The sequence below is a fragment of the Sphingomonas swuensis genome (assembly GCF_039538045.1).
Taxonomy (GTDB): Bacteria; Pseudomonadota; Alphaproteobacteria; order Sphingomonadales; family Sphingomonadaceae; genus Sphingomicrobium; species Sphingomicrobium swuense.
Genome location: NZ_BAABBQ010000001.1, coordinates 2,607,482 through 2,664,845, shown reverse-complemented (window position 1 = coordinate 2,664,845; position 57,364 = coordinate 2,607,482). Strand labels below are relative to the sequence as shown.

Annotated in this window: 47 protein-coding genes and 1 tRNA gene (2 of these 48 cut by a window edge); 28 read left to right on the top strand and 20 right to left on the bottom strand. The window is 68.4% G+C overall.

Annotation, left to right across the window (positions count from 1 at the left end):
* The 8 genes in view from trpD to ABD727_RS13270 are tightly spaced (at most 3 nt apart) and all read left to right on the top strand, a layout consistent with a single transcriptional unit that may run on beyond the window.
* Positions 1–321: the final stretch of an anthranilate phosphoribosyltransferase gene (trpD, locus tag ABD727_RS13305; protein ID WP_344707871.1), read on the top strand. It extends 750 nt beyond the left edge of the window; 321 of the gene's 1,071 nt are visible here — the last part of the coding sequence; its start codon lies beyond the left edge, outside the window; the stop codon is at positions 319–321.
* On the top strand, positions 314–1,660 hold the full coding sequence (gene trpCF / locus ABD727_RS13300) for a bifunctional indole-3-glycerol-phosphate synthase TrpC/phosphoribosylanthranilate isomerase TrpF (RefSeq protein WP_344707870.1): 1,347 nt from the start codon (positions 314–316) through the stop codon (positions 1,658–1,660). The genes trpD and trpCF overlap by 8 nt, the downstream gene beginning before the upstream one ends.
* The gene (trpB, locus tag ABD727_RS13295) at positions 1,650–2,831 is read left to right on the top strand and encodes a tryptophan synthase subunit beta (protein WP_344707869.1); all 1,182 of its coding nucleotides are present in this window, start codon (positions 1,650–1,652) and stop codon (positions 2,829–2,831) included. The genes trpCF and trpB overlap by 11 nt, the downstream gene beginning before the upstream one ends.
* The gene (gene trpA / locus ABD727_RS13290) at positions 2,828–3,628 is read left to right on the top strand and encodes a tryptophan synthase subunit alpha (protein ID WP_344707868.1); all 801 of its coding nucleotides are present in this window, start codon (positions 2,828–2,830) and stop codon (positions 3,626–3,628) included. Before trpB ends, trpA begins: the two co-directional genes overlap by 4 nt.
* A gap of 3 nt (positions 3,629–3,631) precedes the next feature.
* Entirely contained in the window at positions 3,632–4,507 is an 876-nt protein-coding gene (locus ABD727_RS13285) for an SDR family NAD(P)-dependent oxidoreductase (RefSeq protein WP_344707867.1), read from the top strand.
* Positions 4,508–5,596: a 3-deoxy-7-phosphoheptulonate synthase gene (locus ABD727_RS13280; RefSeq protein ID WP_344707866.1), complete on the top strand. Its 1,089-nt coding sequence runs from the start codon at positions 4,508–4,510 to the stop codon at positions 5,594–5,596.
* Positions 5,593–6,882: a 3-phosphoshikimate 1-carboxyvinyltransferase gene (gene aroA, locus ABD727_RS13275; protein ID WP_344707865.1), complete on the top strand. Its 1,290-nt coding sequence runs from the start codon at positions 5,593–5,595 to the stop codon at positions 6,880–6,882. The genes ABD727_RS13280 and aroA overlap by 4 nt, the downstream gene beginning before the upstream one ends.
* The gene (locus ABD727_RS13270) at positions 6,879–7,793 is read left to right on the top strand and encodes a chorismate synthase (RefSeq protein ID WP_344707864.1); all 915 of its coding nucleotides are present in this window, start codon (positions 6,879–6,881) and stop codon (positions 7,791–7,793) included. Before aroA ends, ABD727_RS13270 begins: the two co-directional genes overlap by 4 nt.
* Positions 7,794–7,940: 147 nt before the next feature.
* Here the strand turns inward: ABD727_RS13270 and paaD are convergent, their stop codons facing one another.
* The 3 genes from paaD to hppD form a co-directional block, all read right to left on the bottom strand.
* Positions 7,941–8,381, bottom strand: a complete 441-nt coding sequence (gene paaD, locus ABD727_RS13265) for a 1,2-phenylacetyl-CoA epoxidase subunit PaaD (protein ID WP_344707863.1) — start codon at positions 8,379–8,381, stop codon at positions 7,941–7,943.
* 97 nt (positions 8,382–8,478) lie between these two features.
* Positions 8,479–9,681, bottom strand: coding sequence for a 3-oxoadipyl-CoA thiolase (gene pcaF, locus ABD727_RS13260; protein WP_344707862.1), 1,203 nt, complete (start codon positions 9,679–9,681; stop codon positions 8,479–8,481).
* 86 nt (positions 9,682–9,767) lie between these two features.
* A complete protein-coding gene (hppD, locus tag ABD727_RS13255) occupies positions 9,768–10,856 on the bottom strand; it encodes a 4-hydroxyphenylpyruvate dioxygenase (protein ID WP_344707861.1) in 1,089 nt (362 codons plus the stop codon).
* A gap of 68 nt (positions 10,857–10,924) precedes the next feature.
* Here hppD and ABD727_RS13250 point away from each other — a divergent pair, with 68 nt between their 5' ends.
* On the top strand, positions 10,925–11,155 hold the full coding sequence (locus ABD727_RS13250) for a 4a-hydroxytetrahydrobiopterin dehydratase (RefSeq protein ID WP_344707860.1): 231 nt from the start codon (positions 10,925–10,927) through the stop codon (positions 11,153–11,155).
* Here the strand turns inward: ABD727_RS13250 and ABD727_RS13245 are convergent.
* Positions 11,152–11,304, bottom strand: a complete 153-nt coding sequence (locus ABD727_RS13245) for a hypothetical protein (protein WP_344707859.1) — start codon at positions 11,302–11,304, stop codon at positions 11,152–11,154. The genes ABD727_RS13250 and ABD727_RS13245 overlap by 4 nt on opposite strands.
* Positions 11,305–11,315: 11 nt before the next feature.
* Positions 11,316–11,645 (bottom strand): DOPA 4,5-dioxygenase family protein, encoded by a 330-nt coding sequence (locus ABD727_RS13240; RefSeq protein WP_344707858.1) that lies wholly within the window; start codon positions 11,643–11,645, stop codon positions 11,316–11,318.
* A 227-nt stretch (positions 11,646–11,872) separates the two neighbouring features.
* Here ABD727_RS13240 and ABD727_RS13235 point away from each other — a divergent pair, with 227 nt between their 5' ends.
* Positions 11,873–12,628 carry a phenylalanine 4-monooxygenase gene (locus tag ABD727_RS13235; protein WP_344707857.1) on the top strand — a complete coding sequence of 252 codons (756 nt, stop codon included), beginning with the start codon at positions 11,873–11,875 and terminating at the stop codon, positions 12,626–12,628.
* A 16-nt stretch (positions 12,629–12,644) separates the two neighbouring features.
* Positions 12,645–13,079, top strand: a complete 435-nt coding sequence (locus ABD727_RS13230; protein ID WP_344707856.1) for a hotdog fold thioesterase — start codon at positions 12,645–12,647, stop codon at positions 13,077–13,079.
* Here the strand turns inward: ABD727_RS13230 and ABD727_RS13225 are convergent.
* Positions 13,076–13,786, bottom strand: a complete 711-nt coding sequence (locus ABD727_RS13225) for an alpha/beta hydrolase family protein (RefSeq protein ID WP_344707855.1) — start codon at positions 13,784–13,786, stop codon at positions 13,076–13,078. The two genes, ABD727_RS13230 and ABD727_RS13225, sit on opposite strands and share 4 nt — an antisense overlap.
* A complete protein-coding gene (gene serS, locus ABD727_RS13220; protein ID WP_344707854.1) occupies positions 13,777–15,036 on the bottom strand; it encodes a serine--tRNA ligase in 1,260 nt (419 codons plus the stop codon). The genes ABD727_RS13225 and serS overlap by 10 nt, the downstream gene beginning before the upstream one ends.
* Positions 15,037–15,177: 141 nt before the next feature.
* Between serS and ABD727_RS13215 the strand changes: the two genes are divergently transcribed.
* The gene (locus tag ABD727_RS13215) at positions 15,178–16,146 is read left to right on the top strand and encodes a DUF808 domain-containing protein (RefSeq protein ID WP_344707853.1); all 969 of its coding nucleotides are present in this window, start codon (positions 15,178–15,180) and stop codon (positions 16,144–16,146) included.
* Complete coding sequence (locus tag ABD727_RS13210) at positions 16,029–16,484, top strand: fluoride efflux transporter FluC (protein ID WP_344708090.1); 456 nt, start codon at positions 16,029–16,031, stop codon at positions 16,482–16,484. Before ABD727_RS13215 ends, ABD727_RS13210 begins: the two co-directional genes overlap by 118 nt.
* On the opposite strand, the gene ABD727_RS13205 is transcribed toward ABD727_RS13210, so the two are convergent.
* Positions 16,481–16,990 (bottom strand): acyloxyacyl hydrolase, encoded by a 510-nt coding sequence (locus ABD727_RS13205; RefSeq protein WP_344707852.1) that lies wholly within the window; start codon positions 16,988–16,990, stop codon positions 16,481–16,483. The genes ABD727_RS13210 and ABD727_RS13205 overlap by 4 nt on opposite strands.
* Before the next feature lie 125 nt (positions 16,991–17,115).
* Here ABD727_RS13205 and ABD727_RS13200 point away from each other — a divergent pair, with 125 nt between their 5' ends.
* Positions 17,116–17,616, top strand: coding sequence for a DUF4142 domain-containing protein (locus ABD727_RS13200; RefSeq protein ID WP_344707851.1), 501 nt, complete (start codon positions 17,116–17,118; stop codon positions 17,614–17,616).
* 10 nt (positions 17,617–17,626) lie between these two features.
* Here the strand turns inward: ABD727_RS13200 and ABD727_RS13195 are convergent, their stop codons facing one another.
* Entirely contained in the window at positions 17,627–18,178 is a 552-nt protein-coding gene (locus ABD727_RS13195) for a DUF2585 family protein (protein WP_344707850.1), read from the bottom strand.
* Positions 18,179–18,192: 14 nt separating this feature from the next.
* The gene (gene dmeF / locus ABD727_RS13190) at positions 18,193–19,071 is read right to left on the bottom strand and encodes a CDF family Co(II)/Ni(II) efflux transporter DmeF (protein WP_344707849.1); all 879 of its coding nucleotides are present in this window, start codon (positions 19,069–19,071) and stop codon (positions 18,193–18,195) included.
* A gap of 65 nt (positions 19,072–19,136) precedes the next feature.
* On the opposite strand from dmeF, the gene ABD727_RS13185 reads away from it, so the two are divergent.
* Entirely contained in the window at positions 19,137–20,117 is a 981-nt protein-coding gene (locus tag ABD727_RS13185) for a magnesium transporter CorA family protein (protein WP_344707848.1), read from the top strand.
* On the opposite strand, the gene ABD727_RS13180 is transcribed toward ABD727_RS13185, so the two are convergent.
* Positions 20,114–20,308 carry a hypothetical protein gene (locus ABD727_RS13180; RefSeq protein WP_344707847.1) on the bottom strand — a complete coding sequence of 65 codons (195 nt, stop codon included), beginning with the start codon at positions 20,306–20,308 and terminating at the stop codon, positions 20,114–20,116. The two genes, ABD727_RS13185 and ABD727_RS13180, sit on opposite strands and share 4 nt — an antisense overlap.
* A 165-nt stretch (positions 20,309–20,473) precedes the next feature.
* Between ABD727_RS13180 and ABD727_RS13175 the strand changes: the two genes are divergently transcribed.
* The 4 genes from ABD727_RS13175 (at position 20,474) to ABD727_RS13160 (ending at position 24,311) form a co-directional block, all read left to right on the top strand.
* Complete coding sequence (locus ABD727_RS13175; RefSeq protein WP_344707846.1) at positions 20,474–20,926, top strand: low affinity iron permease family protein; 453 nt, start codon at positions 20,474–20,476, stop codon at positions 20,924–20,926.
* Between the two features lie 84 nt (positions 20,927–21,010).
* Entirely contained in the window at positions 21,011–23,689 is a 2,679-nt protein-coding gene (gene acnA, locus ABD727_RS13170) for an aconitate hydratase AcnA (RefSeq protein WP_344707845.1), read from the top strand.
* A 5-nt stretch (positions 23,690–23,694) separates the two neighbouring features.
* The gene (locus tag ABD727_RS13165) at positions 23,695–24,045 is read left to right on the top strand and encodes a GFA family protein (RefSeq protein WP_344707844.1); all 351 of its coding nucleotides are present in this window, start codon (positions 23,695–23,697) and stop codon (positions 24,043–24,045) included.
* Positions 24,042–24,311, top strand: coding sequence for a CBU_0592 family membrane protein (locus ABD727_RS13160; RefSeq protein ID WP_344707843.1), 270 nt, complete (start codon positions 24,042–24,044; stop codon positions 24,309–24,311). The genes ABD727_RS13165 and ABD727_RS13160 overlap by 4 nt, the downstream gene beginning before the upstream one ends.
* On the opposite strand, the gene ygfZ is transcribed toward ABD727_RS13160, so the two are convergent.
* A complete protein-coding gene (gene ygfZ, locus ABD727_RS13155) occupies positions 24,277–24,972 on the bottom strand; it encodes a CAF17-like 4Fe-4S cluster assembly/insertion protein YgfZ (RefSeq protein ID WP_344707842.1) in 696 nt (231 codons plus the stop codon). The two genes, ABD727_RS13160 and ygfZ, sit on opposite strands and share 35 nt — an antisense overlap.
* Before the next feature lie 61 nt (positions 24,973–25,033).
* Here ygfZ and pyrC point away from each other — a divergent pair, with 61 nt between their 5' ends.
* The gene (gene pyrC, locus ABD727_RS13150) at positions 25,034–26,059 is read left to right on the top strand and encodes a dihydroorotase (RefSeq protein WP_344707841.1); all 1,026 of its coding nucleotides are present in this window, start codon (positions 25,034–25,036) and stop codon (positions 26,057–26,059) included.
* Here the strand turns inward: pyrC and ABD727_RS13145 are convergent.
* Positions 26,056–26,793: a Crp/Fnr family transcriptional regulator gene (locus ABD727_RS13145; protein WP_344707840.1), complete on the bottom strand. Its 738-nt coding sequence runs from the start codon at positions 26,791–26,793 to the stop codon at positions 26,056–26,058. The two genes, pyrC and ABD727_RS13145, sit on opposite strands and share 4 nt — an antisense overlap.
* A gap of 318 nt (positions 26,794–27,111) precedes the next feature.
* On the opposite strand from ABD727_RS13145, the gene ABD727_RS13140 reads away from it, so the two are divergent.
* Positions 27,112–27,204 (top strand) — tRNA-Ser (locus tag ABD727_RS13140).
* 23 nt (positions 27,205–27,227) lie between these two features.
* Here the strand turns inward: ABD727_RS13140 and ABD727_RS13135 are convergent.
* Together ABD727_RS13135 and ABD727_RS13130 are read right to left on the bottom strand one after the other, a co-directional pair.
* Positions 27,228–27,803, bottom strand: coding sequence for a response regulator transcription factor (locus ABD727_RS13135; protein ID WP_344707839.1), 576 nt, complete (start codon positions 27,801–27,803; stop codon positions 27,228–27,230).
* Positions 27,800–29,746 (bottom strand): PAS domain-containing hybrid sensor histidine kinase/response regulator, encoded by a 1,947-nt coding sequence (locus ABD727_RS13130; RefSeq protein ID WP_344707838.1) that lies wholly within the window; start codon positions 29,744–29,746, stop codon positions 27,800–27,802. The genes ABD727_RS13135 and ABD727_RS13130 overlap by 4 nt, the downstream gene beginning before the upstream one ends.
* Before the next feature lie 468 nt (positions 29,747–30,214).
* Here ABD727_RS13130 and ABD727_RS13125 point away from each other — a divergent pair, with 468 nt between their 5' ends.
* Positions 30,215–30,787, top strand: a complete 573-nt coding sequence (locus ABD727_RS13125; RefSeq protein ID WP_344707837.1) for a YMGG-like glycine zipper-containing protein — start codon at positions 30,215–30,217, stop codon at positions 30,785–30,787.
* A gap of 8 nt (positions 30,788–30,795) precedes the next feature.
* Positions 30,796–32,091 carry a L,D-transpeptidase scaffold domain-containing protein gene (locus ABD727_RS13120; protein ID WP_344707836.1) on the top strand — a complete coding sequence of 432 codons (1,296 nt, stop codon included), beginning with the start codon at positions 30,796–30,798 and terminating at the stop codon, positions 32,089–32,091.
* A gap of 3 nt (positions 32,092–32,094) precedes the next feature.
* Here the strand turns inward: ABD727_RS13120 and ABD727_RS13115 are convergent, their stop codons facing one another.
* The 3 genes from ABD727_RS13115 to ABD727_RS13105 all read right to left on the bottom strand — a co-directional run bounded on the left by ABD727_RS13115 (position 32,095) and on the right by ABD727_RS13105 (position 37,112).
* Positions 32,095–32,823, bottom strand: coding sequence for an energy transducer TonB (locus ABD727_RS13115; protein WP_344707835.1), 729 nt, complete (start codon positions 32,821–32,823; stop codon positions 32,095–32,097).
* 86 nt (positions 32,824–32,909) lie between these two features.
* On the bottom strand, positions 32,910–35,429 hold the full coding sequence (locus ABD727_RS13110) for a TonB-dependent receptor (protein WP_344707834.1): 2,520 nt from the start codon (positions 35,427–35,429) through the stop codon (positions 32,910–32,912).
* Positions 35,430–35,513: 84 nt separating this feature from the next.
* Positions 35,514–37,112 (bottom strand): tetratricopeptide repeat-containing sulfotransferase family protein, encoded by a 1,599-nt coding sequence (locus ABD727_RS13105; protein ID WP_425566792.1) that lies wholly within the window; start codon positions 37,110–37,112, stop codon positions 35,514–35,516.
* 578 nt (positions 37,113–37,690) lie between these two features.
* On the opposite strand from ABD727_RS13105, the gene ABD727_RS13100 reads away from it, so the two are divergent.
* The 5 genes from ABD727_RS13100 (at position 37,691) to ABD727_RS13080 (ending at position 56,038) form a co-directional block, all read left to right on the top strand.
* Positions 37,691–49,918: a DUF5801 repeats-in-toxin domain-containing protein gene (locus ABD727_RS13100; RefSeq protein ID WP_344707832.1), complete on the top strand. Its 12,228-nt coding sequence runs from the start codon at positions 37,691–37,693 to the stop codon at positions 49,916–49,918.
* A 67-nt stretch (positions 49,919–49,985) separates the two neighbouring features.
* Complete coding sequence (locus ABD727_RS13095) at positions 49,986–51,467, top strand: TolC family protein (RefSeq protein ID WP_344707831.1); 1,482 nt, start codon at positions 49,986–49,988, stop codon at positions 51,465–51,467.
* A 28-nt stretch (positions 51,468–51,495) separates the two neighbouring features.
* Positions 51,496–53,652, top strand: a complete 2,157-nt coding sequence (locus tag ABD727_RS13090) for a type I secretion system permease/ATPase (RefSeq protein ID WP_344708089.1) — start codon at positions 51,496–51,498, stop codon at positions 53,650–53,652.
* Positions 53,649–54,743, top strand: coding sequence for a cell wall hydrolase (locus ABD727_RS13085; protein ID WP_344707830.1), 1,095 nt, complete (start codon positions 53,649–53,651; stop codon positions 54,741–54,743). The genes ABD727_RS13090 and ABD727_RS13085 overlap by 4 nt, the downstream gene beginning before the upstream one ends.
* A 14-nt stretch (positions 54,744–54,757) precedes the next feature.
* Complete coding sequence (locus ABD727_RS13080; protein ID WP_344708088.1) at positions 54,758–56,038, top strand: HlyD family type I secretion periplasmic adaptor subunit; 1,281 nt, start codon at positions 54,758–54,760, stop codon at positions 56,036–56,038.
* Between the two features lie 12 nt (positions 56,039–56,050).
* Here ABD727_RS13080 and ABD727_RS13075 read toward each other — a convergent pair whose 3' ends face one another.
* Both ABD727_RS13075 and ABD727_RS13070 read right to left on the bottom strand, forming a co-directional pair.
* Complete coding sequence (locus ABD727_RS13075) at positions 56,051–56,998, bottom strand: transglutaminase-like cysteine peptidase (protein WP_344707829.1); 948 nt, start codon at positions 56,996–56,998, stop codon at positions 56,051–56,053.
* Between the two features lie 65 nt (positions 56,999–57,063).
* Positions 57,064–57,364 carry the 3' end of an alpha/beta fold hydrolase gene (locus ABD727_RS13070; RefSeq protein WP_344707828.1) on the bottom strand. 485 nt of this gene lie beyond the right edge of the window, so only the last 301 of its 786 coding nucleotides appear in the window; its start codon lies beyond the right edge, outside the window — the gene reads right to left on this strand; it ends in the stop codon at positions 57,064–57,066.

The window sequence follows — 57,364 nt, the reverse complement described above, 5'->3', positions numbered from 1 at the left end:
GAGACCCGCGCGATCCGCCTCACCGGCGGCGAACTGGAAGAGATCAGCCTCACGCCCGAGGATGCGGGCTGCACCCGCTCGGCGCTGCAGGCGCTCGAAGGCGGTGACCCCGAGGTGAATGCGGCCCGGCTGAAGGCGCTGCTCGATGGCGGCGGCAGTGTCGCCGAGCAGGAGGCGGTGGCGCTCAATGCCGGCGCGCTGCTGTGGATTGCCGGGCGCGCCGCCGATTTCCGCGAGGGCACCGCAAAGGCGCTCGACTCGCTTCGCTCCGGCGCCGCCGGCCGCACCCTCGAGGCCTATGTCGAGGCGAGCCATGGCTGACGTGCTGGGCGAGATCGTCGTCAACAAGCGCCGCGAAGTGGCCGAGCGGCTGCGCGGGTTCGATGCAAGCGGCATCGCGCCGACCCGCCGGAGCCTGCGGGCGGCGCTCGCCCGGCCGGGTGCGCGCTTCCTCATGGAGGTGAAGCGCGCCTCGCCGTCCGGACATCGCTCCAGCCATTCGGTCGAGACGGCGATCGACGCCTATGCCGGGGTCGCCGACGGAGTCAGCTGCCTGACCGACGAGCGCTACTTCGGCGGCTCGTTCGCGGCGCTCGAGACCGTCCGCGCGCGCTTCGACGGACCAATCCTCGCCAAGGACTTCGTGGTCGTTCCCGAGCAGGTCGCCGAGGCCCGGCGGCATGGCGCCGACGCCATATTGTGCATGATGTCGGTGCTTGGCGACGAGGAGGCGCGAAGGGTCATGGCCGAGGCCGAGCGCCTCGGCATGGACGTGCTGGTCGAGGTGCATGACGAGGCCGAACTGGCGCGCGCGCTGGCGCTTGGCGCGACGCTTGTCGGGATCAACAATCGCGACCTCAAGACGCTGAAGACCGATCTCGCCGTGACCGAGCGGCTCGCGCGCCTGGTGCCCGAGGACGTGACACTGGTCAGCGAATCCGGCGTCGCCACGAGGGCCGACACCGAACGGCTCTCGGCGCACGCCGATGCCTTTCTGGTTGGCTCCTCGCTGATGGCTGCGGCGGACGTGCATGAGGCGGCCCGGGCTTTGGTGTTCGGGCGGGTCAAGATCTGCGGACTGACCCGCGAAGAGGACCTCATCGCGGCTGCCGACGCCGGAGCGACCCACGCGGGCCTCATCATGGTACCGGGCACGCCCCGGTGCCTGGACAAGGAGCAGGCCGCCGACCTTGCGGCGGTCGCCCGCGCGGAGGGGCTGAAGCCCGTCGGCGTATTCCGCAACGAGCAGCCGGAATTCGTGACCGAGGTTGCGCAGCAGCTGTCGCTCGCCGCGGTGCAGCTCCACGGTTCGGAAAGCTCCGACGAGGTGGCACGGATCAAGGCCGGGATCGACGGCGAAGTCTGGACAGCCGGCTTCGAGGAGCGTGGCGGCGACCGTCTCTTGTTCGACTCGCCCGGCGGCGGCACCGGTGCGACCTGCGACTGGGGAGCGGTCACGGCTCACCCGGCCAAGGCCAGCGCCTTCCTCGCGGGCGGGATCGGGACCGACAACGCCCGCGCCGCGCAAGCCACCGGAGTCTACGGCATCGATGCCAGCTCCCGCCTGGAACAAGCAGCGGGCATCAAGGATCATGACAAGCTTGCCGCGCTGTTCGACGCGCTGCGCCTGCCCGACCGGAGAATGACTGATGAAGCATGACGGACGCTTTGGCCGCTTCGGCGGCTGCTACGTGCCCGAGATCCTGGTTCCGGCGCTGGAGCAATTGGAAGGTGCGTTCCTCGAAGCCGAGGCCGATCCGGCCTTCCGCGCCGAACTCGATGGGCTGCTCGCCACCTACGCCGGTCGCCCGACCCCGCTGACGCTGTGCCGCAACCTGGCAGGCGACAGTCCGGCGCGGATCTACCTCAAGCGCGAGGACCTGCTCCACGGCGGCGCGCACAAGACCAACCAGGTGCTCGGCCAGGCCCTCCTCGCCAAACGGATGGGCAAGACCCGGCTGATTGCCGAGACCGGGGCGGGACAGCACGGCGTCGCGACCGCGCTCGCCGGCGCGCTGTTCGGGCTCGAGACCGAGGTCTACATGGGCGCCGACGATGTCGCCCGGCAGCAGCTGAACGTGTTCCGGATGGAGCTGATGGGGGCGAAGGTCATTCCGGTGACCGCCGGCGGCCGGACGCTCAAAGACGCAGTGAATGAGGCGCTGCGCGACTGGACCGCGAGCTTCCCGCACACCCATTACCTGCTCGGCACCGCCGCCGGCCCGCACCCGTTCCCGACCATGGTCCGCCAGTTCCAGCGGGTGATCGGCAAGGAGGCGCGGGCGCAGGTGATCGAAGCCGAGGGCCGCCTGCCTGACGTGGTCCTCGCCTGCGTCGGTGGCGGTTCGAACGCGATCGGCATGTTCGCCGAATTCGTCGACGACGAGGGCGTTCGGCTGGTCGGGACCGAGGCGGCCGGCAAGGGTCTCAACGGCGAGGAGCATGGCGCGACCATCCTCAAGGGCACGGTCGGGATCCTCCACGGGACCGAGACGCTGCTGCTCCAGGACAGCGACGGGCAGATCGCCGACACCTGGTCGGTCTCGGCCGGACTCGACTATCCGGGGGTCGGGCCCGAGCATGCCTGGCTCAAGGAGAGCGGGCGGGCGGACTATGTCGGCGTGACCGATGACGAGGCGCTCGGCGCCTTCCAAGCACTCGCCCGGTCGGAGGGGATCATTCCGGCGTTCGAGAGTGCCCATGCGATCGCCCACGCCATCAAGCTCGCCCGAGAGGCGCAGCGCGAAATGGTAATCGTCGTCAATCTCTCGGGCCGCGGCGACAAGGACATGGCAAGCGCGGTCAAGCTGCTGAAGGAGGACGCAGCGTGAGCCGCTACGACGAGATGTTCGCTCGGCTGAAGCAGCGCGGCGAAGGCGCGTTCGGCGGCTTCCTGATGCTTGGCGACCCTGACATGGAGACGAGCGCGCAGCTGCTCGACACGCTGGTCGAGGCCGGCGCCGACATGATCGAGGTCGGCATCCCGTTCAGCGACCCGGTCGCGGATGGCCCGGTGATCCAGGCCGCGGCGGACCGCGCGCTGAAGAACGGAATGCGGGTGGACGACAGCTTCACCCTCATCGCCCGGCTCCGCGCTCGGCACCCGGCGATCCCGATCGGGATCCTCACCTATGCCAATCTGCTCGCCGCGCGCGGGCGCGATCGCTTCATGGCCGACGCGGCGGAGGCGGGCGCGGACTCGATCCTGGTCGCCGACGTGCCCAGCCTCGAGGCCGAACCCTACAGCGCGGCGGCACGAGCGGCAGGGCTCGACCTCGTCATGATCGCGGCACCCAATACCCCGCCGCCGGTGCTTGCAAGGATCGCCGAGCTGTCGGGCGGCTACACCTATTGCGTCGCGCGGGCCGGGGTGACCGGCACCAGCGAGGGGCTGAGCCTCGACCATGACCGGCTGTTCGCCGGCCTCGCCGAGGCGGGCGCGCCGCCGCCGGTGCTCGGCTTCGGAATCTCGACGCCCGCGCAGGTCGGCCAGGCGCTGGCCAGCGGGGCGGCGGGGGTGATCGCCGGCTCGGCGCTGGTCAAGTGCGGGGCCGACGGGCACGCGCTCGCCAATCTTGTCAGCGCGATGAAGGGCGCTACTGGCCTCCTCGAACAGATGAAGGGTTGAGCCATGGCCGTTTCGCTTGAAGGACGCACCGCCATCGTTACCGGGGCCGGCGGCGGGCTCGGTCGGACCCATGCGCTGCTGCTGGCGCGGGCCGGGGCCAGGGTCATCGTCAACGATATCCCGCAGAGCCTCGGGCAGGCCGAAGCGGTGGTCGAGGAAATCCGTGCCGCGGGCGGCAAGGCCGATGCGGCGGGCGCCAGCGTCACCGACGAGGCGGCGGTGTCCGAGATGGTCTCACGGGCCGGAACGGTCGACATCCTCGTCAACAATGCCGGCATCCTGCGCGACAAGAGCTTCGCCAAGATGAGTCTCGACGAGTTCCGGCTGGTGGTCGACGTCCACCTGATGGGCAGCGTCATCTGCACCAAGGCGGTGTGGGACGGCATGCGCGAGCGCAATTATGGCCGCATTGTCATGACCACCAGCTCGAGCGGACTCTACGGCAACTTTGGCCAGAGCAATTACGGTGCCGCGAAGATGGCGCTGGTCGGGCTGATGCAGACCCTCGCGATCGAGGGCGCAAAGAACAATGTCCGGATCAACTGTCTCGCCCCGACCGCGCGTACGGCGATGACCGAGAACCTCCTTCCACCGCAGGCGCTTGAACTGCTCAAGCCCGATTATGTCAGCCCGGTGCTGCTCGCGCTCGTCGCGGACGAGGCGCCGACCAGGGCCATCCTCGCCGCCGGCGCGCAGGGGGTCGAGCAGGCGCACGTCACGCTGACTCGGGGGATCTCGATCAAGGGCATGGACGATCTCGACGCCGCTTCGGCGATCCTCGAGCGGCTGCAGGAGATCGGCGATCCCGCCACCGCGACCATCCCCGCCTCGGGCCTCGAGCAGGGCCAGGTCGAGCTCGGCAAGGCGCTCGGTGCCTGAATGAGCGACGGCTGGCATCCGGCAATCTGGCGTGGCACCCCTGCGGCGCAGCAGCCGGACTATGCCGATGCCGCCGCGCTGTCGGCGGTCGAGGCCGATCTTGCGAAAGCCGACCCGCTGGTCCGCCGCGACGATGTCGAACGGCTCCGTCAACTGCTCGCCGAGGCCGCCGCGGGTCGGGCGCTGCTGCTCCAGGGCGGCGATTGCGCCGAGACCTTCGCCGAGCCCGACCTTGCCGGGCTGGGCTCCCTGTTCGACACGCTGGCGGAGCAGCTTCCGCTGCCGGCGGTGACGATCGCCCGGATTGCCGGACAGTTCGCCAAGCCAAGGACAGTCGAGGGTCGGGTCTGGCGCGGTGAAATCGTCAACGGCCGGGATGACCTCGAGCCCGATCCCGAGCGGATGCGCACCGCGCTTGCGCACAGCCGGGCCATCGTCGGCAAGCTTCCGCCTCGGCTGTTCACCAGTCACGAGGCCCTGCTGCTGCCCTACGAGCAGGCGCTCGTCCGGCGCTCGGGCGATGGTCGCTGGTGGAGCGGGTCGGCTCATTTCCTGTGGCTCGGCGAGCGCAGCCGGCAGCCGGACGGGGCGCATGTCGCCTTTGCCGCGGGGATCGACAATCCGCTCGGGGTCAAGCTCGGCGTCATCGAGGCCGACGAACTGCGGCAACTGGCGGACCGGCTCGATCCACATCATGAGCCGGGGCGGCTGACCCTGATCGTGCGCATGGGCACGATGATCGGCGCTCGACTCCCGGGGCTGATGCGAGCGCTTCGCCAGGATGGGCGGACGCCCTTGTGGGTCAGCGATCCGCTTCACGGCAACACCGAGCGGGGCGGCGCGCGCAAGGTCCGGCGGATGGATGCGGTGCTTCGCGAAGTGCGCGACTTCGTCGCCATCGCGCGGAGCGAAGGCGTGCATGCCGGCGGGCTTCACCTCGAGATGACGCCCGAGGACGTCGCCGAGTGCAGCGGAAGCGACGAGGGCATGGGCTGGACCAGCGCCTGTGACCCGAGGCTCAACCCGCGCCAGGCCGCGAGCACGGTCCGCGCCTTCGTCGAGGCGCTGAGCCAGCGGGACGCGGCGTGAGGCTGCGCGCCCGTCAGGGCGAGGCCCTTACCGGCCGGTTCGTCGTTCCCGGTGACAAGTCGCAGTCGCATCGGGCGCTGATCCTTGGCGCGCTGGCGACGGGCGAGACGGTGATCGCGGGACTGCTCGAGAGCGAGGACGTGCTCGCCACCGCCGCGGCGCTGCGGGCATTCGGCGCGCGGGTGGAGCGGTTCGGACCCGGGCGCTGGCGGGTGATCGGCGGGCCGTGGCGGTCTCCCGACGCGTCGATCGACTGCGGCAACAGCGGGACTTCGGTGCGGTTGCTGATGGGCGCGGCGGCGGGTCAGGGCGTGCGCGCGACCTTCACCGGCGACGCCTCGTTGTCGAAGCGGCCAATGCGGCGGGTCCGCGGCCCCCTCGAGGCGATGGGCGCGCGCTTCGAAGGCGGTGACACACTGCCGTTGACGGTCGCGGGACCGGTCACGCGCGGGATCGCCCACGTCAACGTGCCGGCCAGCGCGCAGGTCAAGTCGGCGGTGCTGCTCGCCGGGCTCGGAACCGACCAGCCGGTCGAGGTCAGCGAGCCGGTGCCGAGCCGCGACCATAGCGAGATCATGCTCGCCGAGTTCGGGGTGGCGGTGGAGCGGAGCGGCGGAACGGTCCGGCTCGGCAGCCAGCGATCGCTGTCCGGACGGCTGGTCAGCGTCGCCGGCGATCCTTCCTCGGCGGCCTTCGCGCTCGGCGCGGCGGCGATCGTCCCGGGGTCGGAGGTGCGGGTCGAGAACATGCTCCTCAACCCGCATCGCTCGGGCTTCGTGATGGCGCTTCAGCGGATGGGCGCGGACCTCGCGATGAGCAACATCCGCGGCCAGTCGGGCGAGACGATCGGCGACGTGCGGGTGCGCTTCGGCCCGCTGTTCGGGGCCGAGTTCACGCCCGAGGAAATCCCCTCGATGGTCGACGAGATCCCCATCCTGGCGGTGGTCGCCGCCGGCGCGCGCGGGGAGACACGGATCGAGGGGCTCGACGAACTCCGCCACAAGGAGAGCGACCGGCTGTCACTCATGGCCGAGGGGCTTGCCGCCTGCGGGGTCGCGGCGCGGTCCGAGGGTGACGCGCTGGTGATCGACGGCGGCCCGATCCGCGGCGGGGCGGAGGTCAGGACCGAAGGCGATCACCGGATCGCGATGAGCCATCTCGTGCTCGGACTTGCCGCCGAGCAGCCGGTCACGGTCGACGAGGCCGACATGATCGCGACCAGCTTCCCGACCTTCCGCGAGGCGATGCGCGGGATCGGTGCCCGGATCGAGGAGGTGGCGCAATGAGCTGGAACAGCTTCGGGCGCCTCTTCCGCTTCACCACCTGGGGCGAGAGCCACGGGCCGGCGATCGGGGTGGTGGTCGACGGATGCCCGCCGGGGCTCAACCTCGACGACGCGCATGTCCAGCGCTTCCTCGATGCCCGGCGACCGGGGACGGGACGCAACGTCTCGCCGCGGCAGGAGCCAGACCGGGTGCGGATCCTGTCGGGGCTGTACGAGGGACGGACCACCGGCACGCCGATCGCGATGATGATCGAGAATGTCGACCAGCGGTCGAAGGACTATGCCGGCCTGCCGCCGCGCGTCGGGCATGCCGATGCGGCCTACGACTTCAAATATGGCTTCCGAGACCCGCGCGGTGGGGGCCGGGCGAGCGCGCGCGAGACGGCGATGCGGGTCGCCGCGGGAGCGGTCGCGCGGCTGGTCATTCCCGAGGTGACGGTCACCGCGCGCGTGGCGGAGATCGGGGGCGAGCCCGACCCGGATCGGTGGGAGGCGATGCTCGACGCGGCACGGGCCGACCAGGACAGTCTGGGTGCGGTGATCGAGTGCGTCGCCAGGGGCGTGCCCGCGGGCTGGGGCGCACCCATCTACGCCAAGCTCGACGCGGAACTCGCGGCGGCGGTGATGGGGATCAACGCGGTCAAGGGCGTCGAGATCGGCGAGGGCTTCGCAGCGGGGCGGGCCAGCGGCCGGGCGAGCCAAGCGGCGATGGCGGAGAGCGGGATCGACGGCGGCATCGCGACCGGCCAGCCGATCAGGCTGCGCGCGGCCTTTAAGCCGACCAGCAGCATCGGGATCGGCGGGCGGCACGACCCCTGCGTCGGGATCCGCGGTGCCTCGGTCGTCGAGGCGATGGTAGCGCTCGTACTAGCCGACCAGAAACTGCTGAATCGTGGCCAATGTGGTTCGTAGGCCACAGCGAAGTTACCCAAGTTCCCACTGTGAGACGGTCCCGAAGCGCTTGTTCTCCCTTGATCTGAAGCGACGCGCGGCTAACCGCTCAGGTACTTAAATCAGGCGAAATCCTACTTTTCAAGGCCTCTCGCAATGGGGAGGCTGTCAGTGGCATTTGAAGCGATCGAACGGTTCGAGGCAGTCGCGGCAGCGCCACTGGCTCTTGCACGGGGTCGATCCGAAGCGGCTGACCTCCTCGACCTCACCCGAGCCGCACTGCGGGCAATGGACTTCACCCGACGGTTCGGGCGGGGCGATGCCGTAGCGGCGCAGCTTGTCGCGGCCCTCAGGGGTGATCCACTCGGTCGTCCAGGGCGGGCTGATGACAGTCTCGATGGCGGTGCTGCGATAGCCGGCGGCGTCGAGCGCGGCGCGGATCGATTGCTCGATGAAGAGCGTCGCGGGGCAGCCCGAGTAGGTGGGGGTGATGACCACGCGCTCCGCCGAAACGTCGCGCACGATTCCGAGTTCGACCACCGAGACGGCCGGGATCTCGGGATCGGGGACGTCGGCGAGGACGGCGCGAATGGCGTCGGGATCGGGCATCGCTCGAGAGATTGGCCGCTTCCGATCAATCCGCAAGGCCAAGCCCGCTTCCGTCAGCCACGCTGACACCTCCCCTGGAGGGGAAGGGGCGGTCGAACTAGATGCGCTCGACGACCAGCGCGATTCCCTGTCCGACGCCGATGCACATGGTGGCGAGCGCATAGCGGCCGCCGGTGCGTTCAAGCTCGAGGGCGGCGGTTCCGGCGAGACGCGCGCCGCTCATGCCGAGCGGATGACCGAGCGCGATCGCCCCGCCGTTGGGGTTCACGCGCGCGTCGTCATCGGGAAGACCGAGCTCGCGCAGGACGGCGAGGCCTTGCGCGGCGAAGGCTTCGTTCAACTCGATGACGTCGAGCTGGTCGAGGGTGAGGCCGAGCCGTTTGATGAGCTTGGTGGTGGCAGGCGCGGGGCCGATGCCCATGATGCGTGGGGGGACGCCCGCGACCGCGGCCCCGAGGACCCGCGCCCTGGGCGTCAGGCCGAAGCGCTTCACCGCTTCCTCCGAGGCAATCAGCAGGGCGGCGGCGCCGTCGTTCACGCCGCTGGCGTTGCCGGCGGTGACGGTGCCGTCCTTGCGGACGATCGGCTTCAACGCCGCCAGCTTGTCGAGGCCGGTCAGGCGCGGATGCTCGTCGCGATCGACGGTAGTCGTCTCGCCCTTGCGGCCGGCGATCTCGACCCCGACGATCTCTGCGGCGAGACGGCCGTTTGCCTGCGCGGCGGAAGCCTTCTCCTGGCTGCGGTGAGCGAAGGCGTCCTGGTCCTCGCGACTGACCTTGAAGTCGTCGGCGACGTTCTCGGCCGTGCTCGGCATGGTGTCGTCGCCATAGGCGTCGCGGAGCTTGGGATTGACGAAGCGCCAGCCGATGGTGGTGTCGTAGATTTCCGCGTTGCGGTCGAAGGCGGACTGCGCCTTGGGCAGGACGAAAGGCGCGCGGCTCATGCTTTCGGAGCCGCCGGCGATGATGAGATCGGCCTCGCCCGAGCGGATCGTCCGGGCAGCCATTGCGACCGCGTCGAGGCCCGAGCCGCACAGGCGGTTGAGGGTCACGCCGCCACTGTCCTGGGGGAGGCCGGCGAGGAGGCCAGCCATGCGCGAGAGGTTGCGATTGTCCTCGCCGGCCTGATTGGCGCAGCCGAGAATGATGTCGTCGAGCGCGGCCCAGTCGACGCCCTCGTTGCGATCCTTCAGCGCACGGACCGGGATGGCGGCGAGATCGTCGGCACGGACCGAGCTGAGCGCGCCGCCGTAGCGGCCGATCGGGGTGCGGATGTAGTCGCAGATGAAGGCGTCGGACATTTTCAACCCATTCTCGTTCGTGCTGAGCGAAGTCGAAGCACTGCTGTCATCTGTCCTTCGACTTCGCTCAGGACGAACCTTGTCCCTTAGTCCGCGCTGATCACGCCTCGCCGGATCTGGTCCAGTTCGATCGACTCGAACAGCGCCTTGAAGTTGCCCTCGCCGAAGCCCTCGTTCCCCTTGCGCTGGATGAGCTCGTAGAAGATCGGGCCGATGACGTTCTGGGTGAAGATCTGGAGCAGCAGGCCCTGGCCTTCGGTCGGGGCGCCGTCGACGAGGATCTTGCGCTTCTTCAGTTCGTCGAGGGGCTCGCCATGGCCCTTCACCCGCTCGTCGAGCAGGTCGTAATAGGTGTCGATCGTGTCCTGGAAGGGGATGCCGCGCGAGGAGAGGATGTCGACGCTCTTGTAGATGTCGGTGGTGCCGAGCGCGATGTGCTGGATGCCCTCGCCCTTATACTCGCGGAGGAACTCCTCGATCTGGCTCTTGTCGTCCTGGCTCTCGTTCAGGGGGATGCGGATCTTGCCGCAGGGGCTGGTCATCGCCTTGGAGAAGAGGCCGGTGACCTTGCCCTCGATGTCGAAGTAGCGGATCTCGCGGAAGTTGAAGAGCTTCTCGTAGAAGTCGGCCCAGACCACCATCCGGCCGCGCTGGACGTTGTGGGTGAGGTGGTCGAGATAGGTGAGGCAGCTGGCCGAGGCCTGCATCGCTTCCTCATAGCCCGGCAGATAGTCGAAGCTGTCGGCATAGGCATCGCCATGGTCGCCATAGCGGTCGACGAGATAGAGCAAAGAGCCGCCGATGCCCTCGATCGCGGGCCAGCCGAGGCCCTTGGCGGTGACGTCGGTGGCGCCGAGTTCGAGCGCGCGGGCATGGGCGGCAGCGGCGTCCTTGACCCGGAAGGCCATGGCGACGGCCGACGGGCCGTGCTCGGCCGAGAAGTCGGCGGCGTGGCTCTCGTCATGCGCGTTGATCAGGAAGTTGATGTCGCCCTGGCGGTGGAGGGTGATGTCCTGGCTCTTGTGGCGGGCGATGGCCGGGAAGCCGAGCTTGGCGAACAGGTCGCGCAGCAGCTGGGGATCGGGCGCGGCATATTCGACGAACTCGAAGCCGTCGGTGCCCATCGGATTGTCGAAACCGAGCGGGCCCTTTTCGAGGGTGGCGGTACTGGCCATGAACATCTCCTTGTCGCGGTTTCCCTGCGCCCGGGCTAAGCGCATTTCAAGGCCACAGGAGACGGACGGTGGAGTGGAAGGAACAGGACGGCGCCCTGGTGAAGAGCTTCCGCTTCGCCGACTTCAGCGCGGCATTCGGCTTTCTCACGCGGGTCGCGCTGCATGCCGAGAAGGTGGATCACCATCCCGAGTTCACCAGCGTGTGGAACCGGGTCGATTTCCGCCTGACCAGCCATGACGCCGGCGGGGTGACCGACCGCGACCATGCACTGGCCGCGGCGATCGACGGCCTGGCCTAGTAGCTGCGGCCGTGGAGCCGCTGGTTCTTGCGGGCGCCCAGAACCGCGCCGACGATGCCGCCGATGACGGGGCCGATGATCGGCATTGGGATCCCGATGAGGGCGCCGACGGCGGTGTATTTGGCGAGGCGCTTGCCTTCGGTGGTCATGGTCTTCTCTCCTATTCGAACATCTGGGTCTTGAGCGGCTCGCTCGGACCGAACCAGATGACATGGGAAGTGTGGTCCGAACGGTCGTCGCCGGTCGAAGGATGCGCGAAGACGGTCAGGCCGCGGCGGTGGAGCGGGAGCCAGCAGGCGACCGCGCCGAAGCGCTCGGGGGCGACCGTCAGCTGGACCGAGCCGCGCGGATGCGGGCCGACCGGGCGGGTATGGAAGTGGCCGACCGACGCTCCGAAGCAGCTCGCGACCTCTGCGGCGACGGCTCGGGCGAGATCGACCTCGGCCTCGTCAAAATAGAGGTGAACGTGGAAATCGGCGGGCTCGTTCATGACCGTGAGGTGGGAAGCGCGGGCGCGAATGGAAGGGCCAGCTTCCGTTCAGCCGCCGCCTGCGATAGGGAGCATGTCATGACGAACCGTCTCGCCGCCGCTGCCGCTTATTATCCCTGCCTGGTGGGGATCGGCTGACGCGCGTCTGACAGAAGCGTCTTTTCCGCCCCGCCCGACCATCCGGTCCGGCGGGGTTTTTTGTGTCTTCTCAACCAAGGACCCCGACCATGTTCAAGGATTTCACCGACCCCAACCGCGCCGAGCAGGACGGCTGGCGCGGTTATGTCGTCGACCAGGGCTGGGCCGGCTTCAACGCCGAGGAGCATGAGACGTGGGACATCCTCTACCAGCGGCAGACGAAGCTGCTCGAGGGACGGATCGTCTCGCCCTTCTTCGACGGGCTGGCGGCGCTCGGGCTGGGCGAGGGCGGAATTCCCGAGCTTATGGGGTTGAACCGGCGGCTCCACCCGCTGACCGGCTGGCGCTGCGTCGCGGTCGCCGGGCTTGTGCCGGACGCGGCCTTCTTCGCGATGCTCGCCCAGCGCGTCTTCCCGATCGGCAACTTCATCCGCAGCCGGGCGCAACTCGATTACCTCGAGGAGCCCGACTGCTTCCACGACATTTACGGCCATGTGCCGATGCTGGCGCATCGCGGGCTTGCCGATGCGATGGCGCGGTTCGCGGCGGAGGGCTGCCGTGCCATCGCGGCCGGGCGCGGCGACGCGGTGGCGCGGCTCTATTGGCATACGGTCGAGTTCGGGCTGGCCCGCGAGGAGGGCGAGCTCCGAATTCTCGGCGCCGGGCTGGCCTCGAGCTTCGGCGAGGCAGCGAAGAGCCTTGAGGATCCGGGGATCGAGCGACGGCGCTTCACTGTCGAGGCGGCGGCGGCGACGCCCTACCGGCACGACGCGATGCAGCCGCTCTACTTGGTTGCGGACTCGCTGGACGAGGCGGTCGAAGCGCTGGCCACGGCTGCGCTTTGACGGCTAGAGCCGGGCCATGAGTATCTGGCATCACGACGAAATCGACCTCGAGGCCGTGTCGCGGATGGGCGAGGCGACCATGCCCGGTCATCTCGGGATCCGCATCACCGCGCGGGGCGAGAACTGGCTCGAGGCGACCATGCCGGTCGACCACCGCACCCACCAGCCGTTCGGGCGGCTCCATGGCGGGGCGAGCGTGGCGCTGGCCGAGACGGTGGCGAGCATGGCCGGGGCGCTGACGATCGACACCGCGCAGAAGGTGGTGGTCGGGCTCGAGATCAACGCCAACCACCTGCGCCCGGTGCGCGAGGGGCTGGTTACGGCTCGGGCGACGGCCGAGGCGATCGGGCGGACGACGCAGGTGTGGACGATCCGGATCAGCGACGAGCGGGGCAAGCTCGTCTGCCTGTCGCGGATCACGCTGGCGGTGATCCCGGCCGAGCGCGGCTAGGGCCGGGGCAGGTCCCGCTCGGCGAGGAAGCGCAGGGTCGTTTCGACGACCTTGCGGGTTACCGGGCGCGAGACTCCGAAGCCCATGTGGTTGGAGGCGAGTTCGACCGCCTCGTCACTCTCGTGCGGCTGGCCGCGGGCGCAGGCGGGCGCGATGATCCCGTCGCCGCGCGACCAGAGGGCGAGGGTCGGGACGGGCGGCTTGTCGCAGATCCTCGGGAGCGGCGGATTGTCGACCGGATGCCCGGCGACCCACTCGTAGAGGCGCCAGACGTTGTTGGCGCGAAGGTCGCCCGAGAAGGGTGATCCGAGCGAGACGGCGGCCGAGACGAGATCGGGCCGGTGACGGGCGAGCTCGCGCGCGAACAGGCCGCCGAGGCTCCAGCCGACGACCAGCACCGGGGCGCCGCCGCCGATCTCGAGCAGCCGCCGCTCGAGCCGGTCGAGCGTGTCGGCGCGCGCGCCGCGGTTGAGGCCGAGCGCCCAGGGGTAGGTCCGGAAGCCGCCCGCAGCGAAGGCGCGGCGAAGCTCCAGCGTGGTCCGGTCGGTGGCGACGAAACCGGGGATGACGAGGGCGGGCGGACCGTCCGCTGGGCCGCGCGGGCCGAGGTGGCCAAAGCCGTTGAGCAGGCGGGGGGCGAGGCTCAGCGCCTCGCTCAGCCGGCGGTAGCCCGGCGGGGCGAGATGGTCGGCCCTGCTCAGAGCCACTCCCCGCCCATCAGCGGCTGCAGGGCCTTGGGCAGGCGGACCCGTCCATCCTCGGTCTGGTGGTTCTCGAGCAGCGGGACGAGAATCCGCGGGCTGGCGAGCGCGGTGTTGTTGAGGGTGTGGGCGAAGCGGACCTTGCCGTCCTTGTCGCGGTAGCGAAGGTTGGCGCGGCGGGCCTGCCAGTCATGCAGGGTCGAGCAGCTGTGCGTCTCGCGATACTTGCCGAGGCTGGGCACCCAGCTCTCGATGTCATTCATGCGATACTTGCCGAGCCCCATGTCGCCGGTCGAAGTTTCGATCACCTGATAGGGGATCTCGAGATCGGTCAGCAGCTCCTCGGCGAGCGCGAGCAGCTTGGCGTGCCATTCGGCGGAGACCGCCTCGTCGGCCTCGCAGATTACATATTGCTCGACCTTGAGGAACTGGTGGACCCGGAGCAAGCCGCGGACGTCGCGCCCGGCGCTGCCGGCCTCGCGGCGGAAGCAGGGGGAGTAGCCGGCGTAGAGGACAGGGCCGTTCGACAGGTCGAGGATCTCGCCCGAGTGGAGCGAGGTTAGCGCGACCTCGGCGGTGCCGGCGAGGAACAGCGAGTCCTTTTCGAGGGCATAGACCTCGTCCTCGGCGCCGGGGAACATGCCCTGGCGCTCGAACGCCTCGCCGCGGGCGAGCGCGGGAACCGTGATCGGGGTGAAGCCGTGGGCGGCGATCTTCTGAAGCGCCCAGCTCATCAGGACGGTCTCGAGGATCGCGAGCCGGCCCTTGAGGCAATATTGGCGGCTTCCGGCGACCTGGACGATGCGGCTGAGGTCGGCCCAGCCGTTCATCTCGGTGAGTTCGACATGGTCGCGCGGAGTGAAGCCGAAGTCGGGAACGATGCCCTCGGTGCGGACGACGACATTGCTGTCCTCGTCGGGCCCGACAGGCGAGCCGGCGAAGGGAATGTTGGGGATCTGCAGGAGCAGCCCGCGAAGCTCCGCATCGGCGGCGGCGGCATTGGTCTCGAGCTCGGTCGCGCGGGCGCCCGCCTCCTTTGCCCGGCGTCCAAGCTCGGCCTTCTCCTCCGGAGCGGCGCTCTTGAAACCGGCCGAAATGGCGTTGCGCTCGGCCCGGAGCTTGTCGACCTCGGTCTTGGCCGAGCGAACCTCGCCGTCGAGCATGAGCAACCGGTCGAGGTCGACCGCGACATTCTTGTCGGCGGCGGCGCGGGCGACGAGGTCGCGGTTCTGGCGGATGAAGGCGAGGTCCAGCATGGGGGCGCGGGATGCTTGAGAAGGGGCAAGGATGCAACCTTTCGCATGTTGCCGGCTTGACCGCGCGACCGCCTTCCTCTTCCACGAAGCACTAGAAGGCAGACCCCGGACGAACTCCGGGAAGACCATAGAAGGATTGCCATGCCCTCCGGCCTGATCGCACTGCTCGACGACGTCGCCACCCTGACCAAGCTCGCCGCCTCGAGCATGGACGATATCGGCGCGGCGGTGGGCAAGGCCGGGTCCAAGGCGGCCGGCGTGGTTATCGACGACACGGCGGTGACCCCGCGCTACGTCACCGGGCTCAGCCCGGACCGTGAGCTTCCGATCATCGGCAAGATCGCGATCGGGAGCCTCAAGAACAAATTGCTGATCATCCTTCCGGTGATCCTGCTGTTGTCATGGGCCGGAGAGCGGTTCGGCATCGACATCATCACACCGCTGCTGATGATCGGCGGTGCCTATCTCTGCTTCGAAGGCGCGGAGAAACTGTGGGAGAAGGTCGCCGGTCATCACGAGGCGGAAGCCGAGCTGATGGAGTGCGACGAACCGGCCGAGCTGGAGAAAAGGCAGGTCGCAGGCGCAATTCGGACCGACTTCATCCTGTCGGCCGAGATCATGGTCATCGCGCTTGCCGCGCTGGAGCTCAGCGCCTTCTGGCTTGAGGCGGTGGTGCTTGCGGTGGTCGGCATCGTCATCACGGTCCTGGTCTATGGAACAGTGGCGATCATCGTGAAGCTGGACGACATCGGCCTGCACATGGCGGCGCGCGGAGGCCCGGGTGCGGGCTTCGGCCGAGCCATGGTGCGCGGCGTTCCCAAGTTGCTCGCAGCATTGTCGGTGATCGGCACGGCGGCCATGCTGTGGGTTGGTGGACAGATCCTCCTCCACGGCATGGAAGTGCTGCATATCGGCGAAGCTCTTCCGCACCTTGTCCACGACCTTGCGGCCAAGGGCGCCGCGGCGATCGGCTTCTGGACCGGATTGTGGAACTGGGCGCTGAACGCCTTGGGTGGAGCGATCGTCGGAATCGTGGTCGGGGCCATCATCGTCGTCGCGCTTCACGCCTTGCCCAAGCGCAAGGCTCCGGCCGAGGTGGCGGCGCACTGAACGCACTGCTGGTCTTCGTCGGGGGCGGTGGCGGAGCGCTGCTCCGCTGGTGGCTCGGTGGGCAGGTCCGGGCGCCGTTCGGGATCCTCGCGGTCAACGTCGTCGGCTGCCTTGCGATGGGACTGCTCGCCGGCTGGCTGCTTCGCACCGGCGGCAACGAGCAGGCTCGCCTGCTGCTGGGCGTGGGGCTGCTCGGCGGTTTCACCACCATGAGCGCCTTCGCGCTCGACAGCGTCGAACTGTGGAGCCGCTCGCCACTGACCGCGCTCTGCTATGCCGCCGCGACCCTCGGGGGATCGCTCGCGGCGGTCGCGCTGGGGCTGCTGCTGACGCGCTAGAGCTTGAGATTCAGGCGGACGCCGATGTTGTCGATCCCGGGGTTCTGCTTGCCGAAGATCTGACCGTGGCTGAAATGGACCCAGCTCGCCTCGAGGCTGAGGCGGTCGTTGAGCGCAGCGCCGACCGCAAGCTCGGGCTCGAACAGCACCCGGCTGCCGAAGGCGATCCGGTCTGGGCGGTTGCTATTGGCGGCCGAGCCGCTGTGGACCGCGATCCCGATGCCTGGCCGAATGTAGATCTGGCGACCGAAACGGGCGGACAGGCCGGCGGCTGCGAAGTTGGTGTCGCCCGCAGTGTTGACCGAGACGAAGGCGTAGGGCTGGAGCGGGGTCCGGCCGATGCGGTCGCCGCGGATGCCGAGGCTGAGATCGGTTCCCCCCTCGAGGTCGCTTTCGAGGCTGAGCGGAGTGTTGACCGCATGCGCGTGGACGCCGGTGAACAGCTCGCTCGCCGAGGCCGAAGCCGGGACGAGAACAGCGAGGGCGATGCCGAGGAGAAGACGCATGGAGGAACTCCCTGGAGCTTGTGCGACTGCGATCCGGCCACCGCTAGGCCGCGATAGATGAGCGGAACTTGACGCATGGTGAAGGCTTGGCAGTGATATCTCCCGGTTGGCCAAGGAGTTCCCTGATGCGTGCTCTCATTCCTCTTGCCCTGGTGGCGTCGCTGGGCGGTCTTGGCCTGTCGGGCTGTGCGACGACCGGCGCGATGGACCTTACTCCCGAAGCGGCGCCGGCCTTCGTTGCATTAGCGGCGTCGACCGACCGCTTCGAGATCGAGAGCAGCCGGCTGGCGCTGCAACGCAGCCGCGACCCGATGATCCGGATGCACGCCGAGATGATGATCCGCGACCATGGCCAGACGAGCGCGCAACTCGCCTCGGCGGCGACGAGTGCGGGGCTGGCGGTGCCAGGCGAGATGCTGCCGATGCATTCCGCGATGCTGGCGGAGCTGACCTCCGCGGCGGCCTTCGATCCGGCCTATCGCGGACAGCAGCTGACGAGCCACCAGCAGGCGCTTTCGCTTCACCAGAATTATGCGCGCAACGGCTCGGTGCCGGCGCTTCGCGGCGCGGCGGCGAGCGCGGTGCCGGTGGTCCGCATGCACCTCGACCACCTGCGGCGGATGTAGGCGAGGGGCGCTAGCCGGCCTGCCACTGACGCAGCGCGTCGCTCGGCGCGAGCAGCATCCAGACATTCAGCGTCAGATTGTCGCGGATGATCGCCAGCGGCACGAGTTCGAGCACCAGCACGATCATCACGCTTGCCCAGACCGGAACGCGCCGGGCGACGAGGAAGCCGACCATCATCAGCAGGATGTCGCTGACCGAATTGAGGATCGTGTCGCCGCGATAGCCGAGCGCGATGGTGACCTCGCGGTAGCGGTCGATGATCACCGGCGAGTTCTCGACCAGCTCCCAGGCGGCTTCGACAATGGTGGCGAGGACCAGCCGGCGCTCCCACTTCATCTTCTTCGCGGCGAGGTGGAGCAGGCCGTAGAAGAGGAAGCCATGGACGAGATGGCTGGCGCTGTACCAGTCGAACAGCATCTGGCTCTGCTTGGGGCCGACCGGACCCCACAATTCGATCAGCCCGCCGCGGTAGAGCGGAGGTCGGCCCATCAGGAAGAGGATCGCCGCCGCGCCGAGGACGACGAGGAGCGCGGCCCCGAGCGGGCGAATGGAGGCTTTCACGGAAGCGTGGCCCTTTACTGGCATTCGATGGTGAGGTGGGCGATCCGGGGGTCGGGCCCGAGGCGACGGCGGATTTCGGCGGCGTCCGCCCCGCTCGCCGAGACGATCGCGGCATAGCGGCCGGGTCCGACGGTCCACAGGTGCCAGTCGCGGACGGCGATGTCGCCGGGCCCTTCGATCCGGCGGCGGAGCTCGTCGCACAGCGACTGGTCGGGAACACGATCGAGGAGGACCGCGGCGGTTTCGGAGAGGAGGCCGCGGCTCCACTGGAGGATGACGAGCGCGCCGACGATCCCGACCAGCGGGTCGAGCCAGCTCACCCCGAACCACCAGCCCGCGGCAAGCGCGGCGATCGCCATGACGCTGGTCAGCGCGTCGGCGAGGACGTGGAGATAGGCCGAGCGGAAATTATGATCGTGATGGTGGTCGTGGGCATGTTCCCGATCGTGGTGATCGTGGCCATGACCAAGGAGCAGGGCGCTGGCGAGATTGACCAGCAGGCCGATGACCGCGACCACGAGCGCTTCGCCATAATCGACGGTGCGCGCCTCGAAGAAGCGGGTGCCGCTTTCGTAGAGGATGCCGAAGGCGACCGCGACCAGTCCGAGCGCGCTGGCGAAACCGGCGAGGCTCCCGACCTTGCCGGTACCCCAGCTGTAGGCGCTGTCGCTCGAACGGCGGCGCGCGAAGGAATAGGCAAGTGCGCTGACCCCGAGCGCCAGCGTATGGGTGGCCATGTGCCAGCCGTCGGCGACCAGCGCCATCGATCCGGTGATGGTGCCCGCGACGATCTCGGCGACCATCATCACCGCCGACAGCAGCACGACCCAGCGGGTGCGCCGGGCGTTGCGGTCGTGGGCCTCTCCGAGGAAGTCGTGCGAGTGCGTGTCCATCTGGGTTCTGGCTAGGGCAGCGACATGGGCTTGCCAAGGCGCGGAAGGCGGCCCCAAGAAGGCGCATGCTGCGCGCCTACGGTCCCGATTGCGATGGTTCGGTCATCACCGCGACGGGGACGATCCCCGCGGGCGCGACCTGGATCGACCTCGAGGAGCCGACCCGCGAGGAGGAGCAATTGGTCGAGCAGTCGCTCGGCTTCGCGGTCCCGACCCGCGACGACATGGTCGAGATCGAGCCCTCGAGCCGGCTCTACGAGCGGAGCGGGGCGCTGGTGATGACGGTCAGCGTTCTGTTCGGGGTGCAGGAAGGCGACCCTCAGAGCGAGCCGATCAGCTTCATGCTCAAGGGCGGCAAGCTGGTGACGGTGCGCTACGTCACCCCCAAGCCATGGCTCGCCTTCAGCCGCGAGGCGCGGGTCGAGGCCGGGCTGGTCAAGGACGCGACCACCGCGCTGACCCGGCTGCTGGACGCGATCGTCGACCGGCTGGCGGACGAACTGGAAGATGCGGCGGCGGAGATCGAGCGACTGTCGCGCGAGACTTTCCGCGGCGGGGTGCGCGGCGACTATGAGCGGATTCCCACCAAGCAGCTCGAGACGGTGCTGCACCGGATCGGGCAGGTGCAGTCGCTGATCGCGAAGATCAGGGTGACGGCCGTGAGTACCGCCCGGGCGCTGAGCTTCCTCGCGGCATCGGATCGGCTTCACCTGCCGGAGTGCGAGCGCACCCGCGACCTCATCTCAAGCCTCAGCACCGACGTCGCCGCGCTGATCGACCACAGCGCCTTCCAGGCCAGCCAGCTGACCTTCCTGCTCGACGCGAGCCTGGGGCTCATCAGCATCGAGCAGAATGCGGCGATGAAGCTGTTCAGCTGGGTGGCGATCGTGTTCCTGCCGCCGACGCTGGTCGCGGGCATCTTCGGAATGAACTTCCACTACATGCCCGAGCTGGACGAGGTGTGGGGTTATCCCGCCTCGCTGGCGCTGATGCTGGTGAGCGCGGTGCTGCCGCTGTGGATCCTGAAGCGGAAGGGCTGGATCTAGCGCTGGAGGAGGAGCGAGGGACCCTGCGAAAGCGTCGCGGCGTCGGTCCCGGCGTTGCGCGCGGTCCCGGCGATCCGGCGGGCAAGTGCTACCCGGGCGTAGGTGTCGGAGCCGAGCGGACGACCAAAGCGGCCAGCCTCGGCGCGCTCGAGGGCAGCCAGCCGGCGGTCGAAAGAAGCGGATGTGAACACGTTCTGCTCCCCCAGCTGAGCACAGCCGCAACTGTCGGCGGCAACCCCGTCTCAACCGGTCGGGCGCTGCTTGGTTCCACGGCCAAGCGATTCTTTTTGCTCGCCAAGAGAGTCACTTACCCGTGGCATGCAACAGAGAGGGTCGAGGGTCGTTGAGCCCCCGTCATGGCTTTGCGCAAGAACAGGCTGGTCCAGCTGGGCGACCGGATTTCGGATGCGATGTCGCGCCTGTTCGCCCATGCCGGCATGCAGATCGGGGTCATCGTCTTCTGCGCCGCCTGGTTCTGGTTCGGCTTTCATGCCGAGGGGCTGACGGCGGCCTTGTCGATCCTTGCGATCACGCTGACGCAGATGGTGCTCAACGGCCAGTACGACCGCGAAGCCGAGGCGCATCGCCGCGACGTCGCGATGCACGCCAAGCTCGACGAGCTGATCAAGGCGACCAAGCGGGCCCGCGACGAGATGGTGGGCATCGAGGAGGAACTCGAGGAGGAGGAGATCCGCGAACTTCGCGAGGAAGCGAAGGACCTCGTCGAGCGGGCAGCCAAGCGAAGCGGCGAACATGATGACGGCGAGAATGCCAAGCGGGCGATCGAGCGTGTCGGGGACGGCAAGTAGGAGCGGCCTTCGTGCCCTTTGCCGCCCCTTCAATCCCTTGCTAAGGGCGCTGGCAATTCCACTTCCTCTTTCGCGAGCAGACCCATGATCCCGACCGGCCAGGATAGTCTCGGCACTCGTTCGACCCTCGAGGTCGGCGGCAAGACCTTCGCTTATTACGACCTTAACAAGGCCGGAGCTGCGCTCGGCGACGTCAGCCGGCTGCCTTACTCGATGAAGGTCCTGCTCGAGAACCTTCTGCGCTTCGAGGATGGCGTGACGGTCACCCGCGACGACCTCCAGGCGATGGTCGACTGGCAGAAGGAGCGGCGGATCAGCCGCGAGATCCAGTATCGCCCGGCGCGCGTGCTCATGCAGGACTTCACCGGCGTTCCGGCGGTCGTCGACCTCGCCGCGATGCGCGACGCGATGAAGCAGCTCGGCGGCGACCCGCAGAAGATCAACCCGCTGGTCCCGGTCCACCTCGTCATCGACCACTCGGTCATGGTCGACGAGTTCGGCACTCCCAAGGCCGCCGACGCCAACGTCAATTACGAATATGCCCGCAACCGCGAGCGCTACGAGTTCCTCAAGTGGGGTTCGTCGGCGTTCGACAACTTCAAGGTCGTGCCGCCGGGCACCGGCATCTGCCACCAGGTGAACCTCGAATATATCTGCCAGTCGGTGTGGACCTCGGCCGACCAGAGCGGCGAGGAAGTCGCCTATCCGGACACGCTGGTCGGGACCGACAGCCACACCACGATGGTCAACGGCCTCGGCGTGCTCGGCTGGGGCGTCGGCGGGATCGAGGCCGAAGCGGCGATGCTCGGCCAGCCGGTCAGCATGCTCATCCCCGAGGTGGTCGGCTTCCGGATGACCGGTGAACTCCGGGAGGGGATCACCGCCACCGACCTCGTGCTGACGGTCACCCAGATGCTCCGCGCCAAAGGCGTGGTCGGGCGCTTCGTCGAATTCTTCGGCCCGGGCCTCGACGCGATGACGCTGGCGGACCGCGCCACCATCGCCAACATGGCGCCCGAGTATGGCGCGACCTGCGGCTTCTTCCCGATCGACGAGCGCACGCTCGACTACCTTCGCCTGACCGGGCGCGAGGACGGGCGGATCGCGCTGGTCGAGGCCTATGCCAAGGCGCAGGGCATGTGGCGCGACGCCGACACGCCGGAGCCGGTGTTCACCGACACGCTCGAGCTCGACCTCGGCAGCGTCGTCCCGAGCCTCGCCGGTCCGAAGCGGCCGCAGGACAGGGTCGTTCTGTCGGACGTCGACGACCAGTTCAACGCCGAGCTGGAAGCGACCTACAAGAAGGGCAACGACCCGCGCGTGCCGGTCGCCGGGGCCGACTACGACCTTGGCAATGGCGACGTCGTGATCGCTGCCATCACCAGCTGCACCAACACCTCCAATCCGAGCGTGCTGGTCGCGGCCGGGCTGGTGGCGCGCAAGGCGCGGGCGCTTGGCCTCGACAGCAAGCCGTGGGTCAAGACCAGCCTCGCGCCGGGCAGCCAGGTGGTCACCGACTATCTCGACCGCGCCGGCCTCAGCGAGGATCTGAACGCGATCGGCTTCGACCTGGTCGGCTACGGCTGCACCACCTGCATCGGCAACTCGGGCCCGCTGCCCGAGCCGATCAGCCAGGCGATCAACGAGAAGGATCTGGTCGCGGTCTCGGTCCTGTCGGGCAACCGCAACTTCGAGGGTCGCGTCAGCCCTGACTGCCGCGCCAACTATCTCGCCAGCCCGCCGCTGGTTGTCGCCTACGCGCTGGCCGGGACGGTCCGCAGCGACATCACCACCAGCCCGATCGGCACCGCGAGCAACGGCGAGCCGGTGTTCCTCAAGGACATCTGGCCGACCAACGACGAGATCCGCGCGCTGATCGACGCGCACGTCCACTCCGACCTGTTCAAGGCGCGCTATGCCGACGTCTATGCCGGCGACGAGCGCTGGCAAGGAATCTCGGTCAGCGGCGGCGACACCTACACCTGGCCGGCGGCCAGCACCTACATCGCCAACCCGCCCTACTTCGAGGGCATGACGATGCAGGCCAAGGCGATCGAGGACATCGACGGCGCCCGCGCGCTGGCGGTGTTCGGTGACAGCATTACCACCGACCACATCTCTCCGGCAGGCTCGATCAAGCCCGACAGCCCGGCGGGTCAGTGGCTGACCGAGCGGCAGGTCCCGCGCGGCGAATTCAACAGCTATGGCGCGCGCCGCGGCAACCATGACGTGATGATGCGCGGCACCTTCGCCAACATCCGTATCCGCAACAAGATGCTGACCGGGGTCGAGGGCGGCTATACCCGCAACCTCCTCACCGGCGAGCAGCAGGCGATCTACGACGCGGCAATGGCCTACAAGGACGCGGGCGTTCCGCTGGTCGTACTGGCAGGCAAGGAATATGGCACCGGAAGCTCGCGCGACTGGGCGGCCAAGGGTACGGTGCTGCTTGGTGTCCGGGCGGTCATCGCCGAGAGCTTCGAGCGCATCCACCGTTCGAACCTCGTCGGCATGGGCGTCCTTCCGCTGCAGTTCCGCGACGGCGAGACGGCGGCGAGCCTCGGCCTCGACGGGTCCGAGAGCTTCACCATCCGCAATGTCGGGCAGATCCAGCCGCGCCAGGACGTCGAGGTCGAGGTGACCGAGACCGACGGCCACTCGCGCGTCATCACCGCGCGCTGCCGGATCGATACCTTCAACGAGCTGGAATATTTCCACGCCGGCGGGATCCTGCCCTACGTGCTGCGCAAGCTCGCGGCCTGAGGGACATGACGGAGCTGGTCGCCACGTGCCACTGCGGGCGGGCGACCCTCCGGCTGGCGGGGCGACCCGAGTACGTCAGCCAGTGCAACTGCAGCCTGTGCGCGAAGACCGGTTTTCGGGGGATCTATTATCCTTCCGGCAAGGTCGCGATCACCGGCGAGTTCGACAGCTATGTGCGCGAGGACATCGGCGAGCCGTTTCTCCGCAACCTGCGCTGCCGGACCTGCGGGGTGGCTACCCACTGGGAGCCGCTCACCCCTCCTCCGCACGAGCGGATGGGGATCAATGCCCGGCTGATCGATCCGGCTTTGCTCAAGGATATCGAAGTGCGTGACGTGGACGGAGCAAGCTGGTGACGTTGGACCTGTTCGTGGAAGTCGCGGGCTGGATCGCGGCGGTGCTGATCCTCGGTGCCTATGCGCTGCTGACCGCCGGGCGGCTCGGCCCCAAGAGCATCGCCTATCAGGCGATGAACGTCGTCGGGGCGATCGGCTTCATCATCAATTCGAGCTGGAATGGCGCCATCCCCTCGGCGGCGCTGAACGTCGTCTGGGCCGGGATCGGGCTGGTCGCGATCGCGGGTGTGCTCAGAGCGCGGCGGCGAGCCACTCCGGAAGCGTGAGGCCTGCGAGGTCGTCAACCCGGCGGTGATCGACCGCAAGGCCGAGGTCGGGATAGAAGGCCTTGGTGCGCGGCCCGGGTTCGGTCGCGGGGACGACGACAAGCCGCCGGTTGACCTTCTGTCGCCAATTCATCCGCGCGGTATTCTCCTGTCCGACATAGCAGCCCTTGGTGAAGCTGACGCCGTTGAGCTCGGCCGCGTTGCATTCGAGCCAGAGGAGGTCGGAAAGCTCGGCGCGGCCCTCGCAGACGCCGAGCCCAAGGCGGTGAGCGAGCCAGCCCGAGGCGCTTTCGCTCACCGGGGCGAGCCAGCGGCGGCCGAGAGCGGACAGGCGGGGATCGGGCGCGCCTTCCGTTCCTTCCGGCGACCAGTGGACGGCGAGGTTCTCGTCACGCTCGATCGTGATCGGCCGGCGGAGGCGATACATGCGGAGGCGCTTGGCGAGCTCGTCAGCGGCGTCGGCCTCGCAGTCGAGCAGCAAATCCTCGCCATCCGCCCAGACCAGGAAGTCGAACAGGCACTTGCCCTGTGCCGAGAGGAGCGCGGCCCAGACCGGAAGTTCGGCGGAAACGTCGTTGGTGACGATCCCCTGGAGGAAGCCGCGAACATCCTCTCCCGCAAGGCGGACGATGGCGCGATCGGCGAGGGTGGTCTGGGGCATGGCGCTTAGCTAAGAAGCCGCCGGACCAGATACAAACCGCTCTGGACCGACGGAGCCTTCGTTGCAGACCCTGACCATCCGCCGCCCCGACGACTGGCACCTGCACCTGCGCGACGGAGCGATGCTCGAGGCGGTGGCGCCCTGGTCGGCGCGGCAGTTCGCACGGGCGATCATCATGCCCAACCTCGTTCCGCCGGTGACGAGCGTCGCGGCCGCGAGTGCCTATCGCGAGCGGATCCGGGCCGCGGCCGGGCCGGGGTTCACGCCGCTGATGACCTGCTACCTGACCGACGATGCCGATCCCGACGCACTCGAGCGCGGACATCGCGAGGGCGTGTGGGTCGCGGCCAAGCTTTATCCGGCGGGGGCGACCACCAATAGCCATAGCGGGGTCACCGACATCCGCCGGATCGCTCCGGCGCTCGAGCGGATGCAGGCCATCGGCATGGTGCTGTGCGTCCATGGCGAAGTGACCGATCCCGAAATCGACATCTTCGACCGCGAGGCGGTGTTCCTCGGGCGGGTGCTCGCGCCGGTGATGCGCGACTTTCCCGACCTGAAGATCGTGCTCGAGCATATCACCACCGCCGACAGTGCCGAGTTCGTCCGCGACGCCGGGCCGAACCTTGCCGCGACCATCACGCCGCAGCACCTCCACCTCAATCGCAACGCGCTGTTCGCCGGGGGATTGCGGCCGCACGCCTATTGCCTGCCGGTGGTGAAGCGCGAGCGGCACCGACTGGCGGTGCGCGCGGCGGCGGTCTCAGGCAGTCCCAAATTCTTCCTCGGCACCGACAGCGCGCCGCATTTGCGCGAGGCCAAGGAAAGCGGTTGCGGCTGCGCCGGCATCTGGAATGCGCCGCACGCGCTCGAAAGCTATGCGACGGTCTTCGACGAGGAAGGCGCGCTCGACCGCTTCGAGGGGTTTGCGAGCGAGCATGGTCCGCGCTTCTACGGCTTGCCGCTGAACGAGGGCACGATCAGCCTCGAGCGGAAGCCGCAGAAGGTACCGGGCGAGATCGCGGCGGCGGGATCGATGCTCGTCCCGTTCCACGCCGGCGAGGAACTCGGCTGGACGCTGGCCTAGCCGCCGCCCCGACCGCTCGGCCCGAGCACGGACTGGAAGTGATCCTCGACCGCCCGGTAGCAGCCGCAGGCGGCCTTGCTGAGACCGGCCCGGTTGACGACCTGGATGGCGCCGCGACGATAGGCGATCAGCCCCTGCTCCTGGAGCACCCTGGCGACCGCGTTGACCGTGGTGCGCTGCACGCCGAGCAGCCCGGCGAGGCTCTCCTGGGTGAGCGCCAGCCGCTCGGACCCGGCGCGGTCGTGCGCATGGAGCAGCCAGCGCGCGGCGCGGGCCTCGATCGGGTGGAAGGCGTTGCAGGCGACCGACTGCATGATCTGCGCGAGCAGGGCGTCGGCGTAGCGACAGAAGAGGTTCTTGATGTGCGGGCTGGCGAGCTTGGCCGCCTCGAGCACCTTCATCGGCACCGCCGCCGCATGGCCGCCGAGCTGGACCACCGTCTGGGCGAAGGCGGGCACGACACCGCAGCTGACGATCCCGCCGACCGCGCCTTCCATGCCGATCGAGGCGACCTCGACCGAGCGGTTGCCGCTTATCTCGATCTGGAGCGAAACGATCAGGCCGTCGAACGGGAAGAGCGAGGTGGTGACGGTATCGCCGGCATCGAGCATGCAGGTGCCGGATTCAAGGGTAAGGACCCTCATCGAGGGCTCGAGCAGGGCACGATCCTCAGCCGAAAGCGTCGCCAGCAGCCGATTGCCGCTGAACGCCGCGTCAAGCGCCGGCACGGACATGGTTTCGCCCGGTGAGTCCATTCGCCCCATTTCTCCCCAGGCAACGCCGTGCATCCGCTACAATGGTGCCCGATCTGCCCCTTGAACAAAGCATTACGCTAGTGTTTCGAGACGAGGCAATAGCTTATTTTTCATGCACTTAAGGTCATATTTGTGTCGGCTAACCGACTTAAATGCGAGCGCTGCAATGTCGCCTGCACGACGGTCCGGCCGCTAAGTTCATGGCTTTGAAGGGCCCAGCCAGGCTTCTCCAAATGCGCTCGGAACATGGTTGAACCCGCAGCGACCCTCCGCTAAGCCCCCGCCGACGCCGCATCCGGAGACGTGGGTGAGTGGCTGAAACCAGCGGTTTGCTAAACCGCCGTACGGGGATTACTCGTACCGAGGGTTCGAATCCCTCCGTCTCCGCCAGCTTTCAGCATCCCGTTCGTGCCTCAGGACACCTCCGACGGGTGCTGGACGTGGAGCTTGGCGAACAGCAGCTTCATCGTCATCCGGACCGTCGTTTCCTGCAGGTCCAGCTCGTGCGCGATCTCCTTGGCGGAGAGGCCACGCTGGATGCCGCGAAGCACCTGCTCCTGCCGCGGGGTCAGCTGGACGGTCGCAGCGTCCATCTCCTGATTGGCGGGAAGCCAGCTCGAGCTGCCCGAAGCGAGAATGTTGCGAATCTCGAGCTTCAATTCGTCGACCGGCATGGTCTTCGAAAGGAAGGCGACCGCGCCGCAGCGCAGGGCCGAGGCGCCGATCGTCGAGCTGGCGGTTCCCGAGAACAGCACGACTGGTCGGTTGGAATTGGCGCCGACGACCTCGCGCACTCCATTCAGCCCGTCCATTCCGGGCAACTGGAAGTCGAGCAGGATGAGGTCGTAGCCGCCGTGCCGACGGATCGCGCGCATTGCGGAAGGCACGTCCTCGGCATCCTCGACCTCGAACTCGGGATCGGCGCGAAGGTAGGCGCACAGCGCGCCGCGGAGCAGTTCGTGGTCGTCGACGATGAGCAGGCTGGTCATGCGGAGTTCGCCTCGGTTGCGCGGATCACGGTCGCGACGGTCCGCGGCAGGAGCTGGTGGAGGTCGGTCTTGGACAGCATGGCGGCGAACAGCGCGCGCTGCGGCGGTGCGAGCACCAGGTCCTCGGCGACGGCCGAACAGAGCACGACCGGGATCTCGGGCCGAAGCTGGCGCGCGAGAGTCGCGAACTCGACCCCGTTCATCTCGGGCATGTCGTAGTCGACGACGATCGCATGCCAGCCCGTCGCGGTCTCCTCGAGCACCTCAAGGCCGTCGCGCGGCGAGAGGCAGGGGCAGACCTCGGCGCCGGCACGCTCGAGGTGCAGGGTGATGAGGTCGAGAAGCGCCGGATTGTCGTCGACCACCAGGATGGTGCGGCCGGCGAGATTGGCCGGACCGGTCGGCGACGTCGCCTGCGTGTCGCGGGTCTCTGCGGGGTCGAGCGGCCAGACGAGGTCGAAGGTGCTCCCCTGGCTGCTGGTGTGGACGAAGATGCATCCGCCCGCCTCCACCACCAGCTTGCCGACGACCGCGAGACCGAGCCCGGTGCCGAGCGCCTTGCGGGTGACGAATGGCTCGAAGATGCGGGTGAGGTCGTCGGCGGCGATCCCGCAGCCATTGTCCTCGACCCGGATGACCGCCGACGGACCAGCCGGCGACGTACCGACGACCGGCGCGCCGACGAGGTCGCTGCCGTCGACGACATGGGCACTGCACATGATCTGTCCGGGAAGGGAGGCATCGAGCGCGTCGCGGGCGTTGGTGCAGAGGTTCATCAGGACCTGCATGAATTCGCTCTCGTCGCCGCGGATGGTGATGGACGAGTCCGGCAGGTCGACGTCGATCGAATGACCCGGCGACATGCTGACCCCGACAAGGTCGGCGACCTCGCGGAGCGCCTTGACCACGTCGATCGACTGGCGCTCGGTGGTGCGGCGTTCGGGCTTGAGGATCTTGTTGAGCAGCTTGGAGGCGGCGGCGACGGCGGTCTGGATCCGCGACACCTGGTCGAGGGTGACGCCGCTCTCTTCCTCAAGGACGGCGGCGGAGGCGGAGATCACCGCCATCAGATTGTTGAAGTCATGCGCGAGGCCCGACATCACGCGGCCGATCGTCTCCTGTCGTTCGGCGAGCAGCAGTTGTTCACGGGTCCGGATGCGGTCCCGCAAGGCCTTCAACCGCTCGCCGATGTCGCGGGTGGTGCAGATGAGCCCGCCATTGGTGCCGGCGGCAAGGGTGACTTCCTGTTCGACTTCGCGGCCGTCGCGGGTACGGCCGTGCGCCTCGCCGCGCCACGAGCCGCTCGAGGCGAGCTCGGGCATCGCCTCCCGCTCGATCCGCTCGGCCTCGGCCGGCTCGTAGAGCGAAGTCCAGTGAACGCCGATGGCATCGTCGACATTGGCAAATCCGAACATCGCGGCATGTGCCGGGTTCATGAAGGTGAAGTAGCCTTCCTGGTCGGTGATCGCGATGCCGTCGCGCGTGGTCTGGATGGCGGCGAGCTGCTCCTCGAAGCGGCTGGCAAAGGCGTTTCGCTCTTCCTCGAGCCGCTTGCGCTGGGTGATGTCGCGCATGATGGAAGCGAAGCCAGCGGGGCGATCCGTCCCCGGCTCGACCCACATGATGAGCGACAGCTCGACCGGGATCGTACTGCCGTCCTTGCAGACAGCGCTCACCTCGGTCTGCTTGCCGACCAGGCGAGGGACGCCGCCTTCGGCAAGCCGGTGCATGCCGGCAAGGTGCGCCTCGCGAAGTCCGGCCGGGATGATCAGGTGGAGGGATTCGCCGAAGATCTCGTCCCTTCCCCATCCAAGCATCCGCTCGGCTCCGGTGTTCCAGTAGATGATCCGATTGTCACGATCGATCGCGATAAAGGCGTCGGTCGTGGTCTCGGCGATGAGGTGCGAGAGGTTCTCGCTGCAGTCGGCACCGAAGTCGATCATCGGCGCTCCCGGTCGGGAAAGCGGGAGTGGCAGTGGCAGTGGGATGCGTTCGAAATGGGTCACTGGCCAAGGCTCGACTTGCTGCGGACGTTCACCTCTTCATTGTAGGAGGCGTCAGCAGCGCAGCGTTCGAGCTGCGCCTTTCTTGTTGCACCAGAACAAGCGACGGTCTCGTACCGGGACGGCTGGCGGCACCACTGACCAGTCCATCGTTAATCGGTCACCGGCGGCTTACCCGATCATTTCGCCATCGTAGCGGCTGGTTCATCAGGCGCTCAGGGCCGGCCCTCCAAGCTGATCACAACCCGTTGGAAGTGTTGGGTTTGTTTCAGGGCCGGAACCTGTTTGCAAGGGCTCGCGTTAGGGGCTCGCTGACTTGGCTTCGTCCATCCGTCCCAAGCGGGCCTTCCCGCCGTTTGCGTTGTTCGGACGGAGAAGCAAGCCTGACACGGATAAGGGAGAACGCTCATGAAGAAGACTTTCATCGCATTGGCGGCCGCAAGCTCGCTGTCGCTCGGCGCTTGCGCCACCACCTCGAACGACACTCTCGCTGACGCCGCGACCGGCGCTGCCGTGGGTGCCGTTGGCGGTGCCGCCGTTGGTGCCATCGTCCCGGGCGTGAGCCCGATCACCGGCGCTGCCGTCGGTGCGGCCATCGGCGGCCTGTCGGGCGCCGTCTGGGCCGACAACAACAGCGACGGTTATGCCGACGGCTATGTCCAGAACGGCCAGTATTACCAGGGCCAGCCGAGCGGCTGGGATTCGACCCTCGGTCGTGTCGCGACCGGTGCCGGCGTCGGCGCCGTTGCCGGTGCCGTGGGTGGCGCTCTCATCCCGGGCGTGAGCACGCTCGAGGGTGCGATCGCCGGCGCGGTCGTCGGCGGTATTGCCGGCGCGATCTGGGCCGACCAGGATCGTGACGGACGAGTCGACGGCTATGTCCAGAACGGCCAGTACTACCCGGGCGCTCCGGCTTCGACCGGAACGACCGGCTATCAGCAGCCGGCCCCCGCTCCCTCGCGGAGCGGTGAGCGCGGCTAAGGAGCCACATGCACCATAACATCACTGTTGATGGTCGCACCGGTGCCGGGCGCTTCGTGCGCCCGGCACTTCTTTGTGCGGCCCTGTTCCTCACCCCCGCCGCGCTGAGCGCGCCGGCCGTGGCGCAGCCCATGGCCTTGGTGCCAGCCCAGGGAGAGCTGTTTTTCCGTCCCGGCAACGAGGCGGCAGCCAACGAGCTGCTGACGCTGCTGGCGACGTCGAGCGCCGACGGGCTCGACCCGAAGCGCTATCGCATGCGCGAGCTGCCGCGACTGGTCCGCTCGGCCCGCAGCGGCAATCCGCAGGCACGGGCCCGCGCCGAGCGGGCGTTGTCCGAGGCCTATGTCCGCTATGCGCAGGACCTCCGCCGCGCGCCGAACATGGGCGTCATCTATGTCGATGGCGAGCTGAAGCCGCAGGCACCGGCCGCGGCGACCCTGCTCGCCCAGGCCGCCGCCGCGCCCGACCTTGCCCGCTACATGCGCGAGATGGGCTGGCTCCATCCCTATTACGCCCAGCTTCGCCGGCAGATCACCGACAACCGGCTCGACCCGGCAAAGCGCGGCCTGGTTCAGGTCAACATGGCGCGGATCCGCAGCCTTCCCGCGAGCGGCCGCTACGTACTGGTCAATGCCGCGGCGCAGCGACTGTTCATGATGGAGGGCACGCAGGCCGTCGACATGATGCGCGTCGTGGTCGGCAAGCCGGTCTATCCGACCCCGATGATGGCGGCCCTGATCCGCTACACCAGCCTTCGCCCCTACTGGAACGTGCCGAGCGACCTCGCCGCCGAGCGGATCGTGCCCAACGTCATCAAGGGCGGCGCACCCTACCTCAAGGCCAAGGGCTACCAGGTGCTGTCCGACTGGTCGGACAAGGCCAAGCTGGTCAGCCCGGCGAGCGTCGACTGGAAGGCGGTCGCGGCCGGTCGCAAGGAAGTCCGGCTTCGCCAGCTCCCGGGGCCGGCGAACAGCATGGGTGACATGAAGTTCATGTTCCCCAATCCGCAGGGCATCTACCTCCACGACACGCCGCAGGACGAGCTGTTCGGCGAAGCAGCGCGGCTGTTCAGCGGCGGCTGTGTCCGGCTCGAGGCGGCGCATCGCCTTGGCGCATGGCTCTACGGCAAGCCGCTCAAGGCCAAGGGCGCCGCGCCGGAGCAGAAGGTCCCGCTGGCCCAGCCGGTGCCGGTCTACCTCACCTATCTGACGGTGGTCCCGAGCGGCAGCGAGCTCGCTTATTATGAGGACATCTACAAGCGTGACGCGCCGGCGGTGGCGCGGCAGCGGCTGGCGGCGCGCTAGCCGTCAGTCGCGGTTCCAGGTCGCGACGTAGCGCAGCGCTGCCGGCACCGCGCGGCCCTGCCCGTCGCGGGCCGGGTCCCAGCGGGTGCGGGCGAGCAGCCGGCAAAGCTCGGCGTCGAGCGATGGATTGCCCGAGCCGGTCAGCGGCAGGCACTGGAGAAGGCTCCCCTCGGCGCTGACCGTGAGTGCCAGCACCGCCTCGCCCCGCGGGCTGCCGAAGGAGCGGATCCGGCGATAGTCGCGTCGGGTCAGATTGCCGGAGAGCAACCGCGCACCGCTGGCGATGACTCCGCCACCGCCCGCTCCCGCGCCGCCCGAGCCACCTCCGCCTGTTCCATCTCCGCTGCCGTCGGCGCCTCGGCCGGGCCCATCGACCGGCGCTGCCCCGGCACTTGGCGCCGCGGCGGTGTCGGGCGCGCGGTCTTCGGCGGTCGGAAGCGGGGTTGGGAGCGGTAGCCGGACGGGTGGCGGGGGTAGCACGACGGGGGCGGGGCGTGCCTCGAGGTCGGGACTGCCCGCAGCCTCCCTCGCGGCTTCGGCGGGCTGTTGCGGCAGCGGGGGCTCGGGTGGCGGCGGGGGTGGCGCGACGTCGATGGTGACGAGCGCGTCTGTCGCCCGCCGAAGCGGTTCGCCGGCGAGACCGGAGAGCAGGGCAAGACCGATCGCGGCGTGGACGCCGACGACCAGGACGGCCGATTTCAGGCGATCATTCCGGCTTCGTTGCCACGGCATGGGGAAGCAACGCCGATGCGGGCGAGGCGCTCCCACCATCGAAGGATGGACCACCTCTCCGCTGACGAAGAGGTGGTCCTTGTCGTCTAGAATTTGGTCCCGAACCTCAGGCCGATGGTACGCGGGCGACCGATGTAGACTCGCGTATTGGTGCAGATCGAGCAGGCGACCGCGCGGGTCAGCTCGGTCTTCTCGTCGAACAGGTTGGTCGCGAACAGTTCGACATTGTACTTCGCCCAGTCGAACCCTGCGAACAGGTCGACCAGGGTCGAGCTCTTCACTCGTCCGAGCACGCTGTTGGGGTCGATGGGGCTGGAGAAGCTGCCGGCGTTGCGGCGGATATCGGCCGCGGCCGAGCCTTGGTAGGAGACGCTGCCCTGAACATGGGCGCGGCCGGGACCGAGCAGCCAGGCGTAGCGTGCGGTCGCCGAGCCCTTGAACCTTGGCGTGACCGGAAGGCGGCTGCCGTCGGGGGTCACCACGAAGTCGCGGCGGCCGCGGCTGTCGAGGCCGCTGCAATCCTCGTTGCCGAGCGAGAAGTTGCAGATGTTGCCCTTCGTCTTGGCGTCGGTGTAGGCCGCCGCCGCATTCAGGGTGAGCCCGCCGACGGTGTAGTTGAGGTCGGTCTCGATGCCCTTGACGATGGCGTCGCGGCCGTTCTGGATCACCGTCAGGCTGTTCTCGCCGAGGAAGCTGAACTGGAAGCCTTCCCAGCGCTGGCGGTAGATCGCGCCGTTCCAGCGAACCGGACCGAAGCTGGTCTTCCAGCCGAGTTCATAGTTGGTGAGATAGTCGGGGTCGTAGGCCGGTGCGACCGGCTGGCGGTTGATGCCGCCCGGGCGGAAGCCGCGCGACCAGGTCGCATAGACCATCACGTCGTCGGTGAACTTGTACTGCGCGTTCAAGCGATGGGTGAAGCCGTCGCCCTTGCTGCGCCGCGGCACCAGCTTGCCGTCAACGAGGTTGCCGACGTTGGTGCAGGGCGTCCCCGGCAGGCTTCCGGTGACCACGATCGCGCCCGAGGCGGTCGGGCTGTTCGCAGCCTGGCCGTTGGCCACGATGCAGCGGCCGACGCCGCTGCTGAAGCCGCCCGGATTGTCCGAGCCGAAGCCGGCGAAGCCGAACAGGCTGTTGTCGAACTTGAACAGGCGGCCGCCGCCGGTGATGGTGAATTGCGGCGTGACGTCGAAGCTGACTTCGCCGAACAGCGCGTAGTCCTTGTCCTCGCGCTTCTGCTTGGTCAGCCAGATGGTGCCGGGCCGGGTGTCGACCGAAAGGTCGTCGGCAAGACCGGGGACGATATAGTCCTGGAAGATGTTGTTCTTGGTCCGCGAGAAATAGGCGCCGACGATCGCCCTCAGCGGCTTGTCCGCCGGGCTCGCGAGCCGGACCTCGTGGCTCATCTTGCGGTAGTGGTTGGAGCCGTCGATGAACTGCTGCGGATTGATGTTGTTGCCGTTGTTGTCGAGGTAGCGCTGATAGTCGATCAGCCCGACCCCGGAGGCATCGATGTAATAGGCCTCATAGGCATCGGTGTAGTCGGTGTAGTCGGTGAAGCCGTTCGCCTTGCGGTCGAGATAGGCGCCCGAATAGGTCAGGTCGAAGTTGGCGATCTTGCCCTCGACCGTCAGCGCGGCCTGGGTCCACTTGTCGCGGCCCCTGTCATCGGCGAAGCGCTCGGCGCTCAGCCCGGGAAGATCGGGATCGTAGAAGAAGACGCCGCTCGACTTCTGGTTCTGGTGCATGACCGTGGGGGTCACCGTCCAATTCTCGTCGAGGTCGATCTTGAGCGCGGCGCGGCCGCCGAAGGTGCGGACCGAATTGATGTCCTTTTCGACGAACTCGTCATTGTCGACGGTGATGTCGCCGTCGTCGCTGATGTAGGTCCGGCTGGCCGCGACATTGTCGATGAAGCCCGCATTGCGTTCGGCGAAACCGACCGCGCGGAGCGCCATATTGTCCGACACGGGCAGGTTGATCATGCCCTCGAGGCTGCCGCCGAAGTCGCCGTGCCAGGTGCGGTTGACCTCGGCATCGACCCGGCCACTGGTGACCCCGAGCTCGGGCTTGTTGGTGATGATCCGGATGGTGCCGGCCTGGCTCGAGGCGCCGTACAGCGTGCCCTGCGGGCCGGCGAGGCTCTCGATCCGGGCGATATCGTAGATGTGGACGTCGAGCGTGCCACCGATGGTGGTGACCGGCTGCTCGTCGAGATAGGTGCCGACACTCGGCTGCGAGCCCGAATGGTTGCCGTCGCCCCCGGTGGCGATGCCGCGCATGTAGACGATCGCCGAGCCCGGACCCGCCGACTGGAAACTGACCGAGGGCAGCTGCTTCGAATAATCCTCGAAATTGGAGATATTGAGCTGGTCGAGGCGGCGGGTGCCGATCGCCTGCACGCTGATCGGAACGTCCTGGAGGTTCTCCTCGCGCTTCTGCGCGGTGATCACGATCTCGGAGCTGTCGCTGTCGGGCGTGGCCGCCGGCTGGCCTTGCGCCACAGGCGGAGCGGCAGGTTCGGTCGCCTGCGCGAAGGCGGGAGAGGCGAGCGCCGTCCCGGCCAGAAGCGCGAGCGACCAGCGCGCCGGCGAAGCATGCAGAACCATCGATTGACCCCCTGTGCCACTTACCCCGCGGCAATGCTGCCAAGTAGCGGCGAGAAGTCAATCGGACCCGTAACGATTATGGCGTCATTGTAGCGGTGGTGCCGCGGGATAGTGGTCCAGCGTCGGGCCGAGCGCCTGCTTCAGTGGACCAAGAAAAGGTTCGTAGGGCTGCCACTCCTCGGTGCCCTGGCGGAAGATGGGCTGGCGGACCTGCTCGGAGCTTGGCGTGCGGACCGCGCGCTCGGTCTTCCAATATTCGAGGCAGCTCTGCTCGAAGGGCAGCCCGACATGGTCGAGCAGGCGGCGGATCTCGGCCTCGGGATCCTCGACCATCCGTTCGTAGATGACCCGGTGCACCTTGCCGGGCAGGACAGCGTCGACATGCGCCATCAGCCGGACATAGTCCGCATAGTAACGGCCAAGGTCGGCAAGGTCGTAGCTAAAGCCCTGGCCGCGCGCGAAATGCTGGCGGAAGTTGGAGAAGCAGCAGGACAGGGGGTGCCGGCGCGCGTCGATGATGGTCCCGTTCGGCAAGGCGAGGTGGATCAGCGGGACGAACAGCCAGTTGTTGGGTAGCTTGTCGATGAACAGCGGTCGGTCGCTTCGGCGCTGGACGGCGGTGCGGCGAAGATATTCCTCGCCGATCCTGCGCAGGGCTGCCGGTTCGAGCGCCCCATAATCCTCCGGATAGCGCCCGAACTCGCGCGCGAGCGCCGGCATGTCGGCGAGCTCGGACGTGCCTTCGACCATCGAGTGGGAGGACAGGATCTGCTCGACGAGGGTCGAGCCCGCGCGCGGCATTCCGACGACGAAGATCGGATCGCGGGCAAGGCAGGGGTCTGGACCGGGGCGCTGGAGCCGCTCGGCCGTGAAGGTGGCGATGCAGCGATCGACCCGCCGCGTAATCCGCTCGGGCTCATAGGCGATCATCTTGCGGCGGAGGGCGTTGCCGAGCTGGAAGTGGGCAAAGGCCGGCTCGGGCTGGCGGCGATCGTGGAACGCCTTCCCGAGCGCGAATTCGAGATGGAAGCGGTCCTCGTCAGACAGGTCCGAACCTCCGAGCAGCGCCTCCATAGTCGCGACATCGGGATCGGTGAACTTGACCGTCTTGAGGTTGGCCAGGCTGAACCAGGCTTCGCCGAGGGCTGGCCTGACCGCGATCGCCTCGCGATAGGCGGCGATGCCCTCGTCGAGCCGGCCGATGGTCTTGAGCATGTGGCCGTAGGACAGCCACAGCCGCGGCTGGTTGGGCGCCTCGTCGAGGACCCGGCGATAGATGGCGATCGCCTCCTCGAAGCTGCCGAGCCGGCCCAGCGTCGCGGCCTTGAGGTTGAGGTGGCCGAGCGCCTCGCCCTCGGCTTCGAACAGCGCGTCGAGCAGCGGCAGCGCCTCGGCCGGCCGGCCGGCGCGGCCGAGCACCATCGCGAGGTTTGCGCGCGCCGAGTGGAAGCCGGGCGCGACTTCCAGCGCATGGCGGAGCAGCAGCTCGCTGTCGTGGAGCCGACCGATGCGCGCGGCGACCTCGGCCAGCATGCGCAGCGCGCGCGGGTCGTCGGGATCGCGCTTGAGGCGGGCCTTGAGCAGCCGCTCGGCGATGTCGATCCGGTTGTCGGTCATCGCCAGCCCGGCCTCGAGCAGGTCGCGCGGAAGATGCGGGGCGGAGGGCAGGGCGGCAGTCACCATCACAGGATGAAGGGCGCCGCGCGGGTGCGCAAGGAGGCTCCGAGTCGCTGCGATTCGGCGGGCCGAAGGTGCGCCTCTTCCCGTTTCGGGACGCGCTGCGAAAGAATCTTCGCGCTGTGTCCGAGTCAGTTTCCCGCAGGCATTGGCCCGCAACTCGGTTCAACCAATATCCTTAACATACCGTAAATATTCGCCAGCCGTTTTGGTTCCATCAATGACACAGCAAGAAAGTGGAATGCTGTTCTACCAAGAGACTGAAGTCCAGATTGGTAGTCCAAGTCATACGGCTCCTGCCCTTGCCAAAACGAAGCGAGTTAACGGAGTTGTTGGGACATTTGCTGGAGCGTTAACCTAGATATACTTTGGTAGGAGAAGCATGAGGAACGGGCATGTAGACGGCTCGAGAGGGCAGAGTCTTGCAATCGTCATGCTTCCTGTGATTGTTCTTGTCGCAACGCGCGGCCGAAGCGCTCCATCGTTAACCCTTTCCGTTTAACGGAAAATGCGATCGACCTTCGGCTGCAGCGAGACACGGGTCCGGCGATGGGGATCGCCGCCCACGGGCTGAAGGGTGAACGATGCGCTACGAAGATGCTTCGCTTTCGGGGTCTTTCCAGGACCGCGGGCCGATCGCACGGGACGATGCCGACCAGCTGGCGGCAGGCGATCGCGGGCCGGCCACCGGCAACGTCATCACGGGTGCGGGCACCGAGACCGGAGCGGCGGGGGCCGACGTCGGGGCGGGCGCGCGGGTCACTTCGGTCCAGGGCGCGGGCGGCAACGACAGCAGCTTCGCCAGCGGGCAGCTGCGGGTCGAGGGCGAGCATGGCACGCTCAGCCTGAGCGCGCGCGGCGACTATAGCTATACCGCGAAGCCCGGCGTTCCCGAGAACAGCCGCGACACCTTCACCTACACGCTCGCCGACGCGGACGGCGGGACCAGCCAGGCCCGGCTGATGATCGAGATCGGCAAGACCCAGGCCGTGGTGGATGCGAATGCCCAGCGCATCGTCCCCGGTCCTGACGGGGTCGTGACCCTGCCGGCGGGAGTCGAACTCAGCGACATCCGGATCGTCGGCCGCGACCTCCTCATCATGCTGCCCGACGGCACCCAGATGCTGATCGTCGACGGCGCGGTGTTCGTGCCGCAGCTGGTGATCAACGACATCGAGGTGCCCTCGACCAACCTCGCGGCGCTGCTGATCGAGCAGGAACCGCGCCCGGCGAGCGGCGTGCCGCAGTCGAGCGGCGGCAACTTCATCACCGAGGTCGGCCCGCTCGATCCGGGCACTCCGCTCGGCGACCTGCTTCCGCCGACCCGGCTCGACTATACGCCTCCCGAGTTCAACGAGACCGCGCTCGAAATCGATCTCGAGCCCGAAGTTGGCACCAACCCGCTGATCCAGATGGACGACGATGTGCGGACCGGCGGCAATGCCGGCGGCACCGGCGACGATGCCGACGCGGTGAACGTCACCGGGATCCTGTCGGGCTCGGGCGGCGACGGGCCGCTCACCTTCGCCTTCCAGACAAGTGGCGCGCCGACCGGCTTCTCCTATTCGATCGGTGCCGGCGGCGCGCTGCTGGTGCGCCAGGGCGACACGCTCGTCCTGACCGTCACGATCAATCCGCAGACCGGCGCCTACAGCGTCGTCCAGAACGCCGCGATCCTGCATGCCACCGGGCAGGACGAGAACAACCAGCTGTTCACCTTCAACTACACCGTCACTGACCGTGACGGTGACAGCGCGGCGGGCACGGTCCAGCTCAATGTCGACGACGACACGCCGCTGGTCGACGTCGCGGCGGGCGCCGATGCCGGCGTGACCCTGACCACCGATGACCCGCAGACCCGCGGCGAGCTCACCGACACGGCCTCGAGCAGCGCCAACTTTGGCGGCGTGTTCAGCCTTCCGGTCAATGCGGCGGGCGCCGACGGCCTCGCCTCCGGCGGTGTCCTGACCTTCGCGCTCGGAACGCCGGGCGGGGCGTCGGGGCTGACCCAGACCGGGGTCGCCATCAACCTCTTCCTGATCGGCGGCAAGGTCGTCGGCTCGACCGCCACTGCGGCCGGAAGCGTGACCTCGGCCAACACCGTGTTCGACGTCTCGGTCAGCTCGACCGGCGTGGTCACTCTCACCCAGTACAGCCAGATCGATCACCTCGGCGCCAATGGCGACCTGATCAGCCTAGCCGACGGGCTCGTGACCCTGACCGGCAGCGCGACCATCACCGATCGCGACGGCGACACCGCCAGCGACAGCGCCGTGGTCCAGATCGGGTCCAACCTCCGCTTCACCGACGACGGGCCCTCGCTGAGCGGCGCCGCCACCGGTCGCGGCGTCACCCTCGACGAGACCAGCGCCGGAACACCGGCCGGTTTCCCGATCAGCGCGACCAGCGACGGCGCGGTGATCGTCGGAAGCAACCTCAGCTACGGCGCCGACGGCCCGGCCGCGAGCAATGCCGCGAGCTACGGGATCGCGCTCGCCGGGACCGGTGCGACCGCGCTGCGCACCGCGCAGGGCGATTTCCCGATCACGCTCGTCCAGACCTCGGCCAGCGTCATCACCGGCACCTATGACGGCGGCAAGGTCGCCTTCACCGTCACCATCAACGCCAATGGCTCGATCACCGTCCAGCAGTCGGTGCCGCTCGAGCACAATGTCGACGGCAGCACCGCCGCCGCCTTCGACGACAGCCTCGACCTGTCGGGGCTGATCAACGCGACTCTCACCATCCGCGACTTCGACGGCGACAGCGCCAGCGCGACGGCCGGGATCGGCAACCTCATCGTCTTCAAGGACGACGGCCCCGACAGCCGCCTCGCGGTCGATGTCGCCAAGCCGGTGCTGGTCCTCGATGAGACCCAGCCGGTCGGCAGCGACAGCGCCGGAGCGGCTGCTCCGTCCGGGCTTGCGAGCGTCAGCGCGGGCTTCGCCGGCAACTTCGCCGCGGCCAGCTACGGTGCCGACGGCGCCGGAAGCACGAGCTATTCGCTGGTCCTGAACGGGACCAACGTCGCCTCGGGCCTCTATGCGCTGCAGGCGGGCGACGTGAGCACGGCGGACGGCGACGGCCTCGGCCAGGGCGCGCAGATCGTCCTCAACCTGAGCGGCAACACAATCACCGGCTCGGTCGGCGAAACCGCCTATTTCACCATCTCGATCGATCCCGCGTCGGGCGTGGTGACCTTCACCCAGCTGCAGCCGATCTGGCAGCCGGTCGGCGGCGCCTCGTTCGACGAGGCCGCGGCGCTGACCGCCGCCGAGGGCGCGCTGGTCGTGCGCCAGACCGTCACCGACAGCGACGGCGACAGCGACAGCAGCGATCTCGACGTCGGCCGCGGCATCTTCCAGATCCAGGACGACGGCCCGGTCGCCCGTGCCGACTCCGACCAGATCGCCGCTGGCACCTACGGTCCGGAGACGGGCAACGTCATCACCGGTGCGGGCACGACGGCGGGCGAGGGCGGCGCGGGCGCCGACACCCTCGGTCGCGACGGCGCGCAGGTCGTCGGCGTGCTCGACTCGGGCGGCAACCCGGTCTCCAGCCTCGCCGGCCTCTACGGCACGCTGACCATCGCTGCCGACGGCAGCTACAGCTACGTCCGCAATGCCGGGACCCCGGGCGGCGTCAGCGACGTCTTCACCTATGTCCTCCGCGACACCGACGGCGACATTTCCTCGGCGCAGCTGACCATCCGGATCGGCAACCTCCCGCCGCAGGTCAACGCACCCGACGCCGACGCTCCGGGCACGGTCGTCTACGAGGCCGCGCTCGGCGGCACTCCGGAAGGGTCCTCGGAAGGCGCCGATCCGGCTCCGAACAGCGACGGCCGCGAGACCACCACGGGCACGATCAGTTTCAGCCAGGGCGACGGCCCGGCGGTCATCACCATCGCCGGCACCACCGTCACCGGAACCGTCGGCCAGGTGATCGACACCGGCGAGGGGCTGCTTACCATCACCAGCCTCACCCCGACGACGCTCGGCTACAGCTACACGCTCAAGGACAATCTGCTCGTCTCGGGGACGAGCTCGCCCGACAACATCGTCGTCACGGTGACCGACAAGGACGGCCAGACCGCGACCGACGCGCTGGTCGTGAGCATCGTCGACGATGCACCCGACGCGCGCGACGACACCGACGCACTTGGCGCCGGCAGCTATTCGGAGAGCGGCAACGTCATCACCGGTGCCGGCACCACCACCGCGCCTGTGGGCAGCGGCAACGACGTGCTCGGCGCGGACGGCGCCAGCGTCATCGCGGTCTCGGGCAGCGGTGGCAGCGACAGCAGCTTCGACGGCGCCGGCAACCTCGTCGTCAACGGCACCTATGGCGTGCTGACGATCAAGGCCGACGGAAGCTACACCTATGCCCGCAATCCGGGTACTCCGGGCGGCGTCAGCGACAGCTTCGTCTACACCTTGCAGGACGGCGACGGCGACCAGGATACGGCGACCCTCACCATCAGCATCGGCAACCTCCCGCCGACGGTGAACGCGCCCGACGCCGACGCTCCGGGCACGGTCGTCTATGAAGCGGCGCTCGGCGACCGTGGCGCGGGCGAAAGCCAGGGCTCGAGCGAGGGCCTGCTTCCCGGCGCCAACGACGACACCCGCGAGACCACCAGCGGCGTGATCACGCTGACCCCCGGCGACAGCCCGGCGGAAGTGACCATCGGCGGCACCGTGGTGACCGGCACCCTCGGCCAGGTGATCGACACCGGCGAGGGTCTGCTGACCATCACCAGCTATTCGCCGACCGCGATCGGCTACAGCTACACGCTCAAGGACAATATCGTCCTTGCCGGCACCAGCAGCACCGACAGCATCGCCGTGACGGTCAAGGACCAGGACGGCCAGACCGCCAGCGACACGCTGGTGATCCGGATCGTCGACGATGCGCCCGACGCGCTCGCCGACACCGACTCGCTCGCAGCCGGCAGCTACGGGCCGGAGAGCGGCAACGTCATCAGCGGCGCTGGCACCACCAGCGGCCTCGCGGGTCGTGACCAGCTCGGCGCCGACGGCTCGTCCGTGGTCGCGGTGGCTGGCAGCGGCGGAAGCGACAACAGCTTCGACGGCGCCGGCAATCTGGTCGTCAACGGCACCTATGGTGTGCTGACGATCAAGGCCGACGGCAGCTACAGCTATGTCCGCAATGCCGGCACTCCGGGCGGCGTCGACGACGTCTTCAACTACACGCTGCGCGATGCCGACGGCGACGAGGACAGCGCGACGCTGACCATCTCGATCGGCGATGCCCGTCCCGTCACCGCCGCGAACGAGATCGTGCGCACCGACGACGACGTGTTCGGCGGCAATCCGGGCGGCATCGGCGACGACGTGGATGCGGCCAACCTCAGCGGCACCCTGTCGGGCTCGGGCGGCGACGGACCGCTGACCTTCAGCTTCACCGGGCTCATCTTCAACACGCCCGGCTTCAGCGCGACGCTGGTCAACGCGGGCGAACTGAGCGTGACCCAGTTCGGCAAGCCGGTCTTCACCATCACGCTCAACAATGCGACCGGAGCCTACAGCGTCACCCAGCTGGCGCCGCTGGTTCACCCGGACGGGCAGGACGAGACCAGCCTCCAGTTCGACATCAGCTACCAGGTCCGCGACCAGGACAATGATACCGCCAATGGGACGCTGACGGTCCGGGTCAACGACGACAGCCCGATCGCGCTCAACGATTCCGACGCCATCGCGGCGGGCAGCTACGGGCCGGAAAGCGGCAATGTGCTCACCGGCGCAGGCACCACCAGCGGTGCCGCGGGCAAGGACTCGCCTGGTGCGGACGGCGGTGCCGTCGTCGCCATCGCCGGCGCGGGCGGAATCGACAGCAGCTTCGATCCGGCCGGAAACCTGGTGATCGCCGGCCTATACGGCACGCTCAGTATCAAGGCCGACGGCAGCTACAGCTACGTCCGCGACGCGGGTTCGCCGGGCGGCGTCAACGACGTCTTCACTTACACGCTGCGCGATGGTGACGGCGACAACGCCACCGCGACCCTGACCATCGCGATCGGCAATGCCCCGCCGACGGTCAACGCACCCGACGCCGATGCCCCGGGCACGATCGTCTACGAAGCCGCGCTGAGCGGCGCGCGCGGCCCGGGCGAGAGCGAAGGCTCGGGCGAGGAAGTCGCGGCGGGCGCCAACGGCGATCCGCGCGAGGCGACCAGCGGCACCATCACCTTCACCCAGGGCGACGCGCCGGCCGCGATCACCATCGCCGGGACGCTGGTGAGCGGAACGGTCGGGCAGGTCATCGACACGGGCGAGGGGCTGCTTCGCATCGATGCCATCACCGGCGGCTCGATCAGCTACACCTACACGCTCAAGGACAATCTGCTCGTCGCCGGCGCCAGTGCCAATGACGCCATCGTCGTCACGGTCACCGACAAGGATGGCCAGACGGCAACCGACACGCTGACGATCAAGATCGTCGACGATGCGCCCCTTGCGAAGACCGACAGCGACCTGGTCGCGGCCGGTACCTTCGGTCCGGAAGGCGGCAACGTCATTACCGGCGTGGGCACCACCTCGGGCGACGCCGGCAAGGACCTGCTCGGCGCCGACGGCTCGACGGTAGTCGGGATCGGCGCGGGCAGCTCGGCCACCCCGATCGAGACGGGTGTCGGGCAGGTCATCAACGGCCAATATGGCACGCTGACCATCGCCGCCGACGGCACCTACAGCTACGTCCGTGCGGCGAACACGCCGGGCGGCGTCACCGACACCTTCAGCTACACGCTCAAGGATGCCGATGGCGACACCAGCGTGGCGCAGCTCAACATCGTCATCGGCGACTCGCCGGTGCTGGTCACCATCCCGGGACCGGGCGAGGCGAGCACCACGGTCTATGAGGCCGGTCTTTCCACCCGGCCGGGCGAGCCCGCAGGCTCGGGCGAGATCGCGGACGGCGACGCCACCAACAACAGCGACCCGCGCGAAGCGGTCAGCGGCAGCATCGGCTTCGTCTCCAAGGATGGCCTGGGCGCGATCAGCGTCGGTGGCGTGACCATCGATCTGGGTGGCACCTATCCGCAGACGATCAGCACGGCCGGCGGCCAGACGCTGGTTGTCACCGGTGTCAGCTACAATGCGACGACCGGTGTCGGCTCGATCGGCTACACCTACACGCTGACCGACAACCGCCTCGGCGTCGAGGCGACCGACGGCGGCAACACGCTTTCGCCGGCTTATGCCATCGTCATCACCGACAAGGACGGCGACGTCTCGCCGTCGGGCAACCTCGTCATCAAGATCGTCGACGACGCGCCGACCGCGCGCCCCGATGTCGACATCGTCGAGAATCGCGTCGGACCGGAGACGGGCAACGTCATCAGCGGCATCGGCACCACCAGCGGGGCCGCGGGCGCGGATACCGTCGGTGCGGACGGCGCGATCGTGATCGGAGCGGGAAGCGTCAATCTCGCGGGTCCGTTCAACTCGAGCCCGGTCAGCGGCTCCTATTCGGTCGTCGGCCAGTATGGCACGCTGACGATCTTCCAGAACGGCAACTACAGCTACACTCGGGCGAACGATGCCCCGCTGACCGGAAGCGACGTCTTCAGCTACGTCCTGCGCGACAGCGATGGCGACATCCGGCCGACGACGCTGACGATCAACATCGCCGACAACCCCGTGATCGTCACCATTCCGAGCGACTCGGCCTCGACGACGGTCTACGAAGCGGCGCTCGCGGCTCGCGGCAACGAGTCCGAGGGATCGGGTGAGGAAGCGGCGGCGGGTGCCAATGGCGACACCCGCGAGCAGGTCAGCGGAACCATCACCTTCAGCGGTGCCGACGGCATCGAGTCGGTCACGCTGGCCGGCACCCCGCTCTCGCTGAACACGCCGATCACGGCCTTCAGCAATGCGACCGGCACGCTGGTCGTCACCGCGGTCACCTACAATGAGGCGACCGGCAGCGGGACCATCAGCTACACCTACACGCTGCTCGACAACACCGACGGCACCGGCCAGCCGGCGCCCGGCGACGTCACCCAGTCCTTTGCCCTGGTCGTCACCGATGACGACGGCGACACCAATGGCGGCAACCTCGTCATCACCATCAAGGATGACGCCCCCGTTGCCCGGCTCGACACCGACAGCGTTTCGGAGGGCAGCACCACCGACGGCAATGTCGTCGCCGGCACCGGCACCACCAGCGGTCTCGCCGGTGCCGATACCCGCGGCGCCGACTCGGCGGTCGTGGTCGGGGTCAAAACCGGCGGCGACACCGCCGTTCCCGCCAGCGGCAATGTCGGGACGGAGATCACCGGCCTTTACGGCAAGCTGACCCTCAACGCCGACGGCAGCTACACCTACAAGGCCAATCCGGACAGCGTCACCACGACGCAGCAGGACGTGTTCACCTACACGATCCGCGACTCGGACGGCGACATCTCGACCACCACGCTGACGATCGACGTCACCAACGTCAGCCTGCCGCAGGTCAACCAGACCGGCACGGTGTTCGAGGCCGCGCTCGACCTCGTCGTCGACGGCAAGGATCTTGCGGCCGGCACGGTTGAGGGCTCCACCCCGGCCTCGACGGGCGAGACTACCGAGGGCGACATCGATGTCGCCGGCGCCACCAGCTACACGCTGAGCGGCAGCGGGGTCGGCACCTACGGCCAGCTCAGCCTCGACAGCGCCACCGGCAAGTGGATCTACACCCTCACCAGCCCGGTCGCGAACGGCGTCGCCAATCCGACCAGCGGGACCGAGCAGTTCACCTACACGGCCAAGGATGCCGGCGGGAACAGCGTCACCGGCACGATCACGATCACGATCGTCGACGACCAGCCGATCGCCCGCAACGACCTCGATCGCGTGACCGAGGGCTTCGGCAACAGCACCGACGGCAATGTCGTGACCGGTGCCGGCGCCAATCCGGCGGGCACTGCCGGTGCGGACACGATCGGCGCCGACCTGCCGGGCAGCGTGGTCGGTGCACGCACCGGCACCGAGGCTGCGGGCGGCGCCTTCGCCGCCGTTCCGACCGGGACCGGCGGAACGGTCATCGCCGGGACCTACGGCGACCTGTTGATCAAGGCCGACGGCAGCTACGTCTACACCCTCAAGACCGCCTCCATTCCGGCGGGTGTCACCAGCGAGACCTTCAGCTACCAGCTCAAGGACGGCGACGGCGACATCGACGTGGCGCAGCTCACCATCAGCCTCGACCAGGATACGCGCATCCCGATGGTCACCAATCCGACCGGGACGGTGTACGAGGACGGGCTTGCGGACGGCGTCCAGCATGGCTCGGCCAGCGAGACGGTGACGGGCTCCTTCCAGGTCGACCTCAAGGGTGAGACCGGCTCGGTCACCATCGGCGGCGTCGCCGTGACCAATGGCGCGGTGTTCGACACGGGCGAAGGCCTGCTGACGATCACCGGCGTCTCGACCAACGCCGGCGTCACCACCTACAGCTACAGCTACACGCTGAAGGTGGCGCTGACCCATAGCGGTGCGGGCGAGATCAACCCGATCAGCGACATCGTCACCATCAACGTCGCCGACGCGACCGGCGATGCGGCGAGCGGCACGATCACCATCGGGATCGTCGACGACGTTCCGATCGCGGCCAACGACAGCGACAGCGTGACCGAGGGTCTCGGCAACGTGGCCGACGGCAATGTCCTGACCGGCAGCGGCGGCAGCGACGCCAACGCGACCGACGGATCGGCCGACAACATCGGCGCGGATCTTCCGGGCAGCGTCATCGGCGTTCGCACCGGGGCCGAGGCCGCGGGCGGAAGCTTCGCGGCGGTGCTCACCGGCACCACCGGCACGATCATCGCGGGCACCTATGGCGACCTGCTGATCAAGGCCGACGGCAGCTACGTCTACACGCTCAAGACCGCGTCGATCCCGACGGGCGTCACCAGCGAGACGTTCAGCTACCAGATGAAGGACGGCGACGGCGACATCGATGTTGCCCAGCTGACCATCGCGCTCAACCAGGACCTCCGAGTCCCGGCGGTGACGGGCGACAGCCGGATCGTCTACGAGGACGGCCTCGCGGACGGGGTCCAGCATGGTTCGACCAGCGAGACCGTGACCGGCTCCTTCCAGGTCGATCTCAAGGGCGAGACCGGAAGCGTCACCATCGGCGGTGTTGCCGTGACCAACGGCGCGGTGTTCGACACCGGTGAGGGCACCCTCACCATCACGGGTTCGTCGACCGTCGGCAGCGTCACCACCTACAGCTACAGCTACACGCTGAAGGCGGCGCTGACCCACACCGGTCAGGGCGAGGTCAACCCGATCAGCGATACGGTCACCGTCAGCGTCACCGACGCCACCGGCGACAGTGCCAGCGGCACCATCACCATCGGCATCGTCGACGACGTCCCGCTGGTGAGCAACGCGGGGCCGCAGGGTTCGCTGATCACCGACGACACGACGCTCAACGTCAACGCCACGACCGCCTTCGCCGGTGCCTTCGGGTTCAACTATGGCGCGGATGGCGCCGCCGCGACGGGCGCGGTGGCCTACACCCTTGGCATCAACGCCGGCGCGACCGGAGTCGTCGACACGCTGAGCGGACAGAATGTGGTGCTGTCGGTGAACGGTTCGGGCCAGGTCGAGGGTCGCACTGCGGGCTCCAACCTGCTGGTGTTCGTGGTCAGCGTCGATGCCAGCGGCAACGTCACGCTCGACCAGCAGCGCGCGGTCAAGCACGACGATCCGAACGATCCGCAGGAAGCCGGCGCGAGCGCCGTCACCCTGTCGGCGGACAACCTCATCACGCTCACCGCCACGATCAAGGACGGCGACGGCGACACCGCGTCGAACGTGATAGCAATCGGCCAGAACATCAGCTTCCTCGACGACGGTCCGACCGCCGTCAGCCCGGAAGCCGCGGTGCTGGTCAACAGTTCGAGCGGGCTCGACACGGGCGCGATCGACTTCGGCGACGCGCTCGGGATCAGCAACAATGTCGGCAACGACGGCGGCACGGCGCAGTTCTCGAAGAACCTCGCCGGCTATCCGACCGGGCTGACCGCTGGCGGCCAGCCGGTCACCTTCGCGGTGAGCGCCGACGGGCAGACGCTGACCGCGTCGGCCAACGGCACCCTGGTGTTCACCGCCACCATCACCGGCTCGACCTACACGATCGACATGAACGTGCCGGTCGACAGCCTGACCAACGTCAGCTTCACCGATGCCAATTACGACTTCATCGGCGGCAACAAGGGCTGGTTCGGGATCGTGCCCAACGGGCAGGTTTCCTCACCGGTCAATGACAACAGCAACGACGTGCTGATCACTCCGATCGGCGGCCCGTCGGTCAACACCAGCGGCATCCTCGGTGGTGTCGATACCGGCCAGTCGGTCGGCCCGGGCGAGGGTTTCCGCCTCGACTTTGTGGTCGACCTTACCGGTTCGCCGCCCAACAACTATGTCGACAATGCCACGAACGGTCACACCTTCGACCAGCATTGGACGACCAACGGCGGCAGCGTCAGCTTCCGTCAGTCGGGCGGCACGACCCTGCGGTTCGAGGCCTTCGACGACAACGATCCCGACAACATCGTCGGAGACGGCACGCAGGACGTCATCAACGGCGTGGTCATCACCTACAATGGGGTGGCGAGCGCTCTGCTGACCACCACCACCAGCGTGCAGAGCGTCACTCTGTCCGGACACACCTTCACCTACCAGCTCGATGCCAATGGCGGGCTGGTCGTCACCAACATCAGCGGTGCGAGCGGCAACAGCGGCCCGCCCGAGACCTCGGTCGCGATCTTCACGGCGAGCGGCTACACCAGCCTCGAAGTCGAATTTGTCAGCGGGTCGGACATCAAGTTCTCGGGCTTCGGCGCGGCGGTGCCGAGCACGGCGCCGGTCCAGTTCAACCTGCCGATCGTGATCGTCGACGGCGACGGGGACATGTCGAGCAGCAGCAACCTGTCGGTCACGCTCAATGCGCCGAGCACCACCAGCTCGACCACGACCAGCAGCGGGCTGCGGACGATGGAGTCATCGATGTCGTTCATCGGTGGCAGCAGCAGCACCAGCACCAGCACCACCAACCTGGCGCTGCTGGCCGGGCTTGCGACCTACTCGTCGAGCGCGGCGGCAAGCCCGAGCGATCCGCTCGTGCCGTTCGACTTCAGCGACCACGGCAGCCGCCTGTCGGCCACCGACATGCAGCTGTACGGTCAGGATCTCGGAACCGACATGCGTCTCGACACGCTGCGGGCGACCTTCGACGGCAACATCGCGCAGGAGCTGCAGGTCGCCGACAGCGGGTCCGCCGCTAGCGGCCAGGGCGACATGTCGACCTTCACCGCGACGATCGGCGGCGAGGCTCCGACGCTGTCGGCCTTCCTGCCCGACAGCGGGACCGAGCTGGCCCAGTCGGGCGGCACGAGCTTCGGCGGCAACGAGATCGTCATGCCGGCGAACATCGAGCTCGCCTTCGGCACGGCCGGCACTCCCGGTGCCGATGCTCTTGCCGGGATCCAGGGCGGCCAGGCCAATGCGGTGGTCGGCAAGGTCATCGTCGATGCCCTGTCGGGCGGCGGCTCTGACCCGGTCAGCCTCGACTCGCTGATCGACGCGGCGATCAAGCTGGCCGACCCGGTCCAGCATCAGAATGGCGACGTGAACGAGGGCGCGGTCCGCGGTCTTGGGGAGCTGGCAACCCAGCTTTCCGCTCATGTTCCGGGCTGGGACGGTGGCCATTTCAGTCCCTTGTTCCAGGCCCAACCGTCGGTGATGGATGCGCAGACCACTCATCCCGACGCGCTTCCAGCAGCCGTCAACGGCTAACAACCAAGGCGGGCGGGGGGCCAGTGGACGGGCACCCCGCCCAGCTTCAGACCAGAAGGGGGAATTTATGACCTTGAAGCATTGGACGCTGATCGTGCCGGGCGCGCTGATTGCCTGCGCGGTGCCGGCCCACGCCGTCGACCTTCGCTCGGCGGTGCAGGCCGCGCTGCAGAGCAATCCCGAGATCCGGCAGGCGGTGCACAACCGCGAAGCGACGATGGAAGAATTGAACCAGGCCCGTGGCCAGTGGCACCCGCGGGTCGACCTGCGCGCCTCGGCCGGCCTGCGCGAGCTGCGCAATCCGAGCCGCCGCCGGATCGGTCTCGGCGACGAGCTCCTGAAGCCGGTCGAGGGCGAGCTGGTGGTCGACCAGCTGCTGGTCGATGCCGGCGGCCGCAATGCCGAGATTCGCCGCCAGGCGAGCCGCACCGATGCCGCCTCGGCCCGGGTCGAGGAGCGCAGCCAGTTCGTCGCGCTCAACGTCGCGCGCAACTACATCGACTATCTGCTCCAGCAGCGGCTGGTCGCCATTTCCGAAGACAATGTCGCCTTCCACGAGCGGCTTGCCGGCGACCTTCGCCAGGGCGTGCAGCAGGGGTCGATCTCGATCGCCGACCAGCAGCAGGCCGAGGAGCGGCTGCAGTCGGCCCGGGCACGGGTGACCGAGGCTCGCGAGGACCTCGAGACCGCCTCCATTTCCTTCCAGACCCTGACCGGCATGCCCATCGACAGCGTCTCGGTTCCGCCTGACCTGACCGGCCAGGTTCCGGCCACGCTGGCCGAGGCCGAGGCCGCCGCGCGCAACGACAATCCGCGCGTCCAGGAAGCCGTTGCCGACCTCAACTCGGCGCGCGAAGTGGTGCGTGCCGCGCGCAGCGACGTCGGTCCGCGGCTCAATGCCGAAGGCCGGGCCCGGGTCGGTAACGACATCGACGGATTCGCGGGCAACACCCGCGACCTCCAGGCCAATCTGGTGATGCGCTGGACGCTGACCAACGGCGGGATCAAGGAAGCCAATGTCCGCGAGCAGCAGCGCCGCGCCGACGAGGCCCATGCCCGGCTGTTCGAGACCCAGCGCCGCGCCGAGGAGGATGCCCGCTCGGCCTGGAGCCGGCTGCAGAACCAGCAGCGCCTGGTCGGCGAGCTCGAGAACCAGAGCCGGATCAGCGACGACCTGCTGCTCTCCTACCGCGAGCAGTTCAACGTCGGGCGGCGCAGCCTGCTCGACGTGCTCGACGCGCAGAACACCCGCCAGAACGTCCAGGCGCAGGCCGAGACGGCGCGGATGAGCCGCCTGTTCGCGCAATATCGGGTGCTGGCCGCTTCCAACCGGCTGATCGAGGCGCTCGGCGTCCAGATGCCGCGCGAGGCCTACAGCGACCTTCGCAGCCGCTACAAGGTCCGTTCGGTGCCGGCCACCGACCGCCAGGAAAACAGCCTGCGCTACCCGGTCATGGGTCCGCCGGCCGATCCGCAGGACGTCGGCGCGACTCCGCGTCCGGTGGCGGCCGCGGCTCCGGTCGCGGAGACCGCGCCGGCCGGCCAGTAAGCGTAGCAGGGGACGTGTGTTGAGTTTCGTGAACCTCGTCGAATCCTCGTCCAGCGAGGCCCTCGACCCCGTCCTCGATTGCCTTGCCTATCTCGCGCGCGCAGCGGAGCGGCCCTCCTCGCCGGTCCTGCTGCGCGCCGGACTGGCACTCGACAGCCGTGGCCTTCTGCCCTTCCACCAGGTCGAGCCCGCGCTCGAGCAGGTCGGGATGCGCGGCTTCCCGCTGACCCGTCCCCTCAAGGGCTGGCCCACGGCGAAGCTGCCCGCGATCCTCGAGCTGGAAGACGGCCGCGCGATCGTCCTCAAAGAACTGAACGGCCGTGACGCGCTCGTCTATGTGCCTGGCGCTGCCGAGCCGATGTGGGTCCAGTCGGGCGAGATCGAGCCGCTGTTCACCGGCCGCGCGGTCCAGGTCGAGGCCGATCCGACGCAGGAGCGGGCGGGCGAGCGGCCGTGGGACAAGGCCAAGCGCGTCCACTGGTTCTGGAGCGAGGTGAACAAGGTCCGCGGCGAGCTTCGCCCGGTCCTTCTGGCGGCGCTGGTCGTCAACCTTCTGGCGTTCGCGGTGCCGCTGTTCACCATGCACGTCTACGACCGGGTCATCCCGAACAAGGCGATCCCCACCCTGTGGGTGCTGGCGCTCGGCGTGCTGCTCGCGCTCGGGCTCGACTTCATGCTCCGCCTGGCCCGATCGCAGCTGATCGACGAGGTGGGCCGCTCGCTCGATGCCAAGCTCAGCCAGAAGCTGTTCGAGAAGATCATGAACATCCCGCTCGCCGAGCGCGCGGGAAGCACCGGCGCGATGGCGCGGCGGGTCAGCGAATATGAGATGGTCCGCGACTTCTTCGCCTCGACCACCGTCGTGCTCGCTGTCGACATGATCTTCCTGTTCCTGTTCCTCGGGCTGATCACCGTGCTCGCCGGCTGGCTGGTGCTGGTGCCACTGGTAGGGATCACCCTGATGCTGATCGCGGGCATGAGCCTGCAGCGGGGGATGAACCAGGCTGCGCTGGACGCGCAGGCCGATTCCAGCCTCCAACACAGCGTACTGGTCGAATCGATCAGCGGGCTCGAGACGCTCAAGGCGCAGCGCGCCGAAGGGCAGATGCTCGGTCGCTGGCGGCGCCTCAGCGACATGACCGCCGCGACCCAGGAGAAGATGCGGCGGCTGACCGCAGTCGCGGTGAACCTCGCCAGCCTGTCGCAGCAGGTCATCTCGATCGGACTGCTGATCGGTGGCTTCTACCTGTTCAATGCCGGCGAGATGAGCATGGGCGCGATCATCGCCATCGTCATGCTGGCCGGGCGCGCGCTGTCGCCGGTCGGCCAGTTCGCCTTCCTCATCACGCGCGGCAAGCAGGCCTTCACCACCCTCGACAGCCTTCAGCGGATGATGGAATCGGGCGACGAGCGGGTCAGCGCGGCGCGCTCGATCGTGCCGGAGATCCGCAGCGGCCATATTGCGCTCGAGCATGTCGGCTTCCGCTATCCGACCGCGGCCCGCGACAGCCTCAGCGACGTCAACCTGACGATCAGGCCGGGCGAGAAGATCGGCATCATCGGCCGGGTCGCCTCGGGCAAGTCGACGCTCGGCCGGCTGCTGTGCGGCCTCTATGCGCCGACCGAGGGCGTGCTCACCGTCGATGGCCTCGACAGCCGCCAATATCATCCGCACCAGCTGCGGGACGCCTTCCGCTTCGTCGGCCAGGATGCCGAGCTGTTCTCGGGCTCGGTCAAGGACAACCTCCTGCTGGGCGGGGCGCGCGCGACCGACGAGCAACTGATCGACGCGGTCCGCCGCTCGGGCGCCGACATCTTCCTGTCGCGCGACGCCGCCGGCTTCGACCTTCCGGTCGGCGAGCGTGGGGCGCTCCTGTCGGGCGGCCAGCGCGCGTTGCTGGTGCTCGCCCGGGCGCTGGTCAGTGACAGCCGCATGCTGTTCCTCGACGAGCCGACCGGCGCGATGGACAGCCAGACCGAGAATTACTTCATCGACAAGCTGCGTACGGCCTTGTCGCCCGAGCAGACGCTGATCGTCGCCACCCACCGCCACCAGATGCTGGCGATCGTCGACCGGCTGCTGGTGATCGACAATGGCCGGATCATCGCCGACGGGCCGACCGACGCGGTGCTTGGCCGGCTGCGCGAGGCGGCAGCAGCCGAGCAACGAGGAGCGCAGGCATGAGCGGGATCGCGCTATATCGGCGCCGGCTGGCCATCCGCCTTACGGCACTCCGGCTCGACATGGTCGCGCTCGGCCTGGTCGGGTTGCTCGCTCTGGGAGCGCTCGGCCTGACGCTGGCGGCAAGCATGCGCGGCCGGGCCGACGCCGCCCTTCCGACCGCGCTCCCGGTCGTTCCGGCGCAGGCGAGGGCGCTGATCTCCGCCACCAGCGGCGCGCAGTCGCTCGAGGTTCGGGCGACGGGCCAGGCCGCCGAACAGATCAACGCCGCGCTTCCGTTCGACCGCGCACCGGTGCAGGCGGCGGCCCCGTTCGCCGCGCCGACAGGCGGCACCAGCTACGACCGGGCGCTGACCTGCCTCACCCAAGCGGTTTACTACGAGGCCGGGTTCGAGCCGGTCGAAGGTCGCCGCGCGGTCGCGCAGGTCATTCTCAACCGGATGCGCCACCCGGCCTTTCCCAAGTCGGTCTGCGGGGTCGTCTACCAGCGCAACCAGACCCCGATCTGCCAATTCACCTTCGTCTGCGACGGATCGCTGCTTCGTCCCGCGGCCGTCGGTGCCTGGGCGGAGGCCCGGAAGGTCGCGGCCGCCGCGCTTGCCGGCTACGTAGAGGCATCGGTCGGCCAGGCGACGCACTACCATGCCGACTATGTCGCACCGTACTGGGCGCCGATGCTGGCCAAGGTGAGCAAGATCGGCGCGCACATCTTCTACCGCTGGCCGGGTGCCTGGGGCCAGCGCGGCGCCTTCACGGGCCGCTACATCGGCGAGCCGAGCGACCCGGCGGCGCTTCGTCCGGTCCTCCGCCCCGTGGCCCCGATCACGGGCGATGAGATCGCGGCCGCGAACATTCCGCCGGCGCAGATCACCTTCGAGCAGGACAAGACCGTTCGCCGCGCCTCGAACGACGTCGGTGGGTTGATGGACCCAAGCAAGGGCTGGACCCTCAGCATCCCCGATCCGCGCGACAGCGGCAGCCGCACCAAGGCGCTGCTCGCCCAGCAGCAGCCGACCCCGGCACCACGTGACGTCGCGGTGGTTGCGGCGGTCACCACCGCAAGCACCGGCAGCGCCGTGCTGGCCAACGAATAGAACAGGCGCGTAGCATCATCTCCTCCATCCCCTTCGCGCCTTCGGGCCACTCGAGCCGGCACCGCCAGCCACTGACCGGTGCCCGCCGGATCATCCTTTTCTCGGCGATCGGCTTCTTCCTGTTCCTTGCCTGGAGCATGATCGCCCACGTCGACGAGGTGACGCACGGCCAGGGCAAGGTCATCCCGTCGAGCAAGGTGCAGCTGGTCCAGTCGGCCGAGCCGGCAGTGGTTCGCGAGATCCTCGTCCGCGGCGGCGAGCGCGTGAGCCGGGGCCAGTTGCTGGTTCGGCTCGACGACACGCAGTCGAGCTCGGAGCTGGGACAGATCGAGGCCGAGACGCAGGCGCTGCAACAGCGCGCGAACCGGCTCGGTGCCGAGGGCGGGGTTGGCGGGAGCGGGGTTGCCGGCGACGAGGGCGCGCTCCTCGCGGCCCGGCGTGGTGCGCTGTCGGGTCGGCTGGGCGCGCTCGGAGCCACGGCCGAGCAGCGCCGCCGCGAGGCGGCCGAGGCCGCCGCGACCATCAACTCGCTCGGGCAGAGCCTTCGGCTCGCGCAGGACAATGTGAATCGGCTGGCCCCGCTCGCCGCCAAGAGCATCGTGCCCCAGACCGAGCTTGCCGACGCGCAGCGCGAAGTCGTCGATCTGCAGGGGCGGATCGCGGCCGCCCGCGAACAGCAGGGCCGGGCGCTCGCCGCGGTGAACGAGGCGCGCGCTCAGGCCGCGGAGGCGAGCGCGCAATTCCGTCAGGATGCCCTCAACGAGCGTAGCCAGGTCACGCAGAAGATCGCGGTCAACACCCAGACCCTGCGCGGCGCGCAGGGACGGCTCAACCGGGCCGAATTGCGCTCGCCGGTCGACGGCGTCGTCAACGACGTCCAGATCACCACCCGCGGCGGCTTCGTCCAGGCCGGGCAGAAGATCATGGAAGTGGTCCCCATGGGCGACCGCCTGCTGATCGAGACACGGGTCAAGCCGAGCGACATTGCCTTCATCAAGGTCGGCGACCGAGCGCTGGTGAAGGTCACCGCCTACGACTTCTCCATCTACGGCGGGCTCGAGGGCAAGGTCGTCCAGGTCAGTGCCGACTCGATCTACGACGAGACCACCCGCGAGGCCTATTTCAACGTCATCGTCGAGACCGGGCGCGCCTATCTGACGACGGCGGGACGGCGGCTTCCCATCACGCCCGGCATGATGACCGACACGCAGATCATCACCGGTCGCAAGTCGATCCTCACCTATCTCCTGAAGCCGGTCCTCAAGGCCAAGAGCGACGCGCTGACCGAGCGCTGAGCCGCAACTGGATCAGCCGAGCAGCGCCGCCGGAAAGTCGGCTTCGCTGACCGTGAAGCGCGGCTCTGACGAGGCATTGTCGGCCGGCGCGGCAGCCGGAACGGGCAGGGCACTCTCGGCGGGGGTCGCCGACGCGAGCACCAGGGGCGGCTCGGCCGAGCGGCGGTAGCCATGGGTCCAGCGATGTCCGGCCGAGTAGCTGAAGATCGGGCGATAATCGACGATGTCGGCGCTGTCGGTCACCCGGTCGGTGCCATTGTCGAGCACCCACAGCCGACCTTCGCTTTGCACCGCAAGCACGGCATGGTCGCTGCGGCGTACGAGGTCCTTCAGGATCACCAGATACAGGTCGCGGGCCTCGAAGCCGGCGGCGCGGAGCAGCTGCAGCTTGGCGATCGCATAATCCTCGCAGTCGCCGCGGCCGCGACCAAGCGAGTCCGAAGCGCTCTGCCAGACGTCCGCACGACCGAACAACCGCTCGTCATCGATGAAGGAGATACGCGCGTTGACGAAGCGGTTGACGAGCTCGATGCGCTCGGCCTCGGGGCGCTCGCGGAGCGACGCTGCCCAGGAGGCGCTCGTTCCGGTGGCGGAGCGGCTCACCACCGCGTTCCAGCGGCGATCGAGCGGGGTCGACGTAACCGGCAACGCGACCGAACCGAAGACGTCGGGTCGGCCGCTGGTGATCGCTGCCCGGCGAAGCGCGAGCCGCGGGCGGGAATAGCTGGCGGCCATGGCGAAGGAGGCCGGCTGAAGCGCGGCAGACGCAGGCGGGGCGGACGTGCCGCCTTGCTGGGCGAGCAGGGCGGCAAGCTTGCTGCCGGTGCCGAGCAGGGCCTCGCTCTTGCGTACCGCCGAGGCGCTTACTGCATAGGGCGAGGCGCTCTGCGCGACGGCGGGGGCCGGTCCGAGCAGCGCCGCCGCGCCAAGGGCGGCAAGAAGAAGGGCCTTCCTGTCCATGTCCTGCAATCTCGCAGGACAAGGCGAAGAACGGCTTGAAGTCCTTGGTTAAAGGGCCGGTAAGGCTATGCTTTCTCATCCACTCCGGAGAGGAATGCCGCCACGATGCGGTCGAAGATGGCGGGCTGCTCGAGGTTCGGCAGGTGCCCCGCGCCCGTGATCTCGACGAGGGTGGCGTGGGCAATGAGGTCCTTGAGCTCGTCCGACAGCGAAGGCGGCGTGATCCGGTCCTCGCTCCCGCACAGGATGAGCGTGGGACATTCGATGGCTCGCGCCTCGCGGCGCTGGTCGGCGAGCCACACCGCCTTCGCGGCCAGCACGTAGGCCGCGGGGTCGATGGCGGCCATGGTCTCGATCACGGCGGTC

What these genes read in the sequence shown, in the direction of transcription:
- trpCF (WP_344707870.1), top strand. Translation starts at nt 314, where the DNA reads ATGGCTGACGTGCTGGGCGAGATCGTCGTCAACAAGCGCCGCGAAGTG.
- trpB (WP_344707869.1), top strand. Translation starts at nt 1,650, where the DNA reads ATGAAGCATGACGGACGCTTTGGCCGCTTCGGCGGCTGCTACGTGCCC.
- ABD727_RS13285 (WP_344707867.1), top strand. Translation starts at nt 3,632, where the DNA reads ATGGCCGTTTCGCTTGAAGGACGCACCGCCATCGTTACCGGGGCCGGC.
- ABD727_RS13280 (WP_344707866.1), top strand. Translation starts at nt 4,508, where the DNA reads ATGAGCGACGGCTGGCATCCGGCAATCTGGCGTGGCACCCCTGCGGCG.
- ABD727_RS13270 (WP_344707864.1), top strand. Translation starts at nt 6,879, where the DNA reads ATGAGCTGGAACAGCTTCGGGCGCCTCTTCCGCTTCACCACCTGGGGC.
- paaD (WP_344707863.1), bottom strand. Translation starts at nt 8,381, where the DNA reads ATGCCCGATCCCGACGCCATTCGCGCCGTCCTCGCCGACGTCCCCGAT.
- pcaF (WP_344707862.1), bottom strand. Translation starts at nt 9,681, where the DNA reads ATGTCCGACGCCTTCATCTGCGACTACATCCGCACCCCGATCGGCCGC.
- hppD (WP_344707861.1), bottom strand. Translation starts at nt 10,856, where the DNA reads ATGGCCAGTACCGCCACCCTCGAAAAGGGCCCGCTCGGTTTCGACAAT.
- ABD727_RS13245 (WP_344707859.1), bottom strand. Translation starts at nt 11,304, where the DNA reads ATGACCACCGAAGGCAAGCGCCTCGCCAAATACACCGCCGTCGGCGCC.
- ABD727_RS13240 (WP_344707858.1), bottom strand. Translation starts at nt 11,645, where the DNA reads ATGAACGAGCCCGCCGATTTCCACGTTCACCTCTATTTTGACGAGGCC.
- ABD727_RS13235 (WP_344707857.1), top strand. Translation starts at nt 11,873, where the DNA reads ATGTTCAAGGATTTCACCGACCCCAACCGCGCCGAGCAGGACGGCTGG.
- ABD727_RS13230 (WP_344707856.1), top strand. Translation starts at nt 12,645, where the DNA reads ATGAGTATCTGGCATCACGACGAAATCGACCTCGAGGCCGTGTCGCGG.
- serS (WP_344707854.1), bottom strand. Translation starts at nt 15,036, where the DNA reads ATGCTGGACCTCGCCTTCATCCGCCAGAACCGCGACCTCGTCGCCCGC.
- ABD727_RS13215 (WP_344707853.1), top strand. Translation starts at nt 15,178, where the DNA reads ATGCCCTCCGGCCTGATCGCACTGCTCGACGACGTCGCCACCCTGACC.
- ABD727_RS13205 (WP_344707852.1), bottom strand. Translation starts at nt 16,990, where the DNA reads ATGCGTCTTCTCCTCGGCATCGCCCTCGCTGTTCTCGTCCCGGCTTCG.
- ABD727_RS13200 (WP_344707851.1), top strand. Translation starts at nt 17,116, where the DNA reads ATGCGTGCTCTCATTCCTCTTGCCCTGGTGGCGTCGCTGGGCGGTCTT.
- dmeF (WP_344707849.1), bottom strand. Translation starts at nt 19,071, where the DNA reads ATGGACACGCACTCGCACGACTTCCTCGGAGAGGCCCACGACCGCAAC.
- ABD727_RS13185 (WP_344707848.1), top strand. Translation starts at nt 19,137, where the DNA reads ATGCTGCGCGCCTACGGTCCCGATTGCGATGGTTCGGTCATCACCGCG.
- ABD727_RS13175 (WP_344707846.1), top strand. Translation starts at nt 20,474, where the DNA reads ATGGCTTTGCGCAAGAACAGGCTGGTCCAGCTGGGCGACCGGATTTCG.
- acnA (WP_344707845.1), top strand. Translation starts at nt 21,011, where the DNA reads ATGATCCCGACCGGCCAGGATAGTCTCGGCACTCGTTCGACCCTCGAG.
- ABD727_RS13165 (WP_344707844.1), top strand. Translation starts at nt 23,695, where the DNA reads ATGACGGAGCTGGTCGCCACGTGCCACTGCGGGCGGGCGACCCTCCGG.
- ygfZ (WP_344707842.1), bottom strand. Translation starts at nt 24,972, where the DNA reads ATGCCCCAGACCACCCTCGCCGATCGCGCCATCGTCCGCCTTGCGGGA.
- ABD727_RS13145 (WP_344707840.1), bottom strand. Translation starts at nt 26,793, where the DNA reads ATGTCCGTGCCGGCGCTTGACGCGGCGTTCAGCGGCAATCGGCTGCTG.
- ABD727_RS13135 (WP_344707839.1), bottom strand. Translation starts at nt 27,803, where the DNA reads ATGACCAGCCTGCTCATCGTCGACGACCACGAACTGCTCCGCGGCGCG.
- ABD727_RS13130 (WP_344707838.1), bottom strand. Translation starts at nt 29,746, where the DNA reads ATGATCGACTTCGGTGCCGACTGCAGCGAGAACCTCTCGCACCTCATC.
- ABD727_RS13125 (WP_344707837.1), top strand. Translation starts at nt 30,215, where the DNA reads ATGAAGAAGACTTTCATCGCATTGGCGGCCGCAAGCTCGCTGTCGCTC.
- ABD727_RS13120 (WP_344707836.1), top strand. Translation starts at nt 30,796, where the DNA reads ATGCACCATAACATCACTGTTGATGGTCGCACCGGTGCCGGGCGCTTC.
- ABD727_RS13115 (WP_344707835.1), bottom strand. Translation starts at nt 32,823, where the DNA reads ATGCCGTGGCAACGAAGCCGGAATGATCGCCTGAAATCGGCCGTCCTG.
- ABD727_RS13110 (WP_344707834.1), bottom strand. Translation starts at nt 35,429, where the DNA reads ATGGTTCTGCATGCTTCGCCGGCGCGCTGGTCGCTCGCGCTTCTGGCC.
- ABD727_RS13105 (WP_425566792.1), bottom strand. Translation starts at nt 37,112, where the DNA reads ATGGTGACTGCCGCCCTGCCCTCCGCCCCGCATCTTCCGCGCGACCTG.
- ABD727_RS13100 (WP_344707832.1), top strand. Translation starts at nt 37,691, where the DNA reads ATGCGCTACGAAGATGCTTCGCTTTCGGGGTCTTTCCAGGACCGCGGG.
- ABD727_RS13095 (WP_344707831.1), top strand. Translation starts at nt 49,986, where the DNA reads ATGACCTTGAAGCATTGGACGCTGATCGTGCCGGGCGCGCTGATTGCC.
- ABD727_RS13085 (WP_344707830.1), top strand. Translation starts at nt 53,649, where the DNA reads ATGAGCGGGATCGCGCTATATCGGCGCCGGCTGGCCATCCGCCTTACG.
- ABD727_RS13075 (WP_344707829.1), bottom strand. Translation starts at nt 56,998, where the DNA reads ATGGACAGGAAGGCCCTTCTTCTTGCCGCCCTTGGCGCGGCGGCGCTG.